The sequence below is a fragment of the uncultured Sphingomonas sp. genome (assembly GCF_937871615.1).
Taxonomy (GTDB): Bacteria; Pseudomonadota; Alphaproteobacteria; order Sphingomonadales; family Sphingomonadaceae; genus Sphingomonas.
The window spans coordinates 55103-111745 of the sequence record NZ_CALMPA010000013.1 but is presented as its reverse complement, the minus strand read 5'-3'; the positions used below and the strand labels follow the sequence as shown (position 1 = coordinate 111745).

Genomic DNA, 56643 nt, shown 5'->3' with positions numbered 1-56643 from the left:
CGGCTGGAGGGGCACATCGCCTTTGAAACGCTGATGCGTCGGACCGCCAGGGTCGAATTGACCCGTGAGCCGACCCCGCGCGACGGCCTGATGTTCAAGGGCTATCACGAAATGCCGGTGCGCGTGCTATAGGGCCGACGCGACATTCAACCCATGCCGGCCTGCAAATGGCGGTTTCCCGCGCTTTTCGGTGCTCACGTACCTTTAGTACGCTGCGCTTGCGGATCACGAGAAACCACCATTTTCGGCTCGACCTGACCTGAATGCCGATCGGCCCTAGGCGCAGCGCGGCGCTACGCCTGGCGCTTCACCCGCGTGACATGCCCCATCTTGCGCCCGGCGCGCGCCTCGCGCTTGCCGTAGAGGTGAAGGTGCGCGCCCGGCTCGGCGAGCAATTCAGGCCAGCGTTCCCACGCATCGCCGATCAGATTCTCCATCTCGATATGCGGGGCGGTGAGCGCGGTATCACCGAGTGGCAGGCCGCAGATCGCGCGGATATGGTTCTCGAATTGCGAGGTGGCCGCGCCCTCGATCGTCCAATGGCCGGAATTGTGGACGCGCGGCGCCATTTCGTTGAACACCGGGCCGTCAGCCGTGGCGAAGAATTCGCAGGTCAGCACGCCGACATGGCCGAGCGTTTCGGCGATCCGCCCGGTCAGCGCCGCCGCCTCGGTCCAATGCGCGGCGATCTCCGCCGGGGCGGGCAAGGTCGATCGGGCGAGGATCGCATTCTCATGCTCGTTCCATGGCGGCGGATAGCTCACCATCGCGCCATCGTGCCCGCGCACCAGCACGATCGAGAATTCGTGGCTGAAACTGACGAACGCCTCCAGCACCGCCGGGCCGCCGATCGCCTCCCACGCCGCATCGGCATCGGCGGGCGTATGGAGCCGCGCCTGCCCCTTGCCGTCATAGCCCATCCGCGTCGTCTTGAGCACGGCGGGCGTGCCGACGCGGGCGATCGCCGTGTCCAGCTCCGCGCGGCTGTTCACCGCCGCCCATTTCGCCGGGCGCCCGCCAAGCTTTTCGACGAAGCTCTTTTCCGCGATCCGGTCCTGCGCCACGCGCAGCGACGCGGGCGAGGGGTGCACCGGCACCTTGCCCGCCAGCCACGCCACCGGCTCGACCGCGATATTCTCGAATTCGTAGGTCACGACATCGCATTGCTCGGCGAAATCGGCGAGCACGATGCGGTTATGATAATCGGCGCGGATCAGCGACGAGGCGGTCTGCGCGGCGACACTCTCCCGATCGGGCGCCAGCACATCGACGCGATAGCCAAGCTCCGCCGCCGCCGACGCCAGCATCCGGCCAAGCTGCCCGCCGCCAAGGATGCCGATCGTCGAACCGGGGGGAAGGATCGTCATTGCGGCGTATCCGCCACGCCATCGGTCTGCGCCGCGCGCCACGCCTTGAGCCGCGCCTCCAGCGCGGAATCGCCCAGCGCGAGGATCGCGGCGGCCATCAGCCCCGCGTTGGTCGCGCCGGGCTTGCCGATCGCCAGCGTGCCGACCGGAATCCCGCCCGGCATCTGCACGATCGAAAGCAGGCTATCCATGCCCTTCAGCGCCTTGGATTCCACCGGCACGCCCAGCACCGGCAGATGCGTCATCGACGCGGCCATGCCGGGAAGATGCGCAGCGCCCCCCGCGCCCGCGATGATGACGCGGATGCCGCGATCCGCCGCGCCGCTCGCATAATCATACAGCCGCTGCGGCGTGCGATGCGCGGAAACCACGCGCGTTTCGTGCGCGACGCCCAGCGCGTCCAGCACGTCGGCTGCGTGTCGCATCGTCTCCCAATCGGAGGTGGAGCCCATGATGATACCGACGTGCGCCATTGCGAGCGGTTAGCGGCCATCGCGCGCAAGGGCAATGCCCCGATTGCCGGGTTCAGCGCGCGGCATCCTTCGCGGGGACGAACATCGGGGCGACCACGGGGGCCGCGTAACAACCGGGAATGGAGCCGTCATAAATCCCGCCGCGCACCCGCTCGTCGCGCGCGCCCTGGCCGGTCAGCGGCACGAACATCGTCCAGCCGAGCGAGCAGCGCGTCGTCGTGCCCGGCCCGGTCCTGGTGACGACGAGCAATTGCTCGCTCGCCCAGGTGGCGCCGACCGGCATCACCAGCCGCCCGCCGACCTTGAGCTGATCGAGCAGCGGCTGGGGCACCTTATCGCTGCCCGCCGCGACGATGATCGCGTCGAACGGCGCGCGCTCCGGCCAGCCGGCAAAGCCGTCTCCGCTGCGCACCTCGACATTGGCATAGCCGAGCTTCGCCAGCCGCTCGCGCGCCGCCGCGGCGAGATCGGGCATGATCTCGACTGACGCGACATGATCGGCGAGCCGCGCCAGCACCGCCGCCTGATAGCCCGAGCCGGTGCCGACATCGAGCACATTGGCATGGGGCGGCAGCGCGGCGGCGGCGGTCATCACCGCGACGATCGACGGCGCGGAAATCGTCTGCCCGTCGCCGATCGGCTGCGACAGATCGGCCAGCGCCTGCCTGCGCTCCGCCGCCGGGACGAACGCCTCGCGCGGCACCTCTGCCATCACCGCGAGCACGCGGGCGAGTTCGGCGTTATCGGCATCGGGCGAGGCGCGATGCACCGACGCCCTGATCGCCGCGACCATCGCCTTGCGCGCGCCGTCATGCGATCGCGCCGCAAGCGGCGCGGCCAGCGCCAGCGCGCCGAGCGCCGCCACCGATATCAGGCGAGCGGCGCGCGCCACGCTCAGCGCTCGCTCAGATAATAGCGATCGGTCGCGTTCAGCGCGGCGTCCAGCTCATAGACGATCGGCTGGCCGGTGGGGATTTCGAGGCCGGTGATCTCGTCGTCAGGAATGTTGCTGAGATGCTTGACCAGCGCGCGCAGCGAATTGCCATGCGCGGAGATCAGCACGCGCTGCCCGTCGCGCAGCGCCGGGGCGATCCGCGCTTCCCAATAAGGCAGGACGCGCGCGATCGTATCCTTCAGGCTTTCCGTCGCGGGGACGGGGATGCCGGCATAACGCCGGTCGCCGCTCAGATCATAGGCGCTGCCCGCGTCGAGCGGCGGCGGCGGCACATCGAAGCTGCGGCGCCAGATATGCACCTGTTCGTCGCCATGTTTCGCCGCGGTCTCGGCCTTGTCCAGCCCGGTGAGGCCACCATAATGGCGCTCGTTCAGCCGCCAGTCCTTCTCCGTCGGCAACCACAGCCGCCCCATCGCCTCCAGCGCGAGGTTCAGCGTCTTGATCGCGCGCGTCTGGAGCGAGGTGAAGGTCATGTCGAAATCGAGGCCCTTCGCGGCCATCAGTTCGCCGGCGGCGCGCGCTTCGGCGGCGCCCTTTTCGGTCACGTCGACATCCCACCAGCCGGTGAAACGGTTTTCAAGGTTCCACGCCGACTGGCCGTGGCGGATCAGGACGAGGCGGGGCATTGGCTCTCCTTGCTACAGACGCGGCTGGTCTGTAGCGACTTGCGCATATCCGGCAACCGTGGAGAGAATATCGTGGCGATCGTCAGGCAGACCTTGGTGTATGATGGCCCCGGCGGCCCGTTCGAAGGTGTGATCGCCTATGAAGACGAGGTGGAGACGCCCCGCCCCGGCGTGCTCGTCATCCCCAATGTGCTCGGCCAGAAGGAAAGCGACACCGTAAACGCGGAGAATCTCGCCAAGCTCGGCTATGTCGGCTTCGTCTGCGACGTGTTCGGCCAGGGCCGCCGCAAGACGCGCGAATCGGACAATGTCGCCGAATATATGAACGAGCTGAACGCCGATCGCGCGCTGTTGCGCGATCGCCTCGCCGCGTCGCTGAACGTGCTAAAGGGCTTCGGCCATGTCGATGCGGGGAAGACGGCGGCGCTCGGCTATTGCTTCGGCGGCAAATGCGCGCTCGACATGGCGCGCGCCGGGCTCGACATCCTGGGCGCGGTGAGCTTCCACGGCGTTTACGACCGGCCGGATTACGCCAATGTAGCACCGATCGCGGCGAAGCTGCTGGTGTGCCATGGCTGGGACGATCCGATCGCACCACCCGAGGCGGTCACCGCGCTCGGCAAGGAACTGACCGACAGCGGGGCGGACTGGCAGATCCACGCTTACGGCAATGCCGCCCATGCCTTCACCGATATCGAGCTGAAGGGCGCGAAAACCTCGCCCGGCATCGCTTATGACGCGCGCGCGGACCGGCGGAGCTGGAAGGCGATGCAGGATTTCCTCGCCGAACTGTTCATCTGATCCAGCCGCAAACCCCTCCCCCGGCGCACTGCGGGAGGGGTGACGGCGGCGCGCGCGCAAGGGGCTGGCAGGCCGGTGGCGCGCGTGCAATTATGCGCGTCCACGCGGGGGGCCGCGTCTTTTCACAATCACGCGGGTATCCATGAATCGTTTCCTCATCGGCATTGCCGGCATCGTCGTGATCCTGCTGATCGCGGTGTTGCTGTCGACTGACCGGCGCTCGATCCGCCTGCGCGTGGTGGGCGCCGCCTTCGCGCTTCAGGCGGGGATCGCGGTGCTGGTGCTTTACGTGCCATGGGGGCGCCATGCGCTCGCCTTCCTGTCGGGCGGGGTGGCGAACCTGCTCTCCTATGCCAATGCCGGCACCGCCTTCCTGTTCGGCAAGCTGGCGGACGATCCGCTCGGCAAGAATTTCGCGATTCAGGCGCTGCCGGTAATCATCTTCTTCGCAGCCCTGGTCTCGATCCTCTACCATCTGGGGATCATGCAACTCGTCGTGCGCTGGATCGGCGGCGCGATCGAGCGGGTGATCGGCACGAGCAAGGTGGAAAGCCTGTGCGCGGCGGCGAACATCTTCGTCGGCCAATCCGAATCGCCGCTGGTGATCCGGCCCTATCTCGCCGGGCTGACGCCGCCGCAATTGTTCACGGTGATGACGAGCGGCATGGCGGGCGTCGCCGGCACGATCCTCGCCGCCTATGCCTCGATGGGGATCAGGATCGAATATCTCCTCGCCGCCTCGTTCATGGCGGCACCCGGCGGCATCCTGATGGCGAAGATCATCATGCCCGATCGCCGCGAACCGGCGGAGGGCGAACTGCCGCTGGGCGACATGAGCGCGGAGGATCGCCAGCTCGCGCTCGCCGAGGCGCGTTTCAGCGGAGAGGCACCCGAGGGCACCCCCGGCGAGCCGATGCCGCAGGCGACGCACGACGAGGAGAAACCCGCCAACCTCATCATGGCCGCCGCGCAGGGCGCGCAGACCGGCGTGCGGCTCGCGGTGGCGGTGGGCGCGATGGTGCTGGCGTTCGTCGCGCTGGTCGCGCTCGCCAACGGCATATTGGGCGGGATCGGCGGATGGTTCGGCTTTCCCTCGCTCAGCTTCCAGGGGCTGCTCGGCTATGTCTTCGCGCCCGTCATGTTCCTGCTCAACGTGCCGTGGAACGAGGCGGGAATCGCGGGCGGCCTGTTCGGGCAGAAGATCGTGCTCAACGAATTCGTCGCCTATATCTCGCTCGGCGAACAGCAGGGGCAGTTGAGCCAGCGCACCGTGGCGATCATCACCTTTGCCTTGTGCGGCTTCGCCAATTTCTCGTCGATCGCGATCCAGATGGCGGTGACCGGCAGCCTCGCGCCCAATCAGCGGCCGATGATCGCCAAGCTCGGCATCCGCGCGCTGCTGGCGGGCAGCCTCGCCAATCTGATGTCGGCGGCGCTCGCCGGGCTGCTCATCGGTTAGAGCGGACCTCAGGGCCGAGCGTCAGCAGCCACAGATCGGGCGGCGCGCCAAATCGCAGCGGGACGTTGCTGGTGCCGATCCCCGCGCTCACCACCAGAATGCGCCCGCCCGCGCGGATCAGCCCGCAACGATAGAGATTGCCCGAAACCCGCGAGACGTTGATGAGCGGGCCGATCAGCGGGAGGACGATCTGCCCGCAATGGGTGTGCCCGGCGAGCAGCAACGCATGATCGGTGGGCAGGAACTGCATCAGATCCGGCGAATGGGTGACGAACACCGTCGCCAGCGCCACCCGACGGCGCAATTTGTCCAGCCCGACATAGACCGGCCCGAGCCGCGCCGTGCCCGCGGACGTGTCCCCCGACAGCCCGAGCGCCAGCGGGCCGGCGCGGACCGCGACATTCTGCGTCGCGCCCAGCCCCGCCCCGGCCAGCGCGCGCGGCACCGCGCCGCCGCCGGCATCGTCGTGATTGCCGAACACGACGAACACGCCAAGCGGCGCGCGCAAACCATGCAGGATATGCGCGACCGGGGCGGCGCGCGCACGCGCGTCCGCATCACGATAGCCCGCCAATATGTCGCCGGCGATGAACACGATATCGGGCCGCTGCGCGTTGGTGAGCGCCACCACGCGCGCGAGCCGTGCCTCATCCGTCGCGAGATTGCCGAAATGCAGATCGCTGAGCAACGCGACCCGCACCGGCGCCGCGCCATCGGGCCAATCCGGGAGCGCGATCGCGGCGGTGCGCACCACCGGGTCCGCCCGCGCGTTGCGCAGCCCTAGCCCCGCGAGCGCGGCCAGCCCCGCCAGGGCTACGACAAGAACGATCCAGCGGCGCATTCCGCTGCGGACCGTAAGGCGCAAAGCCGCGCGCAACAACGCCGCAGGTGGTGCATCGCGTCAGCCGCTTCGTAGCGCGACATATCCCGTTCACGTCAGGTGATTGGTTGCGATTCCTCGCAAACTCGCCATAAACCCTTTTCGATTAAGGGAAGGGGCGCACGCGGCGACAGATCGCCGCAACAATGCGTTAAGGGAGGATATGCCACCGGGCGACCTCGCCGGGCGGCATGTTCACGCCCCGAAAAGTGGAGTGCTGGCGTGACGAGGCAGAGAGCCGTTGAAAAGGCCCCGGCGAACGGGTTGCCCAACGCGATCAGCCTCAACAAGCGCAATATTCGCGGATTGCTCTTTATCGGGCTGATATTGTGCGACATCGCCGCGATCCGCGCGGGCTTTTCGGTGGGGCGGATGCTTCGCGACTGGCGCTGGCTTGCGCCCAACGGGATCGTGTTGAGCTGGCTGATCCTGCCGATCCATCTGATCTTCGCGGCACGCAACGGGGCGATCTCGCGCATCGCGCTGGAGCGTCTTTCCGAATCCATCCGCCGCGCGCTGGCCGCGTTCATCATGGCGACGAGCGCGGTCGCCTTGCTGATCTTCTTCCAATATGCCGGGCCGCTCGTCTCGCGCGTCGCCTTTGGCGTGGCGATCGTTTGCAGCATCCTGTTCATCGCCCTTGGCCGGCTGATCTTCGCGATGTGCTTCGTCAGCCCCGTGCCCGGCGGGCTGGTGGGCGAATTGCTGATCGTCGACGGCGTGCCGCCCAGGCCCGGCGCCTATCACGTGTTCGATGCGCAGGCCGCCGGATTTCGCCCCGATCTCAACGATCCCAACATGCTCGCGCGCCTCGCCGCGCTGGTCGGCCCCTTCGATCGCGTCGTCGTCGCGACGATCGAGGAGCGGCGCCGGCAATGGGCGTTGCTGATGAAGGCCTATAGCGTCACCGCCGAAGTGCTGCTGGAGGGCGAAACGCCGCTCGGCGCGATCGGGGTGGGGCGCTATCACGGGCGCGATACGATCGTCGTCGCGCGCGGGCCGATGTCGCTTGGCGCGCGGACGAAGAAGCGCACGATGGATCTGGTGATGGCGAGCGCGGCGGTGGTGCTGCTGGCGCCGTTGCTGCTGCTCGTCGCGATCGCGATCAAGCTGGACAGCCGCGGCCCGGTGCTGTTCGCGCAGACCCGGCTGGGCCGCGACAACAAGCCGTTCAAGATCATGAAATTCCGCAGCATGAAGGTGCAGGCGAGCGATTTCGACGGCAATCGCTCCGCAACGCCGGACGACGATCGCGTCACCCGCGTCGGCCGTTTCATCCGCAAGACGAGCATCGACGAGCTGCCGCAATTGTTCAACGTGCTGAAGGGCGACATGAGCATCGTCGGCCCGCGCCCCCATGCGCTGGGATCGCTCGCCGGGGATAAATTGTTCTGGGAAGTGACGCAGAAATACTGGCTGCGCCACACGCTGAAACCGGGCATCACCGGGCTGGCGCAGATTCGCGGCTATCGCGGCGCGACGCACGAGCAATCCGATCTCGAAAAGCGGCTTCAGGCCGATCTCGAATATATCGACGGCTGGCGGCTCTCGCGTGACATTTCGATCATCGCCAACACCATTCGCGTGATCGTCCACCCCCGCGCCTATTGAGCGCGGCGGCGATCAGGCGGCGGTGGCGCGGCGGTTCACCAGCGGGCGCCGGGTGCGCCGCCGCTGCGTCCAGACGAACTGCGTCGCGACACCGAAGTTGAACACCGCGCTCATCAGCGCGCCGGCGATCCCCGCGAGCGCCCAATTGCCATCCCCCGCCAGCACCAGATCGGCGACGCCGATATTGGCGATGCCGCCGATCGAACAGACCAGGCAGAATATGAAATAGCCGATGACGAACCGCCCGCCGCGCAACCGCTGCGCACGATAAGTGACTGAATTGTTGACCACATAATTGAGCGTCATAGCCGAGATCGTCGCGGCGGTCTGCGCCACCAGGAACGTGCTGCCGGCCACCTTGAACGCCTGGAGCACGGCGAGGTGGAACAACAGCCCCAGCCCGCCGACGGCGGAGAACAGCACGAAACGCGGCGGCACCAGCCCGCGCGTCACTTTCTCGATCAGCAGGAACAGGAATTCCAGCATAATCATCAGATCGACCTTGCTCTCGCCCTGCGTGCGATTGCGGAAGACATAGGGGATTTCAGTGATCTTCAGCTCGCGCGGGGCGGAGCTGATGATGTCGAGCAGGATCTTGTAGCCCTGTTGCGACAGATCGTGGACGCAGGCGTGGAACACATCGCGGCGGATCGCGAAGAAGCCGCTCATCGGATCGCTGATGCCGGTGCCGATCACGATATTCGCGCACCAAGTGGCGAAACCGCTCATCGCCTGACGATCCTTCGACCAGTCCCCAACGCTGCCGCCCTCGACATGGCGGCTGCCGACGACCAGATCGCTGCCTCCCTCGGCGATCAGCGCGAGCATCTGCGGCAGCAGCCGCTCGTCATGCTGGAGATCAGCGTCGATCACCGCGATCACCGGCGCGGTCGCCGCGAGCGCGCCCTCGACCACCGCCGAGGCAAGGCCGCGCCGCCCGATCCGCCGGATACAGCGCACCGGATAGCCTTCGTGCGCGACCGCGAACACCTCGTCGATCGTGCCATCGCCGCTGTCGTCATCGACGATAATCAATTCCCAGCGCGCGCCCTGCATCGCCGCGGCGATCGCCAGCACCAGCGGGCGGATATTGTCCCGCTCGTGATACGCCGGGGAGATGATCGACAGTTGCGGCACGCCCGTCGCCGTCGCCGTCGCCATGCCGATGGCGGCTTCCGGCCCGGCGATATCGGCATCGGCTGTCGCGGCTGGGGTCGATGACATCGTGGAACCTCGAATAACCATGTGAACGGTGGCTCGCCGGTCAGCCAAAGGCGCGCGGCCCCGAGCAAGGCGCGATATCGCCGCGTCAGATCATCCCGCGCACCGCGCCAGCCAGAGATAGAGCGCGATCGCATCATCGGCGAAGCGGAAATTGTCCGCGCCGTGGGAATTATCGGGGATGAGCACGCGCGCCTCCACCGCCTGGGCGATCAGCGCGGCGCGATCGGCATCCCCGGCAGCGGCGGCATTCACCAGCCCGAACGCGCGCAACCCTTCCTGCGCGATCGGCCCCATCGCCGCCGGCGTTGACATCGACAACAGCAGATTGAGGTGGAACTGGCTGCGCGGCGAGAGGCGCACCTTCGATTCCTGCATCACCCGCCCGATCGCGACGCGCACATCGTGCAGCTCCACCACTTCCTGCTCGCGATCGAGCGTGCTGCTGGCGGCATATTGGGCGAGCAACCCGGCGACATAGGGGGAGCCTTGCGCCGCCTCGATCACGGTGCGCCGCGCTTCCTCCGCGAACGTCAGCCCCGAGGTGGTTTCGCCGATGCTCAGCATCTCGCGCACCTCCTCCTCGTTCATGTTCGTCACCGGAATGCCGATGACGTTGCGGCGGATCGAGGGAATATGTTCGAACAGCTCCGAAAGGTTCCCGGCCACACCGGCGATGACGATCTGCACGCGGGCCGACTGATCCGACAGGCTCTTTATCAATTCCGCGATCGAGCGCTTGAACTCCGCCGAATGGGCACGATCGAACTCGTCGAGCACGAGCAGCACCCGCGTGCCGGAAACGCGCGCGAAAATCTCACCGAGCTGCACCGGCGTCACCGGGGTTTCGGGCAACAGATCGGCCAGCGTGCCACCGCGCTCCGCCGCTTCCGACGTGGGATCGAAATCGCTGTGATAGAGCAGGGGGATATCGGCGGCGCAGGCACGGAATACCGGATCGAACTCGGAAGTTTCGCTGCACGAGGTATAGCGCACGATATAGCGCGCCTCGCGTGCCAGGCGCGAAAAGACGTGGAGTAGCGAGGTTTTGCCCATGCCGCGATCGCCGAAGATCACGGAGTGGAGATGCTGCTCCTCCACCGCGCGGATCACCGCCGCAAGCGTTTCCTTGCGCCCGGCGAAACGCTTCGCATCCTGCACCGGCTGCGACGGCGTGAACGCCTGTTGCAGCTTGAGGCGGGCCTGATTGGGATTGCGCTCGCCACGCGTCGCGCGCCCGGTATCGCTCGCGCTGCTGCGGAAACGCGGCAGCGCCTCCGGCCCCTCGCCCTCGGGCAGTTCGGACGCGCGGCGGATCATCGGCCCCTGGCGAACCGCCGCGGCGGCCAGCGGCGCTGCGGGTTGCTCGACAGGCCGGCGGGCGGATCGAAAACTGAAAAAACGGGTCCAGATCATCACGCGCTCCGGAATGGCGGGAACAGGGCCGTGGAGCGATCCGCGGCGCGAGGGGCGGCGCCTAGCGCCAGGGCCGGGATCAGAAGCTGATCTTCGGCCGCAGCACGTAATAGATATAGGCGATCACCGCGACCAGCCCGATGATCGCGATCGCCACATATCCCTCGTTGCCGAGATAGTTGACGATCGCGCAGCCGATCGCCGGCGGCGCATATTGCCACAGCTTGTCGACGGGATTTTCCGCAGCCGAACGCTGCAGCAGCAGCACCACCAGCCCGGTGAACACCATCAGCGTCAACCAATCGAACGGGGTTTCCATCTGTCACCTCTGGTTACGCGAATCGACAATCGACATGGTGGGTTACCCGTCTGACGTGTTGTAGCAATCGCCCCCGTCTTACCCGGATTGAGGAAATGGCCCGTTAACGGCGTCCATGCAAGCCGGCGCGTGGACAATCAGCGGATCATTCCCGCCGCCACCCCATCGAGATAGGCGATCAGCGCCGATGGATCGGTGGTCGCCGCCACCGGCTGGCGGCGGCGCGCGCGATCGAGCGCGGGGCCGAGCGGCTCGTCGGCGCCCACCACCTCGATCAGCCCGCGTTCGGCGAAAGCGGCGGTGATTTCGGCCTGATGATCGTCATAATGTTCGCCAAGCGCGAACAGCCGCGGCACCGCGATCACCCGGCAATGCGCGCGGAGCGCGGTAATCAGCGAGCCGGTGCCGCCATGGCACACCACGATATCGGCACGTTCGAGCAGCTCGCGCACCTCGCCGAACGGCAGCGTTTCGACCGAAGCGAGCGTTGCCGGCTGCTGCCCGCCAACCCCGCGCTGGAGCACGATGCGCTGCGGAATCTCGCCGGCGGCGTGCGCCTCCTCGACCAGCCGCACCAGCCGGTCGAACGGCAGCGTCGCGCCGACCGTCGCGAACAGCAACGGCTCTTTCTCCGGCGGCGGGCCATCGAGCGTGCGGAACGGATCGAACACCAGCGCGCCGCGCCACTGCGCCGCGCTTTCCGCCGATTGCGCGATTCGCACATGCGCGATCCACCCCGCCAGCCGCGCGAAGCCCGACGGGCGGGTGAAGCGCGCGAACGAATCAATCAGGATCACATGCGCGCCGGTGAGCCGGGCGAACAGCATGACGAACAATTGCGAACCGGCGCCGGTGGTGATGAACAGGTCCGGGCGCCGCCGCGCGATGATCCGCCATGAGCGAAACACGCTGCGCCACGCCTCGGCGATCATCGTCCACGGGCGCCCGAGCCGCGCCTGCCCGATCGCGAAATGCGGGACGAAATGCGTTTCCTCCTCCTCGGCGATCGAGCGGCCGAGCGCGGTATCCTCGGTCACGAAGAAGCGCGGATATTTCTCCCACACCGGCTTCAAGTCGAGGATCTGGCGGACATGCCCGCCCCCCGATGCGGCGAGGCAGATCGTCGGCAGGCGGGGATCGGCCCCGCCGCTCATCGCACCACCCGCATCAGCGCGTCGCGATAGCCCGCGAGGATCGCATCGCGACCGAATCGCGCCGCCGCGCCGCTTTGCTGCCACTCGGCGAGCGCCTGTTTGCGCACGTCATTCTCCACGATCAGCATGTCCATCCCCCGCGCCACCGCGCGGGGATCGCGCGCGTCGACGCCGATCGCGAACGGGCAATCGTCGAACCAGCCGTCCACCGCCGCGCCGCGCGGATAGACGATCGGGCATCCGGCGAACAGCGCCTCGATGAACACCAGCCCGAAGCTTTCCCGGCGCGAGGGCAGCGCGAAAACCGCGCAACTGTTCATCCATCGCTGGAGATCGGCGGGCGTGAGCGCCCCGATGCGCCGCGCGATCCCGCTCACCCCCGCATGAGCAAGCGCGCGATCCACCGCCGCCGCGCTCGCCGCGTCGCCACCGCCGGCGATCTCCAGCGCGCCTCCCCGTGATAGCGCGGTCGCACGCGCCAGCGTGGCGATATTCTTGTTGCGCCAGTGCATGAGGTGAAAGGCGGTACCGATCGCCGCCCGCGTCGCGCGCGGCGCGATCACCGCTTCGCTCGCGGGGATGCACGGCAGGTCGATCACCGGCCCGGCGCGCGCGCCGAATCGCCGCGCGCACCAGCGCGCGATCCACGGCGCGAACGCGATCACCGCCGCCGCATCATGCCACAACCGGCGATAGGCCGCATGAAGATCGCGCCGGATGCGGACGATCTTCTGATCGCTATTGCCCTGCAATGTCAGCAGAAAAGGTATGCCGAGCCGCTCCGCGACGCGCCGTGCGGCGAGCCCCTCCACGCTCAGCTTGTGCGCGTGGATCGCTGCGGGCGCGATGCCGCGCCCGCGCAGATCGGCGAGGATCGCATCGGCCACGCGTTCCATCGCGGCGGCGAGGAACAACCCGCGCGCGGGGGCGACATAGCGCCAGCTCGCCACCGTGCCGTCATCCGCCACCGGCTCCACCAGCCCCGGCCTGCGCCACCCGCGCGGCGCGGCGATGCGATTGAGCGAATAGACGCGGTGCGTGAAATCCCGCGCCGTCCCCTCCACCAGCGCCGCGATCACCCGCGTCTTTACCGGCTGCGCGGCATCGGGATAATCCGCGCTGACATGCACGATGAGGGGGGGCATCGCGTCCCCCCGTCAGTAACCGGCGAGCCAGTCGCGCCGATTCCGCCAGATCTGCATCAGCCGCGCGCGCTCGTCGGGATCGCGCGAAAGCCCGGCGCCGATGCGCCGTGCCAGCCCCCACAGCCACAATTGCGCGATGCCCAGCGGCGCGAGCCATGCCGGCCAGTGATCGCGCACCAGCGTCGCCTTGGCGCGCATCACCGCGACGATCTTGTCCCCGCGCTTGCGGGTGGATGCGCCGACGAGGTGCATGATCTGCGCATCGGGCGTTATCATCGGGCGATAGCCGAGCGCGCGGGCGCGCAGGCACAGATCGGCATCCTCGCCGTACATGAAATAGCGCCGGTTGAATCCGCCCAGTTCGCGCCACAGCGCGGTGGAGATCATCAGGAAGCACCCGACGACGATATCCACCTCGCGCACGCTATCGCGCCGCCAGCCGCCCATCGCCTCCGGATTGAACAGCGAGGAGCGCGGGAAGGCGCGCGCCAGCCCCGTCGTCTGGGTGAACAGGCTCCACGGCGTGATCCGCCGCCAGCACGAGGCGGGGTTGAGCGAGCCATCCGGGAACACCGTGCGCCCGCCGGTGACGCCGGCCTGCGGGCGGGCCTTGGCGAAGGCGAGCAGGTTGGCGATGGCGTGCGGGTGGGTCTCGGTATCCGGGTTCAGCAGGCACAGCCACGGCGTCGTCACGGTTTGCGCGACGAGATTGTTGGCGCGCGCGAAGCCGATATTTTCCGGGTGGGCGATCGTTTCGATGCCGGGAAACGCCGCCGCCACCGCTTCCGCGCTGCCATCGGCCGAAGCGTTGTCGAACACCACCACGCGCATCGCGACCGGGCCGGCATTGGCGAGCAGCGTCTCCACCGCGCGCAACGTCAACTCACGCGTGTTGTAGCTGACGACAATCACCGTCACCTCGGGCACAGGTTCGGAAGGCGGCGCCATGCTCATGCGGGAAGCGATAGCCAAGCCGGGCGGTGTCGGTCGAGCGCTTTGTTCAGGCGTCCGCCCCCGCTACGTACCGCGCCGGGACCGGCGAGCGTGGCGACGGCCTGCCGCTGGCGGGAAGTTTCATCAAGTATCAACTTCCAAGTCCTATCATCACCATAGAATTACGGCTATAAACCACAACGCTCGCGTCATTTTGGGGGAATAAAAGAGACATGCTGAAGAAAAGCGGCTCTATCACCGTGTTGTTCGCCTGCGCGGCGCTCGCGGGTTGCGGCAAGGGAGCGGCCAACGGCGCCCCGCCGACCGGCCAGGTCGCGGCGACGGTGGACGGCAAGGAAATCACCGCCTCCGAAGTGCGGCTCGAACTCGGCCCGCTCGCGGGCGATCCGAGCGCCAGCGAACGCGCGCAGCCGGCGGCGCTTCAGTCGATCGTCAACCGCAAGATACTCGCCGACGCGGCGGTGGAGCGCGGGCTGGACAAGACGCCCGCGGCGGCGATCCTCCTCCAGAAGGCGCGCGATATGGCGCTGATCCAGCTTCTGGAACAAAGCGTGCGCGCCAACCTGCCGAAGGTGTCGCCGGACGAGGCCGCCGCTTATGTCCGCGATAATCCGCAGGCATTTGCCCAGCGCCAGCTCGTCTCGGTCGATCAGGTCATCGTCGGCCCGGTCAAGCCCGAGCTTGTCCAGCAACTCGGCCCGCTCAAGACGATGGAAGAAATCACCGCGCTGCTCGACAAGAACAACATCGAATATCGCCGCAGCGCGGCGGTGATCGACCCGATGACCATCCCGCCGGAAGCCGCCAAGCAGATCGCCGATCTGAAGATCAACGACGTGTTCATTCTGCCGAACAACGGCGGGGTGATGGTGGCGCGCATTCGCGAACGCCAGTCGCAGCCCTTCTCGGGCAACGAGGCGAACCAGATCGCCACCCAGATCCTCACCAACCAGCGCGCGCAGAACATCGTGCGCGAGCAATTCGCCCAGATCATCAAGCAGGGCGAGGCGAAGGTGAACATCAATCCGCAATACAAGCCGCAGGCGGCGCCCGCCGCCGCGAAGGCGGGCGCCGCACCGGCGCCAGCCAAGGCGAACTGAGCATGAGGGCCGTCGTTCGCACCCCGCACGCGCGCGGAATCCGCGCAGGCGCCGCCGTGCTGGGTGCGGCGACGGCGCTGATCGCCGCCAGCGGCGCCGCAGCGCAAGCCGTGGACCCGGCGCAGGAGGGAATCCACGTCAACGCGGGGCTGGATGTCAGCTACGACAGCAACGCCGCGCGCTCCGCCGGGCTGATTCTCGCCAACGGGCGGCAATCCGACGAACGCGCCACCCCCAGCCTCAGCGTGTCGATCAGCAAGACGCTTGGCCGCAACTCGCTGACGCTCAATGCCAGTGGCGGTTATGATTTCTATCGCCGCAACAAGGAGCTGAACCGCGAGCGACTCGGCTTCGACGCCGATCTCGCGCTGGTCGGCGGCCCGTGCGTCATCAATCTGCAGCCAAGCATCTCGCGGGCGCAAAGCGACCTTGGCGATATCGTCCCGATCGACATCCCCGGCAGGCGCAGCGTCCGCAACACCCAGACCACGCAGAGCTACGCCGGCGAAGTGCAATGCGGTGACAGTTACGGGCTGCGACCGCTTATCACCGCGGCCCATACCGCCGGCAACAACAGCGAGCCGCTGCGTCGCATCTCAAACTATCGCTCGAACACCTATGGCGCGGGCGTCGCTTATGGCGATCCGATCTATGGCGAGCTTGCGCTGCGCGTGACGAAGCAGGACACATCCTATCCGGATCGCCCGGCGATATTCGGCCCCGGCGACTTTTCCACCAGACGCGTCGCGCTCAACGCGCAGCGTTCGATCGGGTCGACGCTGACCGGATCGGCGGGCGTCTCCTATGTGATGGTGCGCCCGGACAGCGGCTCCGCGGCGCGGGATTTCAACGGCTTCGGATGGAATGTCGGGCTGGCGATGTCGCCCAGCCCCGATCTTCGCGTGAACGCGAACACATCGCGCGACATCTCGCCCTCGCTTGGCACCGATTCGCTCTATCAGGTCAACCGCAGCTATTCGCTGGGTGCCGACTATGCGTTCAGCGACCGGCTGAAGGCCAACGTCAGCGGCTCGATCGACAAGGTGCGCTATAACGGATCGGGTGGCGTGTTCGGCCCGGTACTGGCCAACTCGCTCAACCACCGGCTTACCGCGTCGCTGAGCTTCATTCCGTCGCAGCGGCTCACCTATACGCTATACGGCGGCTATCAGGACCGCGAGACCAATAACACAATTTATAACTATCACAGCTATTTCATCGGGCTCCGCACTTCAATCGCACTCTGATCCGAGAAAACGCAAGACCATGCCGCAGATACGCCGCCTCCTCCGCCATCTCTCCCTGATCCTAATCGCCTGGCTGGCGATCGGCCCCGGCGTCGCGCTCGCGCAGAAGGCGCCGCCCCCGCCGCCGCCAGCGGCGACCGCCGCCGCGCCCGCCGCCGCCGACAAGCAGCAGAACAGCCTTGCCGACGGCTATGTCCTGGGCGTGGGCGACGTGGTGGAAGTCTCGGTGCTGGGGCGCGAGGAATTCAAGTCGCGCGTGCAGGTCCAGGTGGATGGCACGATCCAGCTACCCTATATCAAATCAATCCCTGCCGAGGGCAAGACGGTGCTCCAGTTGCGAGAGGAGGTGCGTCGGCGGCTCCAGCAGGGCGGGTTCTACACCGATCCCGTGGTCAGCGTGATCGTCGCCAGCTATACCGCGCGCTATGTGACGGTGCTGGGCGAGGTGGGCACGCCGGGGCTGGTGCCGGTGGATCGCGCCTATCGCCTGTCGGAAATCATCGCGCGCGTCGGCGGGCTGCGCCCGACCGCCGCCGACGATATCCAGGTCCGCCGCGCCTCGGGCCAGGAATATTCGTTCGAGATGAACGAGATCGCCAGCGGCGGCCCCGACAAGGATATTTTCGTCGAGCCCGGCGACAAGATCTTCGTGGCAACCGCGCCGACCTATTACATCTACGGCCAGATCGCGCAGCCCGGCTCGTATCGCATTGATCGCGGCATGTCGCTGCGCAAGGCGATCGCGCGCAGCGGCGGGCTCACTCCGCGCGGATCGGAAAAGAAGATCAAGCTGTTCCGCGACGGGAAAGAGGTCAACCACATGGACCTTTCCGACATGGTGAAAAACGGCGACACGATCGTCATCGGCGAACGCTTCTTCTGAGAAGGCCGCCGAGGGAGCGCTGGTTATGAGTTTCGTACAATTCTTTCGTATCCTGTGGGTGCGCCGATGGATCACCATCCTGACGACGCTCGCCTGCTTCCTCGGCGCGATGTTCGTGGCGAGCCTGCTTCCCCCGCGTTACGAGGGGAATTCGCGGCTCATCCTCGATCTGGTGAAGCCCGATCCCGTCACCGGCGAGATGATCGGATCGAATTTCGCGCGCGCCTATGTCCAGACGCAGACCGAACTCATCAAGGACTATCGGATCACCGGCAAGGTGGTCGACGATCTCGGCTGGACCTCATCGCCGCAATTGGCGGCGGCCTATGCCGAGCGATCGAGCAACGACAAGCGCGATTTCCGGCGGTGGCTGGCGCAGCGCATCTCCGACAATACGCACGCGGATCTGATCGACGGCTCCAATATCATGGAGATCCAGTTCACCAGCGACAGCCCGGCGAATGCCGCGCGTGTGGCCGATGCCCTGCGCACCGCCTATGTCGCCGAAACGCTGGCACTGCGCCGCGACGATGCGATGGAGAACGCCGCCTGGTTCCGCAAGCAGGCCGATCGCGTGCGCGCCGATCTCAACGCCGCCGAGAAGAAGAAGAGCGATTTCGAAAAGGCCAACGGAATCATCCTTCAGGACAATAATGTCGACGCGGATACCGCCAAGCTCAATGCCCTGGCCGCTGCCCAGCCCGTCACCAGCGCCGCGCAGATGTCGTTCAACCCTGGCATTTCGCCCGCGCAGGCGCAGCTTGAGCAGGTCGATGCGTCGATCTCAAACGCCGAAAAGGTGCTTGGGCCGAACAACCCCGATCTGATCGCGCTGAAGAAGCAGCGCGATGCGCTCGCCCAGGTGGCGCGCACCTCCAGCCCGACGGTGACGCGCGGTGCCGCCGGCCCGTCGATCGCGAGCCTTTATTCGGCACAGCAGCAAAAGGTGCTCGCGCAGCGCGGCAAGGTCGCCGAGGCGCAGCAGCTCGCCGCTGATGTCGCGGTGCTGCGCGATCAATATCAGAAGACGCTGCAGAAGGCGGCGGACGAGCAGCAGCGTAGCGAATCCACCATCACCGGCCTCACGCTGCTGGGCAATGCGACCGAGCCGACCTCCCCGTCCTTCCCGCGCTGGCCGCTGGTGATCGCGGGGTCGCTGATCCTGGGCCTGCTGTTCGGCCTGTTGCTGTCGCTGCTGGTCGAGCTGCTGGCGCGCCGCGTGCGTGGCCCCGAGGATCTCGCCATCGACGGCATCCCCGTCATCGGTGTGATGGCGCCCGCCCCGCAGCCAACGCCACGCCGCCGGCTGTTCCGCTGGTCGCGCGGCGATCAGGACGCCACGCTGGCGCAAGGTGCCTGACGCATGAACATCTCCCAACAGATCGCCAGCGGCGACGATCATGCCGGCGCGCCGGGCATCCCGATCGACGATCGCTTCACGCTGTCGTCGTCGCTCGTCGCGCTGGGCGACCCCACCGGCGTGCAGGCCGAATCGATCCGCGTACTGCGCGCGCATATCGTCGCCAAGCATCTGCGCGAGGGCCGGCGCTCGCTGGCGATGGCCGGCCCTGCGTCGGGCGGTGGATGCAGCTTCGTCACCGCCAATCTCGCGGTCGCGCTGGCGCAGACCGGGGCCAGCGTGCTGCTGATCGACGGCAATATGCGCGCGCCGCGGCTCGACGCTTTCTTCACCCCGCGCGAAGCGCCGTTCGGGCTCTCGGATTGCCTGTCGGATCACAGCATCGGCTTCTCCGACGCGGTGCAGGACGATGTGCTGCCACGGCTGTCGCTGCTGTTCGCCGGCGCTCCGCGTGAGGACGCATCCGAATTGCTGAGCGGCGCGGAGTTCAAATCGCTGATCGAAAGCTGCATCCGCGATTACGATATCGTGCTGATCGACACGCCGCCGGCGAATAATTTCGCTGACGTGCGGCGGATCGCCTCGGTCACGCGCTATGCGATGATCGTCGCGTGCCGCGATCGCAGCTATGTACGCGACGTGCGGACCCTGATCGAGGAACTGGAGAGCGACAAGTCGCAGGTGATCGGAACCTATCTCAATGTACGCTGAGGCGGGCGCGCGAGGGCGGGCAACACCGGGCGAGGGCGGATCGGCGACGCGCGATTTCGTGCGCCGGCACTGGCCGATGCTGCTTGGCCTGCTCCTGCTCGCCATCCCGACCGTCATCACCCTCGGCCGTCAGGCTTGGTCGACCGAGGCCGGCGCGCACGGCCCGATCGTGCTGGCGACCGGGCTCTGGCTGCTCAGTTACAATCGCATCGTGCTCGACAAAGGGGTGCGCCAGCCGCGCGCCACATTGTTGCCGCTCATCATCGCGCTGCCGCTTTACGTCGTCGGGCGCGCCTATGATTTCCTGAGCGTCGAGGTCGGCGCGCTCTATATCGTTTTCGTCACCGCGCTGGTGCAGGTCGCCGGCCTTGCCGAGGTGCGGCGCAACCTGTTCGCCCTGTTCTACCTCGCCTTTGTCATCCCCCCGCCGGGCTGGGTGATCGACTATCTCACCGCGCCGCTGCGCATGTTCGTATCCTATGCCGCGGTCGGCGTGTTGCAGCCGCTGGGCTATCCGATCGAGCGCTCGGGCGTTTCGCTGACGATCGCGCAATATCAATTGCTGGTCGAAGACGCATGCGCCGGGATGAATTCGATCACCGGGCTGATCGCGATCAGCCTGTTCTATATCTATCTGATGCACCGCGCCTCGTGGCGCTATGCCGCGCTGCTCGTGATGATGATTATCCCGGTCGCGGTGTTCGTGAACATCCTGCGCGTGATCGCGCTGATCCTGCTGACCTATTATTACGGCGATGCGGTCGCGCAGGGCTTCATGCATGTCACCACCGGGCTGGTGCTGTTCGTATTCGCGATCGCCAGCATCTTCCTGATCGACCGGCTGTTGCAGAAGCTGCTGGCCCGTCGCCGCGCGGAGGGCGCGGCATGATCGAACGGCGCGAATTCATGTTCGCCGGCGCCTGCGCCGCCGCGCTCGGCACCGCCGAATGGCTGCGCCCGCGCAAGATGCGGCTGCTGCTGCCCGAAAACGAGAAGCTCACCAACGTCATCCCGCAGCATTTCAGCGGATGGGATGCAGGCGGTGGCGGCGATATCGTGCTGCCGGATATGGCCGACAGCCTCGCCGCCAAATTGTATAGCGAGCGGGTCGCCCGCTCCTATCGCCGCACGATCCAAGATCAGCAGCAGGACGTGATGATGCTGATCGCTTACGGCCGGTCGCAAAGCGACGTGCTGCAACTTCATCGCCCGGAAAAATGCTATCCCGCGACCGGCTTCGCCGTCACCGCGAGCAAGCTGTTCCCGCTGTCGATCACGCCGAACGTCGCCGTGCCGGCGGTGATGCTGACCGCCGAGATGGGCTCACGCGTCGAAGACATCGTTTACTGGACCCGGCTCGGCGAGATGCTGCCGCAAACCTATAACGAGCAGCGCTGGGCGCGGTTCGAAACGGCGCTGCACGGCTATATCGCCGATGGCGTGCTGGTCCGCGCCTCGATCATCCGCACCGACGGCATATCGTCGTTCGACGTGCTTTCCGCCTTCCTGCGCGACATGGTGCTGGGAATAAAGGCGAATCGCCGCGCGACGATGATCGGCGACACGCTGGCGCAACGACTGGCCTGAGGCGTCAGCGCCGCCTCAGCCGCCCGCGCCCCAGTGCAACGCCAGTTTCGCCGCGAGCGCCGGCAGGAACGGATAAAGATCGTCGGACAGATAGGCGGGGCGGTGCGATCGACCATTTGCGCCAACCGCCGGATCGGCCTCGAACCGCGCGCACGCCGCGGTGAGCGCCGCCGCGATGCTTTCCGGGCGGATATCCTCAAGCGCGACGATATTGTCATGCGCCCGCGCCATCACCTTGAACGCATAATCGTTGGTGACGGTCAGCACGCCGAAATGCGCCATTTCCAGCGGCGGATAGCTTGGATGCGGCGAGGCCATCAGCGATAGCCCGATCGCCGTGCCGCGCAGCATCCCTGCATAATCGTCGAGCGACAATTTGCCCGCCGCGCGCAATTCCACCCCATGCCCCAGCGCCAGCGGGCGATGCGGCGCGCCAGCCGAGATCACTTCCCACCGCGCCGCGCCGGGATAGCTGGCGGCCCATTCGCGCAGCCCGGCGACCACCGCCGGGAAGCAATTGCGCGGCACGCCGGGGCGGCCATAGACCAGCAGCCGGCGGGTGCGCGGCACGGGACCTTGCGGCAGAAACGGGCGCAGCGCGGGCGAGAGCGTCGGCTCGATCACGAACGCCTCCTCCGGCGCCACGCCGAGCGCCGCGAGATAGCTCGCCAGTTCTGCGCTGTTATAGATCGCCCACCACGGCCCCTCCCCGCGCAACGCGCGCCATGCCACGAGATGGGTGGAGGAAAACGGATAGAAACCGGGCTCGAAATCCTGGCAGATATAGATGCAGGGCGCGCGCTTCCCCCCGGCGGCCTGCGCCTGCGCGGCCACCAGCGCCTGCATGTTGAGCATCGTCCACCAGTTATAGCCGATGAAGATGTCGCGCGCGCCCACGCCGATCCGTGGCGCATCGGTGGCGCGCGGCACGACCGTCACCCTGGCCGGTTCCAGGCCGATCCGGCGGCAGGCGGCATCGAGGACGCTGCGATCCGGGGCGGGGTTGAAATCGTCGATGATGACGCGCGCCTGCGCGCCGGTCGCGGCGGCAAGGCGCAGGTAGAAATCGAGGCCGGTCAGCACCCCGCCGAACGCCATCCGCGGCTCGATGCTGGGAATGACGAGGTTTAGGCGCGGACGATCGTCCGCCTCCGGGAACACGTCATAGCCATGGAGGACGCGTTGCTCCTGCGGCGGCTGGCCCAACAGGCCGCGCGCCGCGCCGACCACGCGATGGATGAAAGGCGGCGCATATTGTTTGAATCGTTCGCGAAGCCCCGGCATGATCCTTCCTTAGGGTTCAAACTCGATCAGGACAACGCCGTGACGGAGAGCGGGCGGCGATAGCGATCGAGCGCCCCGACCGGCGCGCGCACCACGCCCGGCAGATGCACGCCGTCCCACGGATACGCACGCCGGACAAGCCGCCCGGCGTGTCGCATTCTGGCATGGCCCAGCCTATCGAACCGGAAAGGGGGCGCTTGCCACATCGCGTCGCGCGGTGGCAAGGAAGCGACCGATGCAGCCCCCCTCACCAGAGCGCGATCCGGCCCCCGCGCCGAACGTCCGGGCACGGGCGGCGACCGGCGCGTCGACGCTGGTGTTCGTCAATCTCGTCAGCCGCGGCATGGGGATTTTCAGCATCGCGGTGCTCGCGCGGCTGCTGACGCCCGGCGATTTCGGCATCGTGTCGCTGGCGATGATCGTCGTCGAATTCGCGCAGATGCTGACCGATTTCCAGCTCATCAAGGCACTGCTCCGCCATCCCGGCCGCGATCAGCATCTTTACGCCACCGCCTTCACGATGGCGATGCTGCGCGGCCTGCTGACCGCGATCGGCATCGCGCTGGCCGCGATCCCCGCCGCGCTGCTGCTGCACAACCAGCAGGTGCGCGATGTGCTGCTGGTGCTCGCCATCGTGCCGATCATTGATGGCCTGCGCAGCCCGCGGATGGTCGATTATCTGCGCGATATCGATTTCTCGCAGGACGCCGCGGTGACGATCATCGGCCGGGTGGCGGGATTGCTGGCGATGATCGCGGTTGCACTGGCGACGCACAGTTACTGGGCGCTGGTGACCGGCACCGTGGTGGCAAGCATCGCGATGACCATCGCCACCCATTGGTTCAAGCCGTTCCGGCCGCGCCTCGCGCTGCGTGATTATGGGCTGTTCCTTGGCTTCGGCGGCTGGATGTCCGCGGCGGCGATCACCAATTACGCCAGCTCGAAGCTGGATGCGCTGATCGTCGCCGGACGTTTCAGCGTCGCCCGGTTCGGCGAATATAATCTCGGTATGCAGATATCGACGATCGTGACCAATCAGCTCGCCGACCCCTTCGAGCGGGCGATCTTCTCCGCGCTCTCGTCGATGACCGACGATCTGCCGCGCCGGTTGCGCGCCTATGACAGCGCGCAGGCGACGATATTGGGCGTGCTGCTGCCGATCGGTTTCGGCATGGCGCTGGTCGCGCACGAGGCGATCATGGTCGTGGCCGGCCCGAAATGGGCCGATGCGATCTGGGTGGTACGCTTCGTCGCCCCGCCCATGGCGATCGCCACCGTCGCCGTCTGCGCACAGGCGCTGCTGATGGCGGAGGGCGACACACGGACTGTCTTCATCCGCAATCTCATCGGCCTGGGCGCGCGGTTAGTCGCATTGTGGGTCGGCGTGGTGCAGTTCGGCCTGACCGGACTGCTCGCCGGATATGCGATCAGCAACATCTTCTATCTGTTCCTCACGCTGCAACTGGCCGCGCGCCGCTTTTCGATTCCGCTGCTGTCGCCGTTCCTGCTGGCGTGGCGCAGCTTTGCCGCGACGGGCGCGATGATCGCGGCGGTATTGGCGTTCGATGCCACGCTGGCGCTGCCGTCGGGCACGGGCTTCATCGACAATCTCGCCATGCTGGTGGCCAAGGGGGCGATCGGCGGGCTGACCTATGCCGCCGCGCATATGCTGCTCTGGCTGGCGAGCGGGCGGCCGCCGGGTTTCGAGCGGTTCATGCTTGATTACATCGCCCATGCCAGAACGTCGGTGCTGCGCCGCTTCACCAGCCCGGCCTGAGGCCGCTTCGTCACGCGCGGGGGCCGCGGCTGACCGCGTCGGTTCCCGTCACGCGCCATTTCATCCCGTTGCCGGGGGCGTTCCTCGAAGTCAGCGCCCGCCGGACGAAGCGAGGACAACCAGCCTCGCGCGGCGTCGGCGGAGCATCGCCCCGATCATGCCGAATCCGCTCAACAGGCAGAGCCAGGTGGCAGGCTCCGGCACATCCGAGCCGAGGAACAGCGCGACAAACGATCGCTCCCCCTTCCTTTCCGCCTGCCGCCCTTCCGCACCGGGGGAGACGCGGAAATCCAGCAGCCGATCGAGCGACACTTCGTTGGGAAGATCGAAGCGGCTGGCCAGCGCCTGCGCGAAGATCGCGTTATTGGCCAGTGGCGTCTGGACGCGACTGGCCCAACCCGTCCGCTCGGCGGCGGCGCGCGCGGCATCCTCCATCCCGCCCCACACGCCGGCGCTTTCGATCCTCGCATCGGCGCCGGTGATTTCCGCCGGCGCGGACTGGCCCTGGCTCACCTGTTCCAGATAAACCACCCTGGCCAAAACCGGCGACGACGACAGCAGCGCCACCGCGATCAGCGATCCCCGCCAGATCCGTTCGCGCCAGTCCACCAAAATCATTCCTTCACCAATTAGGCGATATCAGCGGTTTACGCCTCGCTGATCCGGCCAACAATGCAAATCGCGCATCCAATGGAGAATCCTGTCGGACAATTCAAACGCTTTACCCTCCTCCCCACGCGCGCCGATGGCGCCCCCGTCAACGCAAGAGCTTGCGCGCCATCATGGCGGATGCGATGCATTCGCCCGGCTTGTGCCGGAATGGCCGCCAAGATGCCGCATCATCCGATTAAGGGCCTGATGAACGCCACCCCTCCCCAAGTGCCGATGGTCAACAATCTGACGCTGGTGAGGCTGGTGCTCGCATCGGCGGTGATCTGGTCGCACAGCATCTGGCGCATCACCGGCGCCGACACCAACGATCCAACGGTGTGGCTGATGGGCGAGCCGGTGTCCTCCTTCGCGGTCGACGGCTTTTTCTTTCTCAGCGGCTTTCTGGTTTACAACAGCCTGCTGCGGCGCGGCAGCGCGTGGGATTTCCTGTTGGCGCGGCTCGCGCGGCTGTGGCCGGGGCTCGCGGTCGCGGTGCTCGTGATGGTGACGGCGGGTTTCTTCATCGCCGGCCTGCCGCTGAGCGAGTATCTGAGCGGAGACACCGCGCGGTTCATCGCCAGCAACCTCTCGCTGGTCAAAGGACATTATACGCTGAGCGGGATCGGCACCGAAAGCGCGCCGATCACCATCAACGGCTCGCTGTGGACGATCCCGTGGGAGATGCGCTGCTATCTTGTCCTGTTCCTTGCCGCGTTGCTGAGGCTGTCGGGCCGGGAACGCGTGGTGGCGCTGCTGCTGGTGCCGACGCTGCTGTTCGCGATCGTCGCGCATCTTCCCGCATTTCAGGCGCTGGCCGGCGGCGACCCCTCGCGCGGCGCGCTCTACAATCTGATGCTGTTCGATCGCCTGTGGTCGATGTTCGCGCTCGGGATCGCCGCGCTGATCTTCTGGCCGTGGCTGCACCGGCGCCTGTCATGGCGCGTCGCGCTGCTGGCGCTCGTCGCGCTCGCGCTCAGCGTCCATTTCTTCCCGATCCCGCATCTGGCCGGGCTGGTGACGGGCTATTGCGTGTTGTGCGCGGGCTTCCGCACCGGCACCGCGGCCGCGCGCTGGCCCGATTACAGCTATGGCATGTATATCTATGCCTTTCCGGTGATGATGGCGATCGCGGCGGTGGCGCCAAGCCATTCCGCGCCGCTGCTCGCGCTGCTCACCGCGGTGGGGACGGTGCCGCTCGCCGCCTTGTCCTGGCATTTCGTCGAGCATCCCGTGCTCCGGCATGTCCGCGAGCGCCGGCGCGCGCGCAAGGAGGCGCGCGCATGATCGCGCCGCCATCGCCCGGCGGGACGGTGATTTCGCCATTTGCCGCTTTCATTCCGGCGCCCGCCGCGCCATCGCTGCACGGCGGCACGGGGCGGCACCCCGCCTGTTTGGGTGGACTTGACCAGCGATGATCTCACGCAAATTCTTCCGGCGATCGCCGCGCAGGCCCCGGTTTCAGCCCGCGGTGCTGGGCAGCTACACCACGCCGGGCTTCTGGCAGCGGCATCGCATCAAGCTGCTGCTGCTCGTCTCGCTATATTCGTGGTTCGTCGGCATGTTCTTCGCCATCACCACCACCTATTTCCTGGTGCCGCTGCTGATCCCGCTCGCGTTGCTCGCGACATTGGTGATCTGGCTGCTACCCGATCTGGGCAAGGCGCCGACTAGGCTGATGGCGCATGGCGTATTCGCGTTCGTCATCGTGCTGCTGTGCTGGCCCAATTATATCGGCATTGATCTGCCGGGGCTGCCGTGGATCACGCTGCTGCGCCTCGTATCGCTCCCGCTCGGGCTGGTCCTGCTGGTCAGCCTGTCAGTGTCCCGTGAATTCCGGCGCGAGCTTGTCGACACATTGTCGGTGATGCCAGCCGTGTCGTGGCTGCTCGGCGTTTTCGCGGTGATCGCCTTCCTGTCGATCTTCTGGTCGACCGGGTTGGCATATTCGGCGAACAAGTTCAGCGTCGCGATCTTCAGTTGGTTCGCACCCTTCTTCGCGGCGGTTTACGTCTTTCGCACGCCGGGCCGGTTGCGGCAGTTGGCGATCACCATCTGGGGGATCACGATTTTCGCCAGCCTGATCGGGCTTGTCGAGGCGCATGAACAGCACGTCCTATGGGCCGGCCATCTGCCGAAGCTGCTGTCGATCCAGGACGAAACCGTGATGCATATTCTGGCGGGCGCGACACGCGGGTCGACCGGGAAATATCGCATCGTCAGCGTTTTCCCGACGCCGCTGAACTTCGCCGAATATCTCGGTCTGGCCATGCCGTTCATCATGCACTTCGGCCTCACCGCGCGGCGCCTGTTCGTGCGCGTCGCCGCATTCGTCACCATCCCCGCGATTTTCTGGATCCTCACCCACACCGATTCGCGCATGGGGATGATAAACTTCTTCCTGGCGGTCCTGTTCTATCTGTTCTTCTGGAGCCTGCTCTATCGCCGCAAGCGGCCGGACAGCCCGATCGGCACGATGGTGCTGGGCGGCTATCCGGCGTTGTTCGTCGCCTCAATCGCGTCGGCGATCTTCGTCGGGCGGATTCGCCATCTCGTCTGGGGCGATGGATCACAGGAATCCAGCAACGACATGCGCAAGGCGCAGATCGAGATCGGCATTCCCAAGATCCTCGATCGCCCATGGGGATGGGGCATGGGCCGCGCGCCCGAGACATTGGGCCTGCCGTCGATCGACAATTTCTATCTCACCGTCGGGCTGGAATATGGCCTGATCGGCTTCGTGGTATTCTTCGGGATGTTCGCGATCGCGATCTGGAACGGCCTGCGCCGCGCCATCATTTTTCCCGATGGCGAACTGGGCCTGATCGTGCCGCTGTGCATTTCGCTGATTAACTTCGTCATCGTGAAGCTCACGCTCAGCCAGCAGGATGCGCATGGCTTCGTTTTCGTGATGCTCGGCGCGCTCGTCGCGTGCTGCTGGCGGATTGATCGCGAGGTCGCGCCGACGGGCGCCGTCCGGCAGAAATCCGCCCCCCGTCCGCTCGCGATATCGTGATCCGGCGCGCTCGCGCGGAGGCCGCCTCGCGGGCGGATCACCCTCCGGAGCGGGCGCGCCCAAGCACTTGCGCGGCTTCGGGGATTCACGTAACCCGCGCCTGCGAGGTGCATTGATGCGAAACCTGTTGGCGCCTGTCTTGCTTCTGTGCGCGGCCCCCGCACCGATCAGCGATCAGCAGAGCATATCGGCGGTCATCCCGCAGGGCGATATCAGCGCGGCGCAATGGACCGCCATCCTGAAGGCGGCGCGCGCCGGCAGCACGATCGATCTCGGCACGCGCCGCGTCACCTTCGAGCGTTTCAAGGGGCTCGCCAATGTGACGATAAAAGGCGGGGTGTTCGGCGCGATCACGCTCGATCAATGGCGCAACGTCACCTTTTCCGGCACCCGCTTCGAGCCATTCCCCGGAGACGATCCTCGCGGCCCGTTCATCATCGCCTACGACCCCGACGGCCTCCACTTCAACCACACCAAGTGGAGCGGCACGACGACGCCGGACAATCAGCTTGCATTTTCATCGCTTAGCATACGCGGCGGCAACAACGTGGTCGTTTCGCATTCGTCATTTCGCGACATGGCGAACTTCATGGCGTTTCTCCGCACCACCAATGTGCAGGTTACCGACAACGATTTCTCCAATATCCGCGAGGGCGTCCAACTGGTCGGGACGAGCAACGCCCTGGTTGCCCGCAATTCGTTCGGCCCGTATCGACCGGCGCCGGGCGACCATGCGGATGCCATTCAGTTGTTCACCGCGGGCCTGAAGCAGCCCGACGATCATGGCGCACGCGATGTCGTGATCGAAAACAATCTGGTCGATCCGGGTGTGGGCCAGCGCACGCAGGGCATTTTCATCCGTGACGAGGCGAATCTGCACGCCGCCGGGCGCGGTTACAGCAACATCATGATCCGCAACAACCTGCTGGTCGGAACGGGCTGGCACGGCATCTCCGCGGTTGACCCGGTCGAGCGACTGACGATCGAGAACAATCGCCTGTTCATCCGCCACGGCCCCGACAAGGTGACCGACAATTGGATCATGGTGGAAGCAGGCGGCGGGATCGTGCGCAACAATACCGCCGGCAGCTTCCTCTTGAACAAGCACGTTCAGGCGCAATCCAACAAGGCGGGGCGCCGCCCGGCGAAACCCGCCGACATCCAGCAAGCGGAAGCGGTGTGGCACGCCACGGTGGCACGCCCCGCCAACTGACCGACGGCGGCCCGGCAGCATAGCCGGATGCGCCCTGCCCCTTTTAGCTGTACGCCCCCGCCGCGTCCGCGCCGCTGGTCGGTCGCGCGGCGCCGGCCAGATCGAATGCCAGCCCACGCGCCATCACCCGCCCGCGCGCCGGGCTCCCCGGCTTGAGGCGATAATCCCCGCCGCCCACGCCGTAAGCGGTCGGGCCGGTCATCGCCTGATAATCCATGAACAGCGGATCGCTGCGCACGGTCGCGCTGGTGCCGATCGACGCGCCGATGCCGGGGTAAAGCTGCGAGAAGCCGCTGCCGGTCGCCGCGCCGTCCGCTGCGCAGAATTGCGAGAACTCGCCCTGACAGCCCACCCCATGGACATAGGCGAGTTGCCCGATGCGGTTCGGCGCTTCGGCTGGATTGGAGCCGCCGTAGAAGATATCGCCCTTGGTGTTGATCGCGCAGTGGATGTTGCCGACCGCGCGGATCAGGCGGTGCTGGCGGCGGTTCGTGCCGGTGCTTTCATCGTAGAAATTGTTGTTCCGCCCCGTGCCGTAAAAGCCGGTCAGCGTGTTATGCGCGATCACCGTATGCACGGTATCGCCATTCGCATTGTCCGATGACAGGCGCAGCGCCGGGCTGCCATTGGCATGGCCGCCTGCCACCTCGAACAGATTCTGCACGATGGCGATGCCGGTGATCCTGTCGCCGGGATTGGCCGCGTCGATCGCGAAGCCGGGCGCGATCGCCTTCATCTTCAGCAGCCGGTTGGCATAGCTGATCGCGCCCCTGGTCGCGTCGGTATAGCCCTGGCTGCCGGGCTGCTGGAGCGTGCAGCCGACGAGCACCCATTGCTCATAAGCGCCATTGTTGAGATCGCCGACAACACCGCGCGTCATGCGGATTTGCAGCCCGGTATTGAGGCTCAGCCACAGGTTCGTCGTCGCGAACGCCGCACCGAAGAAATAGCCATGCGCATTCTGCCACGGCGATGCCCCCGCCGTATCGTTGATCGCGACGTTCCAGAATTGCGCGCCGATCGGCACGCCGGTCTCCGCGAAGATTTTCTGCGTGTTGACGGTGCGCGCGATCGACAGGTCGCAGAAGGTGATGTGCGGCTCCAGCCCGGCGATCGAGCAGGTCATCTGCGGCCGGAAATAGCTCGATCCGAAATTGAACACCGCCTCGCCGCGCGCGGTGCCCGGCGCGCGTTCGATCACCGGCCCGGCGGCCCCTTGCGGGAAGGTGACGGTGGTGCCCGCACCGTTGTTTACGGTGTTGTCGACGATCCGCACCCGTGCGCCCGTGCCGGTCTTGTCGGGCGTGCCGCGCGTCGCGTGCTTGATCGCGGCGAACGCGCCGAGCACCGTCGCGAACGGCGTCGCCAGCGCGGTCGCGGCATTGGTGGACCACACCCCCGTCGCATCCGATCCGCCCGCCTTGACATAGGCCAGCGGCGGCGCGGCGGCCAGCGCCGCATCCTTGTGATAATAGCGCGTGGAAAATTCACGCGGGGTCGCGTTGGTCGCGCTGTCGAGGATGGAAGACGCATCGCCGATCCACGGACAGACCTTTGCGTCCACCCTTATCGTGCCGGTCGCCAGCGCCGAAATGTCAGTGGCCGGCAGGGCATATACTTCGACCGGGTTGGCATCCTCGACCGATGTGGAGATGACCGTCGCGCCCACCGCCACCGTGATCGTCTTGACGCCGTCGGTGATCGTGTAAACGACGCACGCGACCTGCCGGTTCAGGCGGAAGTCACGATGAAACGCGATCACCTCGACCGGCGCGCCGGTCCCTGCGCCGATCGTGTTACCGATCAGCAAGCGGCTCGGCGTGACGAATGCCGCGACCGGCTTCGGGCTCGTCTCGCTCGAATTGTTGACGACGCCCGCAATCGTGTCGGTCGCATAGACGTAATCGTCGAGCGCGACGGTCTGTGCGGTGGCCAGCGCGTGGTTGGGGTAGGCTTGCCGCTTGCGCTTGGTGATGATGCGGGTGTCGCTGTGGCTCACCGCAGCCCCGCTCGCGTCGAACCCGGCGCGCGACACCGCCACCGTCTTCGGCGCAGTATCGGGCGCCATCTCGCTCGGCAGCGTCAAGGTTATCGCGGGCAGGTCGCCCGGCACCGCATATTCCGCAGACCAGCCCTCCACGTTGATCGAGGCGATGAGCGGGGCCGACGCGGCAGGTGCATCACCGCGAGCGCGGATCGTGGTGATGGCGAGATCGAGCGCGATCATCGGCGCCCTCCCGCACAGGGGATCGAACACGGAGTCGCGCCGCACCGCGCGCCGGTTTGATATCGAGGAATCATGGCCAGCCCTTCGCTTCTGGCCGGCACCATGCCGGCGGAAAGGCGGATCAATTAGGCCAGAACGACCGCTGTAGGAAACCTATTTGGTTATGAGAGGGCGTAAATCGCCCCGCCGATCGCCGCCCAGAGTAGCAGCGAGGCGCCCAGCATCACGCCAACGCGCGCGCTGAGCGGCAGCATTTCCGGGCTGGGATGCGCAGGCGACGGCGCCCCGAATGCGCCAAGCAGGCGATCCTGCAACGCGCGCACCGGCGAATCGCCCGCCGCCCCACCCGCGATCCAGCGTGGTTCGGGCAGTGGTAGCGAGTGCATCACGAGATCGTCGCGATGGCGTGGAGCCGGCTGTGCCATGGCACTCACCCTGCCCCATGCGCGGTTAACGGATGGTAAAGTCGCGCGTCAGGGGATCAGGCGCCGCACGATCAGTTCCGCCGCCTCCTCCGCGGTCATGCTCATGGTATCAATATGGATTTCTGGATCGTCCGGCGCTTCATAGGGCGAATCGATCCCGGTGAAGTTCTTGAGCGCCCCGCTGCGCGCCTTGGCATACAGCCCCTTCACGTCGCGGGCCTCGGCATCGGCGAGCGGCGTGTCGATGTGCACCTCGATGAACTCGCCCGGCTGCATCATCCGCCGCACCATCTCGCGCTCGGCGCGGAAGGGCGAGATGAACGCGGTGATGACGATCACCCCGGCATCGGTCATCAACCGCGCGACCTCGCCGACGCGGCGGATATTCTCGACGCGATCGGCATCGGTGAATCCGAGATCCTTGTTGAGGCCGTGGCGCACGTTATCGCCATCGAGCAGGAAGGTGTGGCGGTTCATCCGTGCCAGCTTCTTCTCGACGATATTGGCGATGGTCGATTTCCCCGCGCCGGACAGGCCGGTGAACCACAATACCATCGGCTTCTGGTTCTTGAGCGCGGCGCGCGCCTCGCGGCTCACGTCAAGCGCCTGCCAATGGACGTTCTGTGCGCGGCGCAGGCTGAAATGCAGCATCCCCGCCGCCACCGTCGCGTTGGTCAATTTGTCGATCAGCACGAACCCGCCCAATTGGCGATTGTCGGCATAAGGCTCGAACACGATCGGGCGATCGGTGGAGAGATTGGCGACGCCGATCGCATTCAGATCGAGCGTCTTGGCGGCAAGATGCTCCAGCGTGTTGACGTTGATCTGATATTTCGGCGCCTGCACCGTCGCGCTCACCGTCTGGGTGGCGAGCTTCAGCCAGTATGAGCGACCGGGGAGCATCTCCTCCTCCGCCATCCACACGATCACCGCCTCGAACTGATCGGCTGCCTGCGGCGGCGCGTCGGCGGTGGCGATCACGTCGCCGCGCGAGCAATCCACCTCGTCGGCAAGCGTCAGCGTCACCGATTGCCCCGCCACCGCTTCCTCAAGATCGCCATCGAGCGTCACGATCCGCGTGACCCGCGAGGTCTTGCCAGACGGCAGCACGCGGATCGCATCGCCCGGCTTCACCCGCCCGGTCGCGATCAGCCCGGCAAAGCCGCGGAAATCGAGGTCCGGCCGGTTGACCCATTGCACCGGCAGCCGGAACGGCAAGGCCTGATCGCGTTCCGCATCGAGCGGCACATTCTCCAGATGCTCGATCAGCGCCGGCCCGCGATACCAGGGCGTATTGAGCGAGAGCGCGGTGATATTGTCGCCTTTGAACCCCGAAATCGGGATCGCGACGAAATCGGCGATGCCGATCGAGCGCGCGAACGCATCGTAATCCGCGACGATCGCGTCGAACACCGCCTGATCGTAATCGACCAAATCCATCTTGTTCACCGCCAGCACCACGTTCCTGATGCCGATCAGATGCGCGAGATAGCTGTGCCGCCGCGTCTGGGTGAGCACGCCCTTGCGCGCGTCGATCAGGATCACCGCGAGATCGGCGGTGGACGCGCCCGTCACCATGTTGCGGGTATATTGTTCGTGGCCGGGCGTATCGGCGACGATGAACTTGCGCTTTTCGGTCGCGAAGAAGCGATAGGCGACGTCGATCGTGATGCCCTGTTCGCGCTCTGCGGCAAGGCCGTCGACCAGCAGCGCGAAGTCGATCTCCTGCCCCTGCGTGCCGACCTTTTTCGAATCCGCTTCGAGCGCGGCGAGCTGATCCTCGAAGATCATCTTCGAATCATAGAGCAGCCGCCCGATCAGCGTGGATTTGCCGTCGTCCACCGAGCCGCAGGTGATGAAGCGCAGCAGCGATTTGTGCTGATGGCGATCGAGATAGGCATGGATATCCTCGGCGATCAGCGCATCCACCTGATAGGCGCTGTCCGAAGCGGGAACGGTCGTTGCCATCAGAAATACCCCTCCTGCTTCTTCTTTTCCATGCTGGCCGATCCCGCATCGCGATCAATCGCGCGGCCCTGCCGCTCGCTGGTGGTGGTGAGCAGCATCTCCTGGATCACTTCCTCCAGAGTCGCCGCTTTGCTCTCCACCGCGCCGGTCAGCGGATAGCAGCCGAGCGTGCGGAAGCGGATCGAGCGTTCCACCGGCACCTCACCCTCGGCGAGCGGGAAGCGATCGTCGTCGACCATCAGCAGCAGCCCGTCGCGCTCCACCGTCGGGCGCGGCGCGGCGAAATAGAGCGGCACGATCGGGATGCGATTGAGCTGGATATATTGCCAGATATCCAGCTCGGTCCAGTTCGAGATCGGGAAGACGCGGATGCTCTCGCCCTTCGCCTTTTTCGTATTGTAGAGGTTCCACAATTCCGGGCGCTGGTTTTTCGGATCCCAGCGGTGGTTGGCCGAGCGGAAGCTTATCACGCGCTCCTTGGCGCGGCTTTTCTCCTCGTCGCGCCGCGCGCCGCCGAACGCCGCATCGAAGCCATATTTGTCCAGCGCCTGCTTCAGCCCTTCCGTCTTCCACATGTCGGTGTGCAGCGGGCCGTGATCGAACGGATTGATCCCGCGCTCCTCGGCTTCGGGGTTGCGGTAGACGAGCAATTCCATGCCCGATTCGCGCGCCATCCGATCGCGCAATTCGTACATCGCCCTGAATTTCCATGTCGTATCAACGTGAAGCAGCGGGAACGGCGGCGGCGCGGGATAGAAGGCCTTGCGCGCCAGATGCAGCATCACCGCCGAATCCTTGCCGACCGAATAGAGCATCACCGGCTTTTCGCATTCCGCCACCACCTCGCGGATGATGTGGATCGATTCGGCTTCGAGCCGTTCGAGATGGGTGAGCGTTCTGGCGGCGATCGTCATGCCTTGCGAATTGGGCGGCTGGCATTTGCGCGCCACCTCCCATATGGGAGGTTGATGGCATTCAGCCGGGTGGACGAAACGGATCTGCTGCTGCCGCTCCACGCGGGCGCGCGGGAGGAGCCGCGCTGGCAGACCTTCCTCACGCGCCTGCGCCAGCGCACCCGCGCCGATGCCGCCCACCTCATCACCGCGCCCATGCCCGCCACGCTGCCCGCGCCATTGCCCGCGATCCCGCCCGATCGGCTGCGCCCCAATCGCGTCTATGCCGCCGCCGAACTCGATGAAGCCACGCCCGGCAGCGATCTGCGCATCATCCGCGTCACCGAACCGGGCGGAACGAGCGCGATCCTCGCCATCACCAGCGCCGAACGGGCCTTCGCCGCCGCCGACAGCGCCCTGCTATCCGCGCTCGCGCCGCATCTCGCCGTCGCGCTCGCCGGGCTGGGGGAAGCGGAATGGCAACGCGCGCGGCTCGCGACCATGGCGGACGCGCTGGCACGCAGCGGCACCGGCTGGATCACGTTCGACCGCGACGCGCGGCTGGTCGATCTGGATGATGTCGCCGCACGCGCGCTTCACGCACGCACCGGCATCACCCCCACCATCGGCCAGCGGCTGCGCACCGGCGATGCGGAGGCCGAGCGCCTGCTCCCGCTCGTCGCCGCCACATTCGCCATGAACCAGGACACGCCGCCGCGCGCGCTCACGCTATCGCCAGCCGCCGCGCTCGACGCGCTGCTGATCCCGGCGCCGCCCGCGATGACGGCATTGATCCGCGTGTCGCCGCGCGCCGGCCCGGCGCGTATCGCCGCGCTGGAGGCGCTCCACGGGCTGACCCATAGCGAAGCGCGCCTCGCCGCCGCGCTGGCCGATGGCGCCAGCATCGCGGCGGCAGGCGCGCATATCGGGCTGACGATCGAAACCGCGCGCAACTATTCCAAGCGCATCTACGCCAAGACCGGCGCGCGCGGCCAGGGCGACCTGATCCGCCTGCTCTGCACTGGCGTCGCCGCGCTCGCCTGACGCCGGAAAACGGGCGAGCCGAAAAAATCCATCCGAACGGGAACTTGCGGCGCCCCCGCCTGTTTCACCCACTCAGCAGACCTCCCTTGTGAGCGGCGGGCGCATCCCTCCCGTGCCCGCCGCTTCTTTTTCCCGCACCGTCATTTCCGCGTACCGAGCTTGCGGCGGTTGCCAGCCCGCCGCGCGCGCCATAGGGCAAGGAACATGCGGCACAGGCGCATCATCCATCGGCTCAGCCACGGTTCAGGCCCATGCGTGTCGATGCGGGGGATGGTCGCACGCATCCCGCAGGAAACCGTCGCATGATATTGGCGCTGCTGCTTCAGGCCGCCGCTCCCGCCGCCGCCACGCCGCCGGGGCCGGGCCAGCCCCCCGCCACGATGATGGTGGAGCCGGTCGCGATGATGATCGCCGCCTGCGATCTGGATGGTGACGGCCGCACCACCGCCGCCGAGCTTCACACCTGCGTCGCGCGCAGCTTCGCCGCGATCGACACCGGGCATCAGGGATCGCTCGGCTATATCGCCTTCGCCGACTGGGCCGAACGCTGGCTGGGCGATCGCAACGCGCTGCCCGGCCCGTTCGAAACGGATACCGATGGCGACAATCGCATCACGCTGGCCGAATTGCAGGCCAAAATGGCGCAGATCTTCCGCCGGCTCGATCGCGATCACGATGGCGTCGTCACCCGCGCGGAATGCCTGACGATCCGCGCCACCGTGCCCAGCGACCGCGCGCCGCGCGAAAAGCGCAAACCCAGATGATCCACCGGGGCATTATCACGATACGATGACCGATCGTTTCACCTTCACCATCGCCGCTACCGACGGCGCGGCGCGCACTGGCACGATCGCGATGCAGCGCGGCGTGATCCGCACGCCCGCGTTCATGCCGGTCGGCACCGCCGCCACCGTCAAGGCGATGAAGCCCGCCGATGTCGCCGCATCGGGCGCGGACATCATCCTTGGCAACACCTATCACCTGATGCTGCGCCCCGGCGCGGAGCGCATCGCGCGGCTCGGCGGGCTGCACGGCTTCATGGGGTGGAATCGCCCGATCCTCACCGATTCGGGCGGCTATCAGGTGATGAGCCTCGCCGATCTCACCAAACGCAGCGAGGAAGGGGTGTCGTTCAAGAGCCACCTCGACGGCTCCCGCCACATGCTCAGCCCCGAGCGTTCGATCGAAATCCAGCGGCTGCTCGGCTCGAACATTATCATGGCGTTCGACGAACTCGTCCCCACCACCTCGACCCGCGAGGTGCAGGCGGCGGCGATGGAGCGCTCGATGCGCTGGGCGAAGCGCAGCCGCGCGGCGTTCGACGCTGGCGAGGAACATGCCACGTCGAACGCGATCTTCGGCATCCAGCAGGGCGCGCTCGATCAGGGCCTGCGCAAGGCATCGGCGGACGCGCTGATCGACATCGGCTTCGATGGTTATGCGATCGGCGGCCTCGCGGTGGGCGAGGGGCAGGAGGCGATGTTCGGCTGCCTCGATTTCGCGCCCGGCCAGTTGCCGGCGAACAAGCCGCGTTACCTGATGGGGGTGGGCAAGCCCGACGATATCGTCGGCGCGGTCGAACGCGGGGTGGACATGTTCGATTGCGTGCTCCCCACCCGCTCGGGGCGCACCGGCCAGGCCTTCACCCGCGCCGGCCCGATCAACATCCGCAACGCGCGCTTTGCAGAGGATATGGGGCCGCTCGATCCGGCGTGCGCGTGCCCGGTATGCGGCACATGGAGCCGCGCCTATCTTCACCATCTCGTCCGGGCGGGCGAGATTCTCGGCGCGATGCTGATGACCGAGCACAACATCTGGTTCTACGAAGCGTTGATGGCGGATCTGCGCGGCGCGATCGCCAGCGGCTCGCTGCGCGCGTTCGCCGATGCGTTCCGCGCGCGATATCTGGGTAGTGAAGGAGAGTAAGCGTGTCCGATAATGACGAACCCAATGAGATCCTCGCCGCCGCGCGCGATGCGAAGGCGCACGAAATGGGCGCCAACGAGGCGAAGCGCGAGCGGCGCACCCGCAACTGGAATCTCGGCAAGATCAGCCTTGGCGTAGGCATCGGCTCCGCCGCCGTCGCCGCTGCCGTCCTGTTCGCCAATCGCGAAAAGAAATGAACGAAGCCGCCGCCCGTGTCGCCACCGCGCGGCGCTGGTTCCGGCGGCTTGGGCATAGCGCGATCGCCGCCGCCCCCGGCATCACGGTGATCGCCGCGCCCGAACATCCCGATACATGGGATGCCAATTTCGCGACCGCTGACCTGGGGGCGAAGCCGGCGGCGCTGTTTGACGCGCTCGATCGGCATCTGGCGCATTCGCCATGGCGTGTCGTCATCACCGATGCGCTGACCGATCCCGCGATCGCGGCGGCGCTGGCGCTGGCCGGCCATGTCGCGCAACCGCCGGTGATCGAGTTCATCGCGCATGATCCGCTCGCCTCGCCCCATCCGCTTCCCCCGATCGCGCCGACGCGGGTGAGCGACGCTGCGGGCTGGAACGCCTTCGCCGTGCTGGTCGACGCCGATCACCGCGAAGGCAAACGCACCGGCACGATTGACCCCGCCGTCGGCGCCGGGCTGCTCGACGGGATGCGCCGCCGCAGCCCGCCCGCCGATTACTGGCTGATCGCATCGGGCGCGGGCGGGCCGCCGATCGGTTACGGCCTCACCCTCGCCTGCCCCAACGGCCTCGGGCTGATCGAACATCTGTTCGTTTTGCCCGATCATCGCGGGCGCGGGGTGATGTCCGCGTTCATCCTGTGGGCCGAGCGACACCTCCGCGCCGCGGGTTGCGACGCCTTGTTCATCGACGCCCATGCCGGCGCGCCGCCGGCGTGGCTCTATGCCTCGCTCGGCTTCGCGCCCGTTTCGCTGACCCGCAACTGGGTGAGCCACCCGCCCGCCCAGATCGCGCCCGCGCGGAGCGAAATCGTAAACGATCGGCGCTAGAACAAGCGGCATGTCGACCGCAGCGACGCATCCCAGCGAACGACGCGCCCGGCGCCTGGCGGAGCGCCCGGCGCGAATGCGCGCGTTGCGCCGGCGCGCGATGATCGCGCTGCCGCTCATCGGCGGAACTGCGCTCGTGGGTGCGACCGCGCTTCATTTCGTCCGCGCGCGCGCCGTGCCCGTCCGCGCGAGTCATGCGCCCGCGCCCGCCGCGTCGATCGGCGCCGACGCGGAGGAGTTCGCCTCCCCCGCGCATGGCACCACCGGCACGATCGCGCTGCCCCCGGTGCCGCGCGGCGCGGTGGTGGCGGGGAATGGCGGGGTTACGCCCGCCGCGCCCTTCTCAACCCGGCTCGCCTCCTCCATCGACCGGGCACGCGCGCTCGAATGCCTGACGGCGGCGGTCTATTACGAAGCGGCATCGGAAAGCGACGCGGGGCAGCGCGCGGTGGCGCAGGTGGTGCTCAACCGGGTCCGCCACCCGGCCTTTCCGCCCACGGTATGCGGCGTCGTCTATCAGGGCGCCGCCCGCGCCAGCGGTTGCCAGTTCAGCTTCGCGTGCGACGGCTCCGCGCGGCGCATCCCGGCGCGCGGCGGCTGGGCGCGCGCCGCGCGCAACGCCGCGATGATCCTCGCAGGGCAAGTGTTCGCGCCGGTCGGGCTGGCGACGCATTACCATACCTATGCCGTAACCCCGTCGTGGAACCGCACGCTCGTGATGACCGATGCGATCGGCGCGCATTTCTTCCATCGCTGGAAGGGTTATTGGGGGACGGCGGCGGCGTTCAGCCGCGTCTATCGCGGCGGCGAGCCGCAAGCCGCGCTTCCCGCGCCGCTTGCCGTGCAGGCGCCGGGCATGATCGCCGAGCCGCCCGCGCAACGGGCGAACCGTGTCGCGCTACCTCCCGCGATCCAGCCTGCCTATACGGAAAGCGGCGCGGCCTTGCGCAACGCCGCGCCCGACAATCTGCCCCAATCCCCGGTGCTCGATCGCTGGAAGGATTCGGGCAAACCGCTGCGCTGACCCGCGCTACCGCCGGTGCCCGCCGTGCTTTTCGAAGCGGATTTCCGCGCTGAGCCGAGCGAAGCGTTGATCGAGATCGCGCCGCTCCGCCAGCGTCAGCCCGCCGCGACGATAGCGCGTCTCCCGCGCCTTCAGGTGGCGCACCTCGCTACGCAGCCGCACGCCCTGAGCGCGATTGAGGCTGCCGGAATGCAGGCCCTGACTGATCCGCGCGTCGAGATTCGCGCTGCGCTCAGCGATCGGCACCCACCGCGCGGCCACCACCGGCGCGGCGGCGCAGGCGATGGCGATCCCGGCGGCGATCACAGGCAGCTTCTTCATCGTCATCCTCCCGACGCGGCCAACAAGCTGGCCGGGAACAGGTTCGCCGCGCGACCGTCGCACGAATGCGCCGGGCGGCGGCGGAAACCGGATTAACGGCAGCGCACGTCCTTCTTGTCAATCGACTTGCCGAGCGCCGCGCCGCCGACGCCGCCGATCAGCGCGCCAAGCAACCCCGAACCGCCCGGTGCGATCGCCGCGCCAAGCGCGCCGCCGGCGATGCCGCCGACGATCAGGCCCGTCGTGCCGTCGCTGCGGCGGCAATAATAGCGCCCGTCCTGGCCGACATAGACGCGATCATTGCTGCCCAGACGGCGTTCGCGATAGCGTGGGCTGTCGCGATAATAGCGATCGGCATAATAGCCGTTATAATTGGGGTCCGGGCGGTTGTAGTCATAGCGGTTATAGCCGTTGCCGGCATAGCCGGGGCCTTCGTCGCCGACGCAGCCCGTTACCAGCACCGCCGCGCCAAGCGCGGCCAAAGCAACCATCCGCATCTCAGGTTCTCCATCGTTCCCAATGAATGCGAAAATGGTTTCGCTCGCGAAAGGTTGCGCGGCGCATCCCATTTAATGGACGGCGCGGCGCGGGGATGGCCTGTGCCATCCACCGCGCCGCGCGCGATATCAGCGCGCGATTCCCCCGGCGGCGAGCACCGCGAGCGTCACGAGTTCGCTCGCCGTGGAGGTCATCGGCGCGATCTGCACCGGCTTTTCCATCCCCAGCAGCATCGGCCCGATCATCGAATCGCCGCCCAGTTCGCGTAGTAGCTTGGCCGAGATATTGGCCGATTGCAGGCCCGGCATCACCAGCACATTGGCGGGGCCGGAAAGCCGCGCGAACGGATAATTGGCAAGCTGCTTCGGATTGAGCGCCACGTCCGGCGACATTTCGCCTTCATATTCGAAGCTCACCTGCCGCTCGTCGAGCACGCCCACGGCGGCACGGATATTCTCCAGCCACTGCCCCTCGGGGTTGCCGAAGGTGGAATAGCTGAGGAAAGCGACGCGCGGCTCCTGCCCCATGCGCCGCGCCACCTGCGCGGTATGCTCCGCGATATCCGCCAGTTCCTCGGGGCTGGGGCGCTCGTTCACCGTCGTATCGGCGATGAACACCGTGTGCGTCTGCCCGACGAGGATATGGATGCCGAACGGCGTGCGCCCCGCCTCGGGATCAATCACGCGCTTCACCTCGCGCATCGTCTTCGCCCAGGTGCGCGTGATGCCGGTAATCATCGCATCGGCCTTGCCCAGTTGCAGCAGCACCGAACCGAAGATGTTGCGATCCTGGTTTATCATCCGCTCGCAATCGCGGCGCAGATAGCCGCGGCGCTGAAGCCTGGTGTAGAGGAAGTCCACCATTTCCGGCACCAGCGGCGAATGGCGGCTGTTGTGCAGCTCATATTCTTCCGGGTTGGTGACGCCCAGCGCGCGCAGCCGATCGGGCACGTCGTCCCGCCCGACGAGGACGGGCGTGCCATAGCCGCCTTCCTTGAACTGGATCGCGGCGCGCAGCACCACCTCCTCCTCCCCTTCCGCGAACAGCACGCGCTTGGGATGCGCGCGCGCGCCCTCGTAAGCGAGCGTGAGCACCGAGGTGGTCGGGTTGAGCCGCGCGCGAAGCTGCTCGCGATAGCCCGCCATGTCGAGGATCGGCTTGGTCGCCACGCCCGAATCCATCGCCGCCCTGGCGACCGCCATCGACACCACTTCCATCAGGCGCGGATCGAACGGCGCGGGGATGATATATTCCGGCCCGAAGACGTGGCGCACGCCATAGGCCATCGCGACCTCCTCGGGCACGCGCTCGCGCGCCAGCTCCGCGATCGCCTGCGCGGCGGCGATCTTCATTTCCTCGTTGATCGCCGAGGCGCGCACATCGAGCGCGCCACGGAAGATGAACGGGAAGCCGAGCACGTTATTCACCTGGTTCGGATAATCCGAACGCCCGGTGGCGACGATCGCGTCGGGGCGCGCCGCTTTCGCATCTTCCGGGCGGATTTCCGGCTCCGGATTCGCCATGGCGAAGATGATCGGCGCCTTCGCCATATCCTTCACCATCTCGGGCTTGAGCGCCCCGGCGGCGGACAGGCCGAGGAACACATCGGCGCCCTCCAGCGCCTCGGTCAGCGAGCGGCGCTCGGTCGGCACGGCATGGGCGGATTGCCACTGGTTGACGCCTTCGCGCCCCTGATAGATCACGCCCTTGCGATCGCACATCAGCACGTTTTCATGGCGCACGCCCATCGCCTTGATGAGTTCGGTGCAGGCGATCGCGGCGGCGCCCGCGCCGTTCACCACCACCTTGATCGCGCTGATATCGCGCCCAGTGAGCAGGCAGGCGTTGATGAGGCCGGCGGCGGTGATGATCGCGGTGCCATGCTGGTCATCGTGGAACACCGGGATGTTCATCCGCTCGCGCAGCGTCTGCTCGATGATGAAACATTCCGGCGCCTTGATATCCTCAAGGTTGATGCCCCCGAACGACGGCTCCAGCAAGGCGACGCAATTGATGAAGGCGTCCACATCCTCCGTCGCCACTTCCAGGTCGATCGAGTCGACATCGGCGAAGCGCTTGAACAGCACCGCCTTGCCCTCCATCACCGGCTTGGACGCGAGCGCGCCGAGATTGCCCATGCCGAGGATCGCGGTGCCATTGGAAATCACCGCGACCAGATTACCCTTGGCGGTATAATCATAAGCGGTCGCGGGATCGTCCGCGATCGCCTGCACCGGCACGGCCACGCCCGGCGAATAGGCCAGCGCCAGATCGCGCTGCGTCGCCATCGGCTTGGATGCGATGATCTCGATCTTCCCCGGCCGCCCCTCGGAATGGAACAACAGGGCTTCGCGCTCGGAAAACTGGACGTTGGTGGGTTCGGACATAAGTGGGCCTTGGTCGGGGAGGGTCTTGCGGCTTCCTTTAGGGTGCCACCGGCACGATGCAACAATCTACCACCGGAAACAGCCGCCCGCACGGGCGTCGATTGCCGCTACGGCGAGCCCGCACCCGCGCGCGCCACCCCAATTCCGCTGTTCCCCAGCGCCGCGCGGAACGGTATCGCCACACGGATGACCGCGCCCTCCGCCCCCACGCCGATGATGGCGCAATATCTGGCACTCAAGGAAGAGTCGGCGGATTGCCTGCTGTTTTACCGCATGGGCGATTTCTTCGAGCTGTTCTTCGATGATGCGAAGGTGGCGAGCGCGGTGCTCGATATCGCGCTCACCGCGCGCGGCGAGCATCACGGGCAACCGATCCCGATGTGCGGCGTGCCGGTCCATGCCGCGACCGCCTATCTCCAGCGGCTCATCAAGGCGGGGCACCGCGTCGCGATCGCGGAACAGACCGAGTCGCCAGAGGCCGCCCGCAAGGCGCGCGGATCGAAGGCGTTGGTCAACCGCGCGATCGTCCGTGTCGTCACCGCCGGCACGCTGACGGAGGAGGCGCTGCTCGATGCGCGCGCCGCCAATTGGTGCGTCGCGGTGGGCGAGGCGGCGGGCGAGATCGCGATCGCGGCGGCCGATATCTCGACCGGGCGGTTCGAGGTGATAGCCTGCTCGCCCCAGGGGCTCGGCGCGGAACTGGCGCGGCTGGCGGCAGCGGAAGTGGTCGCGGCGGACGGCGGCGAGGCGCCCGCCACCGTGTGGCGCCCGCGCGCCGATTTCGAGAGCGGCGCCGGCGAAGCGCGCCTGAAGCGGCTCTATGGCGTCGCGACGCTCGACGGCTTCGGGCAATTCAGTCGCGCGATGCTGGCGGCGGCGGGCGGCCTCATCGCCTATCTCGATCACACCGCGAAGGGCGCGCTCCCCTTCCTGCGCCCGCCGCGAGTTTCGAGCGCGAGCGCGGCGATGGCGATCGACGCGGCGACGCGCGACAGCCTTGAACTCACCCAAACCACCGGCGGCGCGCGCAAAGGGAGCCTGCTCGACGCGGTGGACCGCACCGTAACCGGCGCGGGCGCACGGCTGCTCGCCGCCGATATCGGCGCGCCGCTGATGGACAGGGACGCGATCGACGCGCGGCTCGATCTAGTCCAGCTATTCCATGACGATGGCGTGCTGCGCGAGCGCCTCCGCGCTGCGTTGCGGGCGCTGCCCGATGTGGGCCGCGCGCTGGGGCGGTTGGCTGCGGGGCGCGGCGGCCCGCGCGATCTGGGGCAACTCCGTGACGGGCTCGATGGCGCGTGGCTGCTGGGGGAAGTGCTCGATAAGGTCATCCCACCGCCTCTCTCACCTCCCGTTCGTGCTGAGCCTGTCGAAGCACTGCCTTCTTCGGAAGCAAAGGACAGCCCTTCGACAAGCTCAGGGCGAACGGGGAGAGGGAATGCGCCCGGCCTCCTCGCCACCCTCGCCCCGCAGCTACGCGGGCACGGCGCGCTGATCGACCTGTTGAAGCGCGCGATCGTCGCCGCGCCGCCGATCGAGGCGTCCGACGGTGGCTATATCGCCGCCGGCTATGACGCCGCGCTCGACGATCTGCGCGATGCCGGCGCGGGCGGGCGCCGCGCGATCGCCGCGCTGGAGGCGAAATACCGCGCCGAAACCGGCACGCAAACGCTCAAGATCCGCCACAATGGCGTGCTCGGCTATCATATCGAGGTGCCCGCCCGCGCCGCCGATGCGCTGATGAAGCCCGAATCCGGCTTCACCCATCGCCAGACGCTGGCCGGGGTCGTCCGCTTCAACGCGCCCGAACTGCACGAGGTCGCCGCGCGCGTCACGCAAGCCGGGGCGCACGCGCTCGCTGCGGAGGCCGCGCATCTCGAAGACCTTATCGCGCAGGCGCTCGCCCGCCGCGAGGAGATCGCCGCCACCGCAGACGCGCTCGCCCGGCTCGACGTGGCGGCAGGCAATGCCGAGCGCGCGGCGGAGGGCGCATGGGCGCGCCCGCATCTGGTCGAGCATCCCTGTTTCAAGGTGGCCGGCGGGCGGCATCCGGTGGTCGAGGCGGCGGTGGCCAAGGCGGGCGAGCGCTTCGTCGCGAATGACTGCGCGCTCTCCGAAACGTCGCGGCTGTGGCTCGTCACCGGCCCCAATATGGGCGGAAAATCCACCTTCCTGCGCCAGAATGCGCTGATCGCGGTGCTGGCACAGGCAGGGGCTTACGTCCCCGCGAGCAAGGCGACATTGGGGCTGGTCGATCGCCTGTTCAGCCGCGTCGGCGCATCGGACAATCTCGCGCGCGGGCGCTCCACCTTCATGGTCGAGATGGTGGAAACGGCGGCGATCCTCGCCCAGGCCACCCCACACAGCTTCGTGATCCTCGACGAGGTGGGGCGCGGCACCTCCACCTATGACGGCCTCGCCATCGCCTGGGCGGTGGTGGAGGCGATCCACGAGGACAATCGCTGCCGCTGCCTGTTCGCGACGCATTACCACGAACTGACGCGGCTGGCCGAACGCTGCGACGCGCTCACCCTCCACAACGTCCGCGCGCGCGAGTGGAAGGGCGAACTGGTGCTGCTGCATGAGGTGGCGGAAGGCCCGGCGGATCGCAGCTACGGCCTGGCGGTGGCGCGGCTCGCGGGGATGCCGCCGGCGACGGTGGCGCGCGCCAAGGCGGTGCTGGCGAAGCTGGAGGCCGGGCGGCAGAAGACGGGCGGGCTCGCGGCCGGGCTGGACGATCTCCCCCTGTTCGCCGCCGCGATGCCGGTGGAGGCGGATAAAGGCGACGCGATCCGCCGCGAGGTGGAAGCGCTCGACGTGGACGCCCTAACCCCGCGCGAGGCACTGGAGACGCTCTACCGCTTGAAGGCGCTGGCGCGGGAGGGGTGATGTTTCCGTCGGGATAGCGTTGGCTTCGCACGGCCAGTTTCGCTCCGGCGCAAATTCAGGCAGCTTCGCACTGATGGACCCGTCGCCCACCGCTCCGCGCATCCGCGATCGCGTGCTCACCACCGTCGACCTCGCGGCGACTTTCGTTCTGGCTGCGGCCTGCGCGCTCACCGGCGTGCAGGCCGATTTCGATCTGTTCGGCATATTGGTGCTGGCCTTTGTCGGCTCGGTGGGAGGCGGCGTGATCCGCGATCTTCTGCTTGGCGAACATCCTCCCGCGCCGTTTCGTGACTGGCGCTATGCGGCGCTGGCGGTCGCGGCGACGGCGGGGGTGGTCGCGGCGTCCGTCTCAGGGCGTATCGGCGATTTCACGCCCCCGCTCGCGATCGACGTGTTCGAGGCGATCGGCCTCGCGCTTGCCGCCACGGCGGGCGCGCGCAAAAGCATTGATTACCAACTGAACAGCGCCAGCGTCATCGTCATCGCCACTGTGAACGGGTGCGGCGGCGGCATCATCCGCGACATGCTGAGCGCGCGCGTACCGCACGTCTTGCATCAGGACTTTTACGCGACCGCCGCGCTGGCCGGCGCCGCGCTGATGGTGGTGCTGATGCGGCGTTTTGATGTGCGCAAGGACGTGGCGGGCACCATCGCGGGCATCACGATCTTCGCGCTGCGGACCGCCGCGTTACTCGGTGGATGGCGGCTGCCGCATCTTCATTGATGCGGGCGCCCCCTTTCACCCCACCCCGAACGGCACCACGCAATTGCCCTGCGTATGCCCGATCTCCGCGCGGCCCAGATACGGCACGCCCATATCGCGGCACCAGCGGCGAAGCATCGTGTCTAGCGTTTCACCCCATGGCGGATCGTTCTCCGCCACATCGGTCACCGCGCCCAGCCTCACGCCCGCGATGCCGCGCAATTGCGTGGCGTTCGCCATGGTGAACAGCATCCGGTCGATCCGATAGAGCGGCTCGGACACTTCCTCGATCAGCAGCACATGATCCGCCAGATCAGGGAGCCAGGGTGTGCCGATCAGGCTGTCCAGGATCGCGAGGTTGAACGCGACCGACGGCCGCCCGCCCAGCCCCGGCTCCAGCCCCTGGCGGTCGCCGGTCAGCCAGCCGAGCGTGCGCGCGATCGTGCGGTCGCCGCCATCGCGCATCACGTCGATCGGCATCGGCCCGTGCGCCGGTCGCCCGATCCGCCGCGCATAGAGCGCCGCGAGCAGGAAGCCCATGTCCGAATAGCCGACATAGGCCTTGGCCCTGGCGGGCGCCGACAGCCGCGGCATCGCCTGCGTCAGGATGCGGTTCGAGCCATAGCCGCCGCGCCCGAACCAGATCGCGTCGAACGCCGCATCATTGGCGAATTCCAGAAACGCCGCCGCACGGCGCTCGTCAGGCCCGGCGAAATGCCCGTCGTCGCTTTCGAAACATTGCGGGTGAAAAACGAGGTCCACCGCCGGATAGGCGATCGCTGCAAAGGCGGCGGTGCGCTCCGCCGCCAGCGGGTCGAGCGATTTTGCCGGTGAAACGATCCCGATACGCACCCGTGATTCCCCGCCGCCGGTTGAGCCTGTTCCCGATCCGGGATAGCGCCATGCGATGCGCAACGGCAACCTGCCTCCTGTCCCCCGTCATTCCCGCGCAGGCGGGAATCCATTCCTCCCGGCCCTTGCGATGGAGCCGCAACCGCTATGCCTGTGGATTCCCGCCAGCGCGGAAACGACGGGGCGGGAAGGGAAAGGCGCATGACCGACAGGCAACATTATTTCCTCGTCGGGATCGGCGGATCGGGGATGATGCCGCTGGCGATGATCCTCGCCGGGCGCGGCGCGATCGTCGCGGGATCGGATCGCTCGCTCGATCAGGGACGCGTGCCGGCCAAGTTCGATGCGTTGAGGGCGATGGGCATCGCGCTCCACCCGCAGGACGGATCGGGCATCACTTCGCCGGAGCAGATCGTCGTCGCCTCGGCGGCGGTGGAGGCGAGCGTCGCCGATATCGTCGCGGCGGAGCGGCTCGGCTGCCCGCGCCTGACGCGCGCGGCACTGAACGCGCGGCTGTTCAACGCCAGCCGCCTGCCGATCGGCGTCGCGGGCACTTCGGGCAAATCCACCGTCACCGGCATGATCGCGACGATCCTCGATGCGGCGGGCAGCGATCCCACGGTGATGAACGGCGCGGTGATGAAGGATTTCGCGCGCCCCGATCGCCCGTTCGCGAGCGCGCTGGTCGGCGCGGGCGACGCATACGTCAGCGAGGTCGACGAAAGCGATGGCTCGATCGCGCTTTATGCACCACGCATCGCGGTGCTCAACAACGTCAGCCTCGATCACAAATCGCTCGCCGAACTGAACCAGTTGTTCGGCGATTTCATCGGCAAGGCGGCGCACGCGATCGTCAATATCGACAATAGCGATGCCGCCACACTCGCGCTGGCATTGCCACAGGATCGCGTAACGCGCTTCGCGATTGACCGTGACGCCGATCTCAGCGCCACCGATATCGCCGAGGAGCCGTTCGCGGTGAGCTTCACGCTGCGCGGCCACCGCGTCCGGCTCGCGGTGCCCGGGCGGCACAATGTGGCGAACGCGCTGGCCGCGATCGGCGCGGCGCTGGCGGCGCGCGTCACGCTCGAACAGGCGATCGCGGGCGTCACGCGCTTCACCGGGCTCAAACGGCGCTTCGATCTGGTCGGCACGGCGGCGGGCGTCGCGGTGATCGACGATTTCGGGCACAATCCGGACAAGATCGCCGCCACGCTCGATACGCTCCATGCCTTTCCCGGTCGGCTGCTCGTGCTGTTCCAGCCGCATGGCTATGGCCCGCTCAAGGTGATGCGGTGCGAACTGGTGGCGATGTTCGCCAGCAAGCTTGCGCCGGGCGATCTGCTCGTGCTGCCCGATCCGGTCTATCAGGGCGGCACCGTCAACCGCGAGGTGACGAGCGCGGATATCGTCGGCGATCTCTCGCTCGCGGGCGCCGATGCGCGGCATATCGCCGATCGCGACGCGGCCGCCGCGCATCTCGTCGCCACCGCGCGCGCCGGGGACAGGATCGTCGTGATGGGCGCGCGTGACGATACGCTGCCGCTGCTCGCGGCGCGGATGGTGGAGATGCTTGCCGCGCGGTGAGCCGCTATCCTAGATATGGGGTCATGCGTCCCCGTCTAGCTTTCCGTCACACGCCGGGCACCAGCCCGACCGTGATCTTCCTCCCCGGCTATGCCTCCGATATGGAGGGCACCAAGGCGCTTGCGCTCGAACAATGGGCGCGCGCCAGCGGGCGGGCGTTCATCCGCTTCGATTACGGCGGATGCGGCGCAAGCGAGGGGGCGTTCGAGGAACAATCCTTCGCTGACTGGCGCGATGATGCGCTGGCGGTGATCGACGAGGTGGCGCAAGGCCCGGTGGTGCTCGTCGGCTCCTCGATGGGCGGGTGGATCATGCTGTCGGCGGCGAAGGCGCGACCGGATCGCGTCGTCGCCTGCGTCGGCATCGCGCCCGCGCCCGATTTCACCGACTGGGGCTTTTCCACCGACGAGAAGATGCGGCTGTTGCAGAAAGGGCGGATCGAGCGCGCCAACCCCTACGGCCCAGAACCCACCATCTATACCAGCCGCTTCTGGCAATCGGGCGAGGCCAACCGGCTGATGTTCGGCGAAATCCCGATCGACTGCCCGGTGCGGCTGGTGCAGGGGCAGCGCGATCCAGACGTGCCGTGGCATCGCGCCGGGCGGCTCGCCGAACTGCTCCGTTCAGCCGATGTGCAGACCTGGCTGGTCAAGGATGGCGATCACCGCCTGTCGCGCGATGCCGATATCGCGCTGATCGTTCGCGCGGTGGAGGATGTGTTGCGATGATCCCGCTGTTCGCGCTGCTGCTCGCCGCCGACGATCCCGCCGCGCGCTGCCTGTCCGCCGCGCGCGCCGATCCAGCGGAGGGCGAGCGGATGGCGGAACGCTGGTCGCTGAATGGCGGCGCGGCAAGGGCGAAACATTGCCTCGGCCTCGCGCTCACCGAACAGACGCGCTTCGGCGAGGCCGCCGCCGCCTTCGAGGATGCGGCGCGACAGGCGGAAGTGGCGAAGGATGCTCTCGCCGCAAGCTATTGGGCCGCCGCGGGCAACGCGCAACTCGCCGCGGGGCAACCCGCCAGAGCGCGCATCGCGCTGGACGCCGCGCTGGCGGCGGGGACGTTGCAGGGGTTGCAGCGCGGCGAGGCGCATCTGGATCGTGCCCGCGCGCTGGTCGCGGCGGGCGACATGGCGGGCGCCCGCGCCGATCTGGACGCGGCGACACACGACGCGGCGGACGATCCGCTGGCGTGGCTGCTCTCCGCGACGCTCGCGCGGCGGACGGGCGATCTGCCGCGCGCCCGCGCCGATATCGCAGCGGCGCTGAAACGCTCGCCCGACGACGCGCAGGTCCAGCTTGAGGCGGGCAATATCGCCGCGCTCTCCGGCGACGAGGCCGGGGCGAAAGCGGCATGGCGCGCGGCGCAACGGATCGCGCCAAATGCGCTGGCGGGGGTTGCGGCGGCGAAGGCGCTGGCGCAATTCGATGGCGACCAAGCGAAATGACGCATTTCCCCGACCGGAGCCGAACATGAAATATCTCCACACGATGATCCGCGTGACCGATCCGGACAAGACGATCGCTTTTCTTGAAACGGTCGGGCTGAAGGAAGTGCGGCGGATGGAGAGCGAGGCGGGCCGCTTCACGCTGATCTTCCTCGCCGCATCGGGTGACATGAACGCCCCCGGCGAGCGCGCCGAGGCCGAGGTGGAACTCACCTACAACTGGCCGGCCGAGGGCAAGGAGCCGGAAGTTTATACCGGCGGGCGCAATTTCGGGCACCTCGCCTATCGCGTCGACGATATCTACGCGACGTGCCAGCGCATCATGGACGCGGGCTATACGATCAACCGCCCGCCACGCGACGGGCATATGGCGTTCGTGCGGACGCCGGATGGCATTTCGATCGAACTGTTGCAGGATGGCGTGCTGCCCCCGCAGGAGCCATGGGCGTCGATGCCCAACACCGGCAACTGGTGATGCCGATGGGCGCGGCAGCCGATTTCTTCGCCGCGCTCGGCGCGCGCTGGCCGGTCATTCAGGCGCCGATGGCGGGCTTCGGCGACGCGACGCTCGCGATCGCGGCGATCCGGGGCGGCGGAGTCGGGTCTCTGGCGGGCGCGATGTTCACCCCCGATCGGCTGCTTGTCGAAGCAGCCACGGTGCGCGCCGCCGCGCCTGGCCCGCTCAACCTCAATTTCTTCTGCCACACTCCGCCCGCCGCCGATGCCGATGATGTCGCGTGGCAGGCGGCGCTCGCGCCCTTTTACGCGGCGGAGGGCATTGCCGCGGACGGCGCCGCGCCCGCGTCCCGGTGCCCGTTCGATGCGGATGCGGCGCGCGTGGTGGAGAAAGTGCGCCCGGAGATCGTCAGCTTTCACTTTGGCCTGCCCGCGCCCGATCTGCTCGCCCGCGTCCGCGCGACCGGCGCGCGCGTGATCGCCAGCGCTACCACGGTGGCCGAAGCGCGCTGGCTCGCCGCCAAAGGCTGCGACGCGATTATCGCGCAGGGCTTCGAGGCGGGCGGCCATGCCGGCTATTTCCTCGCCGATCATCGCCCGGTCGGCACCTTCGCACTGGTGCCGCAGGTGGTGGATGCGGTGGCGATGCCGGTGATCGCGGCGGGCGGCATCGCGGATGCGCGCGGCGCGGCGGCGGCGATCGCGCTCGGCGCTGCGGGGATACAGGCCGGCACCGCCTATCTCGTGACGGAAGACAGCAGGGCGAGCGCGATCCACCGCGCAGCGGTGGCCGCCTCGACAAGCGACGACAGCGTTTTCACCAACGTCTTTTCCGGGCGGTTCGCGCGTGGGGTGCGCAATCGCCTGATCGACGCGCTGGGGCCGACAAGCGCGGTTACGCCGCCCTTCCCGCTCGCGGCGGCGGCGATCGCCCCGTTGCGCGCGGCGGCGGAGGCGGCCGGGCGCGGCGATTATTCGTCGCTCTGGGCCGGGCAGGGCGCGCCGCTCGCCCATAGCCGCCACGCCGCCGAACTCACCGAAATGCTGGGCGCCGCCGCGCTCGCCGCCCGAAGGAGCCTTGCATGACCAGCCGTCTCGACGTGATCCGCGTTCCAGTGCTCAGCGACAATTACAGCTGGCTCGTCCATGATGAGGAAAGCGGCGAGACGATGGTGGTCGATCCCGGCGAGGCCCAGCCGCTGCTCGACGCGGCGGCGGCGCGCGGCTGGACGATCACGCAGGTGTGGAACACGCACTGGCACCCCGATCACGTCGGCGGCAATGCGGAAATCGTCGCCGCCACCGGCGCCACGGTGACCGGGCCAGAGGCGGAGCGCGCCAAGATCGGCCATCTCGATCATGGCGTCGGCGAAGGCGACACGATCGCGCTCGGCACGCATCGCGCGGCGGTGCTGGCGGTGCCGGGGCATACCGCCGGGCATATCGCCTTCCATTTCGCGCAAGATCGCGCGGTATTCACCGGCGACACGCTGTTCGCCATGGGCTGCGGCAGGCTGTTCGAGGGGGATGCGGCGCAGATGCTCGCCAACATGCGCCGCTTCGCCGCGATGCCGGGCGAAACCCGGGTCTATTGCGGCCATGAATATACCCAGTCGAACGGCCGGTTCGCGCTGGTCGCGGAGCCCGACAATGACGCGATCCGCGCGCGAATGATCGCGGTGGATGCCGCGCGCGCCGCCGGCAGCGCCACCGTCCCCACCACGATCGCGCTGGAATGCGCGACCAATCCTTTCCTGCGCGCCGCCGATGCGGAAACGCTCGCCGCCCGGCGCAAGGCAAAGGATGAATTTCGCGGCTGATATCCCCATATTGCGCCACGGGGCGATGAAGGAGTTGTTGTAATGCGCATGATCCTCATTCCACTGATCGCCGCCACGCTTGGCGCGGGGGCGGTAGCGATCGCCCAGTCCCCGTCGAACGATCGCGCCGCCGCCAACGAGGCCGCGTTCCAGAAGGAAGTGCAGGGCCTGACCCCCGGCAAGCCGACCGACTGCATTGATACGCGCTTCAACCGGGCGTCGCTGAAGGCGATCGGCCCGCGCCTGATCTACCGCGTCGGCCCGAAACTGGCCTATGTGAACGATACCGGCGGCGGTTGCGAAGGGGTGGCGCGCGGCGATGCGCTGGTGACCAGGCAGTTCACCTCGCAACTGTGCCGTGGCGATATCGCGCGGACTGTGGATATGACCTCGCGCGTCAATACCGGCAGTTGCGCGCTGGGCAGCTTCATCCCCTATCAAGCGAACTGAATTTCCGGCACGATATCCGGCATCATGGGCCGCGCCCGCGTTTGGCAAAGCGCGCGCGGCCAATCGTTCGGAGATCAGGATGACCAAGGAAAGCGAAGCCCGCCCGCATGGTGTCAAGGCGGGGGGATCGCAGCGCCCCGCGATCGAGCGGATCGGCGGCCGCAAGCTCAAGCCGGCGACGCTGATGATGGGGCATGGCTATGATCCGGCGCTGTCGGAAGGCGCGCTCAAGCCGCCGATCTTCCTCACCTCCACCTTCGTCTTCCCCAATGCGGCGGCGGGCAAGCGCCATTTCGAGGGCCTGACCGGCAAGCGGCCCGGCGGCGCGGAAGGATTGGTCTATTCGCGCTTCAACGGCCCCAATCAGGAAATTCTGGAGGATCGCCTCGCCGTCTGGGAAGAAGCGGAAGACGCGCTCTCCTTCTCCTCCGGCATGTCCGCGATCGCCACATTGTTCCTGGCGATGGTCGAGCCCGGCGACACGATCGTCCATTCCGGCCCGCTCTATGCCGCGACCGAGACGCTGATCGCCCGCATCCTCGGGCGGTTCGGGGTGAAGTGGCTCGATTTCCCCGCAGGCGCGACGCGCGCTGAGATTGACGCGGTGCTTGCGGAAGCGGCCAAGGGCAAGGTCGCGCTGATCTATCTCGAAAGCCCCGCGAACCCCACCAACGCGCTGGTCGATGTGGAGGCGGTGGCGGCGAGCCGCGATACGATCTTCGCCGGCCAGGCGACAAAGCCGCCGATCGCGATCGACAACACCTTCCTCGGCCCGCTCTGGCATCGCCCGCTGCGCCATGGCGCGGATATCGTCGTCTATTCGCTGACCAAATATGCCGGGGGCCACAGCGATCTCGTCGCTGGCGGCCTGCTCGGCACCAGGGCGCATATCAACACGATCCGGCTGATGCGCAACACGATCGGCACGATCTGCGATCCGAACACCGCATGGATGCTGCTGCGTTCGCTCGAAACGCTGGAATTGCGCATGAGCCGCGCGGGCGAGAATGCGGCGAAGGTCTGCGCCTTCCTCGCCGATCATCCCAAGGTAGAGCGGGTCGGCTATCTCGGCTTTCTCGAAGGCGGCAAGGATGCGCGGCAGGCCGATATCTATCGCCGCCATTGCGACGGCGCGGGATCGACCTTCTCGCTCTATCTCAAGGGCGGTGAGGCGGAGGCGTTCCGCTTCCTCGATGCGTTGCGCATCGCCAAGCTCGCGGTCAGCCTCGGCGGCACGGAGACGCTGGCAAGCCACCCGGCGGCGATGACGCATCTGTCCGTTCCGGATGCGCGCAAACAGGCGCTGGGTATCACCGACAATTTGGTGCGCATCTCGATCGGGGTGGAGGATGCCGACGATCTGATCGCCGATTTCGCGCAGGCGCTCGACGCGATCTGAGTCGGTGCGGGGTGGAGGCACGGTCTTCACCCCGCGCCAATCTAACGCAATCGACTTACTTTCCTCTTTCCTCTCCGCGCATCACGCGGCATCCTGTGTCGCAACGCGGCGGATGACCGCGAAATGGAGAGCGGTTGAGATGGCGAAGCGTATTGCAGTGGTTGGCGCGGGCATGGGCGGGCTGTGCGCCGCGATCCTCGCGCGGCAGGCCGGGCATGAGGTGACGATCTACGAGCACGCCGAATCGGTCGGCGGCACCTGGCGCGCGAACCGCTATCCCGGCGTCGCCTGCGACGTGCCCGCGCTCCTCTACCAGTTCAGCTTCGCGCCCAATCCGCTGTGGAGCCACAATTATGCGCGCGGGAACGAAATCCACGCCTACACCAAATCGCTGGTCGATCAGTTCGGCCTCGCCGGCTCGCTCCACCTGAACGAAGGCGTGACGCACGCGTCCTGGGACGACAGCGCACGGCAATGGACGATCGAAACCGAAAAGGGCGAGACGGGCACGTTCGACGTGCTGGTCCCCGCGCTCGGCCAGCTCAGCCGCCCGACCTTCCCCGATATCGCGGGGGTCGACGATTTCGCCGGGCCGAAATGGCACGCCGCCGACTGGCCCGCCGCCGCCGATCTCGCGGGCAAGCGCGTCGGCGTGATCGGATCGGCGGCAAGCGCGGTGCAACTGATCCCGGAGATCGCCAAGGAAGCCGCGCACCTCGTCGTCTTCCAGCGCACCCCCAATTGGTGCGTGCCGCGCAACGATTTGCCGGTGACGCCCGAGATGAAGATGCTGCTCGCCACCAACATCGAGGCGGCGATGAAGCTCGGCGCGATGCAGCGGGAGATGATCTTCGATCAGGCGGATGTTTTCTCCTGGCAGGCATTTCAGTGGACGCCGCAAGGGCGCGCCGCCTTCACCCGCGCCGCGCTCGATCATCTCGCCGAGCAGGTGCCGGATGCCGAACTGCGCCGGAAGCTGACCCCCGATTATCCCGTCGGCTGCAAGCGCATCCTGCTGACCGACGATTTCTATCCCACGCTGATGCGCGACAATGTGACGCTGGAAACCGCCGGCATCGAGCGGATCGCGGCCAATGGCGTGCAGACGCGCGACGGTTTCCACGATCTGGACGTGCTGATCTTCGCCACCGGGTTCGAGACGACGCAGTGGAACTGGTCGATGGAGGTCACCGGCAAGGGCGGCGACACGCTCCGGCACCGCTGGGCGGACGGGCCGGAAGCCTATCTCGGCATCATGGTATCGGGCTTCCCCAATATGTTCGTCCTCTATGGGCCGAACACCAATCTGGGGCATAATTCGATCAGCTTCATGATCGAGGCGCAGGTGAATTACATGCTCAAGACGCTCGCCGCGCTCGATGCCGAAGGCGCGACGGCGGCTGATGTGACGCCCGAAGGGCAGCACCGCTTCTATCAGCGGATCGAACAGGCGCTTTCGGGCACGGTCTGGGCCGATCCGCATTGCAACAGTTGGTACAAGGCGGCAAATGGCCGCATCTACCAGAACTGGTCCGGCGATTGCGCGAGTTATGCCGAAGCCACCGCAACGGTGGATCGGGAGGAAGTGGCGTTCGCCTGACTTGCGCCGCAGCTACGCCGGCTCGGCGAAGGTGACGATCGACACGCCGGGCGGCATCGGCACGCGGCCCACGAGATGGCGTTCCAGCCGGAAAACCGCCTCGAACAGCCGGTTAACCGGCGCGGGCGGCGGCGCGTCGTCGCTGTCGTCGCGCCCGGTGATCCGCCCGGCCAGGCGCGCGCCGGCGGCGAGCGGAAACAGCAGCGAGTTGAAGTAACCAAGCCGGCGCGGGCGCAGCCCCGCATCGGTGATCGCCTTCACCAGCCTGGCCTTGGAATAACGGCGGTGGTGGTGGTTCACCACGTCGTGCGCGCTCCACATCCATTGATGCGCGGGCACGGTGATGAGGATGCGCCCCCCCGGCGCCAGCCGCTCGCGCATCGCGCTGAGCGCCGCCACATCATCCTCGATATGCTCCACCACATCGAGCACCGCGATCAGATCATAATGCCCCCTGGGCACATCGGGCAGCACCGGCAGCGGCGCGGCG

55 protein-coding genes (2 of these 55 only partly in view) are annotated in these 56643 nt (G+C 67.2%); 32 read left to right on the top strand and 23 right to left on the bottom strand.

Annotated elements, in window-relative coordinates; all coding sequences use genetic code 11:
• Window positions 1-132 carry the end of a cytochrome P450 gene (locus Q0316_RS02820; protein ID WP_298669385.1) on the top strand. 1059 nt of this gene lie to the left of the window's left edge, so 132 of the gene's 1191 nt are visible here — the last part of the coding sequence; the start codon falls outside the window, past its left edge; the stop codon is at window positions 130-132.
• A 161-nt stretch (window positions 133-293) separates the two neighbouring features.
• Here Q0316_RS02820 and Q0316_RS02815 read toward each other — a convergent pair whose 3' ends face one another.
• From Q0316_RS02815 to gpmA, 4 genes are read right to left on the bottom strand one after another with little or no spacing between them, the layout of a single operon-like run.
• On the bottom strand, window positions 294-1367 hold the full coding sequence (locus Q0316_RS02815; RefSeq protein WP_298669382.1) for a 5-(carboxyamino)imidazole ribonucleotide synthase: 1074 nt from the start codon (window positions 1365-1367) through the stop codon (window positions 294-296).
• Complete coding sequence (purE, locus tag Q0316_RS02810; RefSeq protein WP_298669379.1) at window positions 1364-1840, bottom strand: 5-(carboxyamino)imidazole ribonucleotide mutase; 477 nt, start codon at window positions 1838-1840, stop codon at window positions 1364-1366. The genes Q0316_RS02815 and purE overlap by 4 nt, the downstream gene beginning before the upstream one ends.
• Before the next feature lie 52 nt (window positions 1841-1892).
• Window positions 1893-2732 carry a protein-L-isoaspartate(D-aspartate) O-methyltransferase gene (locus Q0316_RS02805; protein ID WP_298669376.1) on the bottom strand — a complete coding sequence of 280 codons (840 nt, stop codon included), beginning with the start codon at window positions 2730-2732 and terminating at the stop codon, window positions 1893-1895.
• A gap of 2 nt (window positions 2733-2734) precedes the next feature.
• Entirely contained in the window at window positions 2735-3421 is a 687-nt protein-coding gene (gpmA, locus tag Q0316_RS02800) for a 2,3-diphosphoglycerate-dependent phosphoglycerate mutase (protein ID WP_298669373.1), read from the bottom strand.
• Window positions 3422-3493: 72 nt separating this feature from the next.
• On the opposite strand from gpmA, the gene Q0316_RS02795 reads away from it, so the two are divergent.
• Together Q0316_RS02795 and Q0316_RS02790 are read left to right on the top strand one after the other, a co-directional pair.
• Complete coding sequence (locus tag Q0316_RS02795) at window positions 3494-4222, top strand: dienelactone hydrolase family protein (protein WP_298669419.1); 729 nt, start codon at window positions 3494-3496, stop codon at window positions 4220-4222.
• Window positions 4223-4364: 142 nt separating this feature from the next.
• Window positions 4365-5681 (top strand): NupC/NupG family nucleoside CNT transporter, encoded by a 1317-nt coding sequence (locus Q0316_RS02790; RefSeq protein ID WP_298669371.1) that lies wholly within the window; start codon window positions 4365-4367, stop codon window positions 5679-5681.
• Here the strand turns inward: Q0316_RS02790 and Q0316_RS02785 are convergent.
• Window positions 5671-6522 carry a metallophosphoesterase gene (locus Q0316_RS02785; RefSeq protein ID WP_298669368.1) on the bottom strand — a complete coding sequence of 284 codons (852 nt, stop codon included), beginning with the start codon at window positions 6520-6522 and terminating at the stop codon, window positions 5671-5673. The two genes, Q0316_RS02790 and Q0316_RS02785, sit on opposite strands and share 11 nt — an antisense overlap.
• A gap of 261 nt (window positions 6523-6783) precedes the next feature.
• Here Q0316_RS02785 and Q0316_RS02780 point away from each other — a divergent pair, with 261 nt between their 5' ends.
• Window positions 6784-8172, top strand: a complete 1389-nt coding sequence (locus Q0316_RS02780; RefSeq protein ID WP_298669365.1) for a sugar transferase — start codon at window positions 6784-6786, stop codon at window positions 8170-8172.
• Between the two features lie 12 nt (window positions 8173-8184).
• Here the strand turns inward: Q0316_RS02780 and Q0316_RS02775 are convergent, their stop codons facing one another.
• The 6 genes from Q0316_RS02775 to Q0316_RS02750 all read right to left on the bottom strand — a co-directional run bounded on the left by Q0316_RS02775 (window position 8185) and on the right by Q0316_RS02750 (window position 14381).
• Complete coding sequence (locus Q0316_RS02775; protein ID WP_298669362.1) at window positions 8185-9396, bottom strand: glycosyltransferase family 2 protein; 1212 nt, start codon at window positions 9394-9396, stop codon at window positions 8185-8187.
• Between the two features lie 90 nt (window positions 9397-9486).
• Window positions 9487-10809, bottom strand: coding sequence for an ATP-binding protein (locus tag Q0316_RS02770; RefSeq protein WP_298669360.1), 1323 nt, complete (start codon window positions 10807-10809; stop codon window positions 9487-9489).
• A 79-nt stretch (window positions 10810-10888) separates the two neighbouring features.
• The gene (locus Q0316_RS02765; protein ID WP_298669357.1) at window positions 10889-11128 is read right to left on the bottom strand and encodes an XrtV sorting system accessory protein; all 240 of its coding nucleotides are present in this window, start codon (window positions 11126-11128) and stop codon (window positions 10889-10891) included.
• Between the two features lie 137 nt (window positions 11129-11265).
• A complete protein-coding gene (gene welK, locus Q0316_RS02760; RefSeq protein ID WP_298669354.1) occupies window positions 11266-12282 on the bottom strand; it encodes a beta-1,4-glucuronosyltransferase WelK in 1017 nt (338 codons plus the stop codon).
• On the bottom strand, window positions 12279-13427 hold the full coding sequence (locus Q0316_RS02755; RefSeq protein ID WP_298669351.1) for a glycosyltransferase: 1149 nt from the start codon (window positions 13425-13427) through the stop codon (window positions 12279-12281). Before Q0316_RS02755 ends, welK begins: the two co-directional genes overlap by 4 nt.
• 12 nt (window positions 13428-13439) lie before the next feature.
• Window positions 13440-14381 (bottom strand): glycosyltransferase family 2 protein, encoded by a 942-nt coding sequence (locus tag Q0316_RS02750; protein ID WP_298669348.1) that lies wholly within the window; start codon window positions 14379-14381, stop codon window positions 13440-13442.
• Window positions 14382-14593: 212 nt separating this feature from the next.
• Between Q0316_RS02750 and Q0316_RS02745 the strand changes: the two genes are divergently transcribed.
• The 7 genes from Q0316_RS02745 to epsI are packed head-to-tail and all read left to right on the top strand — an operon-like array spanning window position 14594 to window position 21269.
• Window positions 14594-15481: a peptidyl-prolyl cis-trans isomerase gene (locus Q0316_RS02745; protein WP_298669346.1), complete on the top strand. Its 888-nt coding sequence runs from the start codon at window positions 14594-14596 to the stop codon at window positions 15479-15481.
• A 2-nt stretch (window positions 15482-15483) separates the two neighbouring features.
• Window positions 15484-16728: an outer membrane beta-barrel protein gene (locus Q0316_RS02740; protein WP_298669343.1), complete on the top strand. Its 1245-nt coding sequence runs from the start codon at window positions 15484-15486 to the stop codon at window positions 16726-16728.
• A gap of 19 nt (window positions 16729-16747) precedes the next feature.
• The gene (locus Q0316_RS02735; RefSeq protein WP_298669341.1) at window positions 16748-17611 is read left to right on the top strand and encodes an SLBB domain-containing protein; all 864 of its coding nucleotides are present in this window, start codon (window positions 16748-16750) and stop codon (window positions 17609-17611) included.
• Window positions 17612-17636: 25 nt separating this feature from the next.
• The gene (locus Q0316_RS02730; RefSeq protein ID WP_298669339.1) at window positions 17637-18971 is read left to right on the top strand and encodes a Wzz/FepE/Etk N-terminal domain-containing protein; all 1335 of its coding nucleotides are present in this window, start codon (window positions 17637-17639) and stop codon (window positions 18969-18971) included.
• 3 nt (window positions 18972-18974) lie between these two features.
• On the top strand, window positions 18975-19682 hold the full coding sequence (locus Q0316_RS02725; RefSeq protein WP_298669337.1) for a CpsD/CapB family tyrosine-protein kinase: 708 nt from the start codon (window positions 18975-18977) through the stop codon (window positions 19680-19682).
• Entirely contained in the window at window positions 19672-20571 is a 900-nt protein-coding gene (gene xrtV, locus Q0316_RS02720) for an exosortase V (RefSeq protein WP_298669335.1), read from the top strand. The genes Q0316_RS02725 and xrtV overlap by 11 nt, the downstream gene beginning before the upstream one ends.
• Window positions 20568-21269: an exosortase-associated protein EpsI, V-type gene (gene epsI / locus Q0316_RS02715; protein WP_298669333.1), complete on the top strand. Its 702-nt coding sequence runs from the start codon at window positions 20568-20570 to the stop codon at window positions 21267-21269. Before xrtV ends, epsI begins: the two co-directional genes overlap by 4 nt.
• Before the next feature lie 15 nt (window positions 21270-21284).
• Here epsI and Q0316_RS02710 read toward each other — a convergent pair whose 3' ends face one another.
• Window positions 21285-22553, bottom strand: coding sequence for a hypothetical protein (locus Q0316_RS02710; RefSeq protein ID WP_298669332.1), 1269 nt, complete (start codon window positions 22551-22553; stop codon window positions 21285-21287).
• Window positions 22554-22579: 26 nt separating this feature from the next.
• Complete coding sequence (locus Q0316_RS02705; RefSeq protein ID WP_298669330.1) at window positions 22580-22711, bottom strand: hypothetical protein; 132 nt, start codon at window positions 22709-22711, stop codon at window positions 22580-22582.
• 77 nt (window positions 22712-22788) lie between these two features.
• Here Q0316_RS02705 and Q0316_RS02700 point away from each other — a divergent pair, with 77 nt between their 5' ends.
• On the top strand, window positions 22789-24330 hold the full coding sequence (locus Q0316_RS02700) for an oligosaccharide flippase family protein (RefSeq protein WP_298669327.1): 1542 nt from the start codon (window positions 22789-22791) through the stop codon (window positions 24328-24330).
• A 90-nt stretch (window positions 24331-24420) separates the two neighbouring features.
• Here the strand turns inward: Q0316_RS02700 and Q0316_RS02695 are convergent, their stop codons facing one another.
• Complete coding sequence (locus Q0316_RS02695) at window positions 24421-24939, bottom strand: PEPxxWA-CTERM sorting domain-containing protein (protein WP_298669324.1); 519 nt, start codon at window positions 24937-24939, stop codon at window positions 24421-24423.
• Between the two features lie 210 nt (window positions 24940-25149).
• Between Q0316_RS02695 and Q0316_RS02690 the strand changes: the two genes are divergently transcribed.
• From Q0316_RS02690 to Q0316_RS02680, 3 genes are all read left to right on the top strand, one after another.
• A complete protein-coding gene (locus Q0316_RS02690) occupies window positions 25150-26265 on the top strand; it encodes an acyltransferase (RefSeq protein WP_298669322.1) in 1116 nt (371 codons plus the stop codon).
• A gap of 184 nt (window positions 26266-26449) precedes the next feature.
• Window positions 26450-27994: an O-antigen ligase gene (locus Q0316_RS02685; RefSeq protein WP_298669319.1), complete on the top strand. Its 1545-nt coding sequence runs from the start codon at window positions 26450-26452 to the stop codon at window positions 27992-27994.
• Between the two features lie 115 nt (window positions 27995-28109).
• Complete coding sequence (locus Q0316_RS02680) at window positions 28110-29207, top strand: right-handed parallel beta-helix repeat-containing protein (RefSeq protein WP_298669315.1); 1098 nt, start codon at window positions 28110-28112, stop codon at window positions 29205-29207.
• Window positions 29208-29250: 43 nt separating this feature from the next.
• On the opposite strand, the gene Q0316_RS02675 is transcribed toward Q0316_RS02680, so the two are convergent.
• The 4 genes from Q0316_RS02675 to cysD all read right to left on the bottom strand — a co-directional run bounded on the left by Q0316_RS02675 (window position 29251) and on the right by cysD (window position 34741).
• Entirely contained in the window at window positions 29251-31434 is a 2184-nt protein-coding gene (locus Q0316_RS02675; RefSeq protein WP_298669312.1) for a hypothetical protein, read from the bottom strand.
• 161 nt (window positions 31435-31595) lie between these two features.
• Window positions 31596-31859, bottom strand: a complete 264-nt coding sequence (locus Q0316_RS02670) for a hypothetical protein (RefSeq protein ID WP_298669310.1) — start codon at window positions 31857-31859, stop codon at window positions 31596-31598.
• A 48-nt stretch (window positions 31860-31907) separates the two neighbouring features.
• Window positions 31908-33827: a sulfate adenylyltransferase subunit CysN gene (gene cysN / locus Q0316_RS02665; RefSeq protein ID WP_298669307.1), complete on the bottom strand. Its 1920-nt coding sequence runs from the start codon at window positions 33825-33827 to the stop codon at window positions 31908-31910.
• Window positions 33827-34741 (bottom strand): sulfate adenylyltransferase subunit CysD, encoded by a 915-nt coding sequence (gene cysD, locus Q0316_RS02660; RefSeq protein WP_298669304.1) that lies wholly within the window; start codon window positions 34739-34741, stop codon window positions 33827-33829. Before cysD ends, cysN begins: the two co-directional genes overlap by 1 nt.
• A gap of 54 nt (window positions 34742-34795) precedes the next feature.
• On the opposite strand from cysD, the gene Q0316_RS02655 reads away from it, so the two are divergent.
• The 6 genes from Q0316_RS02655 (at window position 34796) to Q0316_RS02630 (ending at window position 39741) form a co-directional block, all read left to right on the top strand.
• Window positions 34796-35764: a LuxR family transcriptional regulator gene (locus tag Q0316_RS02655; protein ID WP_298669301.1), complete on the top strand. Its 969-nt coding sequence runs from the start codon at window positions 34796-34798 to the stop codon at window positions 35762-35764.
• A gap of 302 nt (window positions 35765-36066) precedes the next feature.
• The gene (locus tag Q0316_RS02650; RefSeq protein WP_298669298.1) at window positions 36067-36528 is read left to right on the top strand and encodes an EF-hand domain-containing protein; all 462 of its coding nucleotides are present in this window, start codon (window positions 36067-36069) and stop codon (window positions 36526-36528) included.
• A gap of 25 nt (window positions 36529-36553) precedes the next feature.
• Window positions 36554-37690 carry a tRNA guanosine(34) transglycosylase Tgt gene (gene tgt, locus Q0316_RS02645; protein WP_298669295.1) on the top strand — a complete coding sequence of 379 codons (1137 nt, stop codon included), beginning with the start codon at window positions 36554-36556 and terminating at the stop codon, window positions 37688-37690.
• Window positions 37691-37692: 2 nt separating this feature from the next.
• On the top strand, window positions 37693-37887 hold the full coding sequence (locus tag Q0316_RS02640) for a hypothetical protein (RefSeq protein ID WP_298669292.1): 195 nt from the start codon (window positions 37693-37695) through the stop codon (window positions 37885-37887).
• The gene (locus Q0316_RS02635; protein WP_298669289.1) at window positions 37884-38717 is read left to right on the top strand and encodes a GNAT family N-acetyltransferase; all 834 of its coding nucleotides are present in this window, start codon (window positions 37884-37886) and stop codon (window positions 38715-38717) included. Before Q0316_RS02640 ends, Q0316_RS02635 begins: the two co-directional genes overlap by 4 nt.
• A gap of 10 nt (window positions 38718-38727) precedes the next feature.
• Window positions 38728-39741 (top strand): cell wall hydrolase, encoded by a 1014-nt coding sequence (locus Q0316_RS02630; RefSeq protein WP_298669286.1) that lies wholly within the window; start codon window positions 38728-38730, stop codon window positions 39739-39741.
• A 6-nt stretch (window positions 39742-39747) separates the two neighbouring features.
• On the opposite strand, the gene Q0316_RS02625 is transcribed toward Q0316_RS02630, so the two are convergent.
• The 3 genes from Q0316_RS02625 to Q0316_RS02615 form a co-directional block, all read right to left on the bottom strand.
• Window positions 39748-40062: a hypothetical protein gene (locus Q0316_RS02625; RefSeq protein ID WP_298669283.1), complete on the bottom strand. Its 315-nt coding sequence runs from the start codon at window positions 40060-40062 to the stop codon at window positions 39748-39750.
• Between the two features lie 92 nt (window positions 40063-40154).
• Window positions 40155-40559 (bottom strand): hypothetical protein, encoded by a 405-nt coding sequence (locus Q0316_RS02620; protein WP_298669280.1) that lies wholly within the window; start codon window positions 40557-40559, stop codon window positions 40155-40157.
• A gap of 129 nt (window positions 40560-40688) precedes the next feature.
• Window positions 40689-42947 carry an NADP-dependent malic enzyme gene (locus Q0316_RS02615; RefSeq protein WP_298669277.1) on the bottom strand — a complete coding sequence of 753 codons (2259 nt, stop codon included), beginning with the start codon at window positions 42945-42947 and terminating at the stop codon, window positions 40689-40691.
• A 213-nt stretch (window positions 42948-43160) separates the two neighbouring features.
• Between Q0316_RS02615 and mutS the strand changes: the two genes are divergently transcribed.
• Both mutS and Q0316_RS02605 read left to right on the top strand, forming a co-directional pair.
• Window positions 43161-45839 (top strand): DNA mismatch repair protein MutS, encoded by a 2679-nt coding sequence (mutS, locus tag Q0316_RS02610; RefSeq protein WP_298669417.1) that lies wholly within the window; start codon window positions 43161-43163, stop codon window positions 45837-45839.
• Between the two features lie 73 nt (window positions 45840-45912).
• On the top strand, window positions 45913-46563 hold the full coding sequence (locus Q0316_RS02605; protein WP_298669274.1) for a TRIC cation channel family protein: 651 nt from the start codon (window positions 45913-45915) through the stop codon (window positions 46561-46563).
• A gap of 15 nt (window positions 46564-46578) precedes the next feature.
• Here Q0316_RS02605 and Q0316_RS02600 read toward each other — a convergent pair whose 3' ends face one another.
• On the bottom strand, window positions 46579-47394 hold the full coding sequence (locus Q0316_RS02600) for an LD-carboxypeptidase (RefSeq protein ID WP_298669271.1): 816 nt from the start codon (window positions 47392-47394) through the stop codon (window positions 46579-46581).
• 201 nt (window positions 47395-47595) lie between these two features.
• On the opposite strand from Q0316_RS02600, the gene Q0316_RS02595 reads away from it, so the two are divergent.
• The 9 genes from Q0316_RS02595 (at window position 47596) to Q0316_RS02555 (ending at window position 56153) form a co-directional block, all read left to right on the top strand.
• Window positions 47596-48981, top strand: a complete 1386-nt coding sequence (locus Q0316_RS02595) for a Mur ligase family protein (protein ID WP_298669269.1) — start codon at window positions 47596-47598, stop codon at window positions 48979-48981.
• A gap of 23 nt (window positions 48982-49004) precedes the next feature.
• A complete protein-coding gene (locus tag Q0316_RS02590; RefSeq protein WP_298669266.1) occupies window positions 49005-49709 on the top strand; it encodes an alpha/beta hydrolase in 705 nt (234 codons plus the stop codon).
• On the top strand, window positions 49706-50428 hold the full coding sequence (locus tag Q0316_RS02585) for a tetratricopeptide repeat protein (protein ID WP_298669263.1): 723 nt from the start codon (window positions 49706-49708) through the stop codon (window positions 50426-50428). The genes Q0316_RS02590 and Q0316_RS02585 overlap by 4 nt, the downstream gene beginning before the upstream one ends.
• A gap of 25 nt (window positions 50429-50453) precedes the next feature.
• Entirely contained in the window at window positions 50454-50903 is a 450-nt protein-coding gene (locus Q0316_RS02580) for a VOC family protein (protein ID WP_298669414.1), read from the top strand.
• On the top strand, window positions 50870-51970 hold the full coding sequence (locus Q0316_RS02575; RefSeq protein WP_298669259.1) for a nitronate monooxygenase family protein: 1101 nt from the start codon (window positions 50870-50872) through the stop codon (window positions 51968-51970). Before Q0316_RS02580 ends, Q0316_RS02575 begins: the two co-directional genes overlap by 34 nt.
• Window positions 51967-52704 carry a hydroxyacylglutathione hydrolase gene (gene gloB, locus Q0316_RS02570; RefSeq protein WP_298669257.1) on the top strand — a complete coding sequence of 246 codons (738 nt, stop codon included), beginning with the start codon at window positions 51967-51969 and terminating at the stop codon, window positions 52702-52704. The genes Q0316_RS02575 and gloB overlap by 4 nt, the downstream gene beginning before the upstream one ends.
• Before the next feature lie 42 nt (window positions 52705-52746).
• Window positions 52747-53154 carry a hypothetical protein gene (locus Q0316_RS02565; RefSeq protein ID WP_298669254.1) on the top strand — a complete coding sequence of 136 codons (408 nt, stop codon included), beginning with the start codon at window positions 52747-52749 and terminating at the stop codon, window positions 53152-53154.
• 79 nt (window positions 53155-53233) lie between these two features.
• A complete protein-coding gene (locus Q0316_RS02560; protein WP_298669251.1) occupies window positions 53234-54553 on the top strand; it encodes a cystathionine gamma-synthase family protein in 1320 nt (439 codons plus the stop codon).
• A gap of 139 nt (window positions 54554-54692) precedes the next feature.
• Window positions 54693-56153 (top strand): NAD(P)/FAD-dependent oxidoreductase, encoded by a 1461-nt coding sequence (locus Q0316_RS02555; protein ID WP_298669248.1) that lies wholly within the window; start codon window positions 54693-54695, stop codon window positions 56151-56153.
• Between the two features lie 12 nt (window positions 56154-56165).
• Here the strand turns inward: Q0316_RS02555 and Q0316_RS02550 are convergent, their stop codons facing one another.
• Window positions 56166-56643 carry the 3' portion of a class I SAM-dependent methyltransferase gene (locus tag Q0316_RS02550; RefSeq protein WP_298669244.1) on the bottom strand. 251 nt of this gene lie beyond the right edge of the window, so 478 of the gene's 729 nt are visible here — the last part of the coding sequence; the start codon falls outside the window, past its right edge — the gene reads right to left on this strand; its stop codon occupies window positions 56166-56168.

Bases quoted from the DNA above. Each gene is read 5' to 3' on its own strand.
- Q0316_RS02815 (WP_298669382.1), bottom strand. From the start codon at position 1,367: ATGACGATCCTTCCCCCCGGTTCGACGATCGGCATCCTTGGCGGCGGG.
- purE (WP_298669379.1), bottom strand. From the start codon at position 1,840: ATGGCGCACGTCGGTATCATCATGGGCTCCACCTCCGATTGGGAGACG.
- gpmA (WP_298669373.1), bottom strand. From the start codon at position 3,421: ATGCCCCGCCTCGTCCTGATCCGCCACGGCCAGTCGGCGTGGAACCTT.
- Q0316_RS02790 (WP_298669371.1), top strand. From the start codon at position 4,365: ATGAATCGTTTCCTCATCGGCATTGCCGGCATCGTCGTGATCCTGCTG.
- Q0316_RS02785 (WP_298669368.1), bottom strand. From the start codon at position 6,522: ATGCGCCGCTGGATCGTTCTTGTCGTAGCCCTGGCGGGGCTGGCCGCG.
- Q0316_RS02775 (WP_298669362.1), bottom strand. From the start codon at position 9,396: ATGTCATCGACCCCAGCCGCGACAGCCGATGCCGATATCGCCGGGCCG.
- Q0316_RS02770 (WP_298669360.1), bottom strand. From the start codon at position 10,809: ATGATCTGGACCCGTTTTTTCAGTTTTCGATCCGCCCGCCGGCCTGTC.
- Q0316_RS02765 (WP_298669357.1), bottom strand. From the start codon at position 11,128: ATGGAAACCCCGTTCGATTGGTTGACGCTGATGGTGTTCACCGGGCTG.
- welK (WP_298669354.1), bottom strand. From the start codon at position 12,282: ATGAGCGGCGGGGCCGATCCCCGCCTGCCGACGATCTGCCTCGCCGCA.
- Q0316_RS02755 (WP_298669351.1), bottom strand. From the start codon at position 13,427: ATGCCCCCCCTCATCGTGCATGTCAGCGCGGATTATCCCGATGCCGCG.
- Q0316_RS02750 (WP_298669348.1), bottom strand. From the start codon at position 14,381: ATGAGCATGGCGCCGCCTTCCGAACCTGTGCCCGAGGTGACGGTGATT.
- Q0316_RS02745 (WP_298669346.1), top strand. From the start codon at position 14,594: ATGCTGAAGAAAAGCGGCTCTATCACCGTGTTGTTCGCCTGCGCGGCG.
- Q0316_RS02740 (WP_298669343.1), top strand. From the start codon at position 15,484: ATGAGGGCCGTCGTTCGCACCCCGCACGCGCGCGGAATCCGCGCAGGC.
- Q0316_RS02735 (WP_298669341.1), top strand. From the start codon at position 16,748: ATGCCGCAGATACGCCGCCTCCTCCGCCATCTCTCCCTGATCCTAATC.
- Q0316_RS02730 (WP_298669339.1), top strand. From the start codon at position 17,637: ATGAGTTTCGTACAATTCTTTCGTATCCTGTGGGTGCGCCGATGGATC.
- Q0316_RS02725 (WP_298669337.1), top strand. From the start codon at position 18,975: ATGAACATCTCCCAACAGATCGCCAGCGGCGACGATCATGCCGGCGCG.
- xrtV (WP_298669335.1), top strand. From the start codon at position 19,672: ATGTACGCTGAGGCGGGCGCGCGAGGGCGGGCAACACCGGGCGAGGGC.
- epsI (WP_298669333.1), top strand. From the start codon at position 20,568: ATGATCGAACGGCGCGAATTCATGTTCGCCGGCGCCTGCGCCGCCGCG.
- Q0316_RS02710 (WP_298669332.1), bottom strand. From the start codon at position 22,553: ATGCCGGGGCTTCGCGAACGATTCAAACAATATGCGCCGCCTTTCATC.
- Q0316_RS02705 (WP_298669330.1), bottom strand. From the start codon at position 22,711: ATGCGACACGCCGGGCGGCTTGTCCGGCGTGCGTATCCGTGGGACGGC.
- Q0316_RS02700 (WP_298669327.1), top strand. From the start codon at position 22,789: ATGCAGCCCCCCTCACCAGAGCGCGATCCGGCCCCCGCGCCGAACGTC.
- Q0316_RS02690 (WP_298669322.1), top strand. From the start codon at position 25,150: ATGGCCGCCAAGATGCCGCATCATCCGATTAAGGGCCTGATGAACGCC.
- Q0316_RS02680 (WP_298669315.1), top strand. From the start codon at position 28,110: ATGCGAAACCTGTTGGCGCCTGTCTTGCTTCTGTGCGCGGCCCCCGCA.
- Q0316_RS02675 (WP_298669312.1), bottom strand. From the start codon at position 31,434: ATGATCGCGCTCGATCTCGCCATCACCACGATCCGCGCTCGCGGTGAT.
- Q0316_RS02670 (WP_298669310.1), bottom strand. From the start codon at position 31,859: ATGGCACAGCCGGCTCCACGCCATCGCGACGATCTCGTGATGCACTCG.
- cysN (WP_298669307.1), bottom strand. From the start codon at position 33,827: ATGGCAACGACCGTTCCCGCTTCGGACAGCGCCTATCAGGTGGATGCG.
- cysD (WP_298669304.1), bottom strand. From the start codon at position 34,741: ATGACGATCGCCGCCAGAACGCTCACCCATCTCGAACGGCTCGAAGCC.
- Q0316_RS02655 (WP_298669301.1), top strand. From the start codon at position 34,796: ATGGCATTCAGCCGGGTGGACGAAACGGATCTGCTGCTGCCGCTCCAC.
- Q0316_RS02650 (WP_298669298.1), top strand. From the start codon at position 36,067: ATGATATTGGCGCTGCTGCTTCAGGCCGCCGCTCCCGCCGCCGCCACG.
- tgt (WP_298669295.1), top strand. From the start codon at position 36,554: ATGACCGATCGTTTCACCTTCACCATCGCCGCTACCGACGGCGCGGCG.
- Q0316_RS02635 (WP_298669289.1), top strand. From the start codon at position 37,884: ATGAACGAAGCCGCCGCCCGTGTCGCCACCGCGCGGCGCTGGTTCCGG.
- Q0316_RS02630 (WP_298669286.1), top strand. From the start codon at position 38,728: ATGTCGACCGCAGCGACGCATCCCAGCGAACGACGCGCCCGGCGCCTG.
- Q0316_RS02625 (WP_298669283.1), bottom strand. From the start codon at position 40,062: ATGAAGAAGCTGCCTGTGATCGCCGCCGGGATCGCCATCGCCTGCGCC.
- Q0316_RS02620 (WP_298669280.1), bottom strand. From the start codon at position 40,559: ATGCGGATGGTTGCTTTGGCCGCGCTTGGCGCGGCGGTGCTGGTAACG.
- Q0316_RS02615 (WP_298669277.1), bottom strand. From the start codon at position 42,947: ATGTCCGAACCCACCAACGTCCAGTTTTCCGAGCGCGAAGCCCTGTTG.
- mutS (WP_298669417.1), top strand. From the start codon at position 43,161: ATGATGGCGCAATATCTGGCACTCAAGGAAGAGTCGGCGGATTGCCTG.
- Q0316_RS02605 (WP_298669274.1), top strand. From the start codon at position 45,913: ATGGACCCGTCGCCCACCGCTCCGCGCATCCGCGATCGCGTGCTCACC.
- Q0316_RS02595 (WP_298669269.1), top strand. From the start codon at position 47,596: ATGACCGACAGGCAACATTATTTCCTCGTCGGGATCGGCGGATCGGGG.
- Q0316_RS02590 (WP_298669266.1), top strand. From the start codon at position 49,005: ATGCGTCCCCGTCTAGCTTTCCGTCACACGCCGGGCACCAGCCCGACC.
- Q0316_RS02585 (WP_298669263.1), top strand. From the start codon at position 49,706: ATGATCCCGCTGTTCGCGCTGCTGCTCGCCGCCGACGATCCCGCCGCG.
- Q0316_RS02580 (WP_298669414.1), top strand. From the start codon at position 50,454: ATGAAATATCTCCACACGATGATCCGCGTGACCGATCCGGACAAGACG.
- Q0316_RS02575 (WP_298669259.1), top strand. From the start codon at position 50,870: ATGGGCGTCGATGCCCAACACCGGCAACTGGTGATGCCGATGGGCGCG.
- gloB (WP_298669257.1), top strand. From the start codon at position 51,967: ATGACCAGCCGTCTCGACGTGATCCGCGTTCCAGTGCTCAGCGACAAT.
- Q0316_RS02565 (WP_298669254.1), top strand. From the start codon at position 52,747: ATGCGCATGATCCTCATTCCACTGATCGCCGCCACGCTTGGCGCGGGG.
- Q0316_RS02560 (WP_298669251.1), top strand. From the start codon at position 53,234: ATGACCAAGGAAAGCGAAGCCCGCCCGCATGGTGTCAAGGCGGGGGGA.
- Q0316_RS02555 (WP_298669248.1), top strand. From the start codon at position 54,693: ATGGCGAAGCGTATTGCAGTGGTTGGCGCGGGCATGGGCGGGCTGTGC.